This window comes from Brevibacillus parabrevis (assembly GCF_003710905.1).
Lineage (GTDB): Bacteria > Bacillota > Bacilli > Brevibacillales > Brevibacillaceae > Brevibacillus > Brevibacillus parabrevis.
Map to the genome: position 1 here is coordinate 230,687 of NZ_RHHV01000021.1, position 57,671 is coordinate 288,357.

Genomic DNA, 57,671 nt, shown 5'->3' on the forward strand with positions numbered 1-57,671 from the left:
CTCTTCCGAGTCTGCCAGGAGTAGAGCTGGTTGCCCTGCCGATCAACAGCCAGTCGTCCCAGTTTGATCTCATGCTGGAAGCCGTTGAACAAGCAGGCAGTTTGCAACTGAATCTGGAGTTTTGCACCAAGCTGTTTGCTCCGCGCACGATGGAAAAGCTGCTGAGCCACTACGTCAATCTGCTGGCACAGCTCGTCCAGGATGCCGACCAGCGCCTGATCGACATGGACATGCTTTCTGCCGACGAGCGCGAGCGGCTTGTCTACGGCTGGAACGAGACAACTACAGCCTATCCGGCAGAGCAGAGCATTGCGCACATGTTGAAGCGGCAGGTCGAGCAGCGCCCGGATGACATCGCTGTCGTGTTTGGCGAGCAAAGCCTGACGTACGCGCAGTTGCACGCCCACTCCAACCAGATTGCCCACGCCCTGCACCATAAAGGAATCGGCAAAGGGGATGTCGTGGTCGTCATGGCGGAGCGCTCCCTGGAACTGGTTACGGGCTTGTTTGGCGTGCTGAAAGCAGGTGCTGCCTACACGCCTGTGGACCCGGGCTATCCGGCGGAGCGGCTGCGCTACTTGCTGCGTCATTCCAAGGCGAAGCTGCTGCTCGTCCAGCGCTCCGTGCAAGATCGCATCACCGATTCAGAAGCCGAGGTCGTCGCGGTGGAAGACCTGCTGGCGGCTGAGTGTGCGTGGCCCAGTGAAGACTTGCCGCTTTCCTACGACCCGGAACAGCCGATGTACGTCCTCTACACGTCCGGCTCCACTGGCAATCCGAAAGGCGCCATGATTCGCTCGCATTCGTTTGTCAACTTGCTGCATTGGTACACGCGCGAATTTGCGCTGGGCGAAAACGACCGGATGCTGCTCATCGCTTCTGCCAGCTTTGATCTGGCGCAAAAAAACCTGTACGCGCCGCTCATCACCGGGGGGCGGCTGGTGCTTTTCGAACCTGGTCTCTACGACTACGAGCAAATGTCAGCGACAATCGAGCGCGAAGGGATTACCGCGATCAACTGCACGCCCAGCGCTTTTTACCCGTTGGTAGAAGCCAATGCGGACGACGATTATCAAAAGTTGAGAAGCTTGCGCTGGGTATTTTTGGGCGGCGAACCGATCCATATGAACCAGCTCGCGCCGTGGCTGCGCAGCGCCCATTGCCAGGCGGAAATCGTCAACACTTACGGCCCGACCGAATGCACAGATATTGCGTCCTACTACCGCCTACACAGCAAAGACTGGCAAGGAGAAACAAACCTGCCGATCGGCAAACCGATTGACAACGTCCGATTGTATGTCGTGGACAAGGACATGCGCCTGGTGCCGGAAGGGCTGGAGGGCGAGCTGTGCATCGGCGGTGTCGGGGTAGGTTTTGGCTACTACAACGCCCCGGAGTTGACGGCAGAACGGTTCGTGCAGGGCAAGGAGCTGCCTGAGCAGGTCGTGTACAAGACAGGCGACGTCGTGAAAAGGCTGCCAGATGGACAGATCGTCTTCATCGGCAGAGTCGACCATCAGGTGAAAGTTCGCGGCTTCCGCATTGAGATCGAGGAAATCGAGAAAAAGCTGCTCGACCATCCACAAGTTAAAGAAGCGGTCGTCACCGCGCTACAGGACGCCGGGGGAGACACGACCTTGCGCGCTTATGTCGTGCCAGCCCAGACCTTGACCACAGAGCAAATCTACGATTATTTGCAAACCGAACTGCCAGGCTACATGATTCCGCAGTTTGTGATCGTGCTGGAAGCCATGCCGCTGACGCCAAACGGCAAAGTCGACCGCAAAGCGCTGCCAGTGCCGTCCGCAGAACTGGAGCCAACAGAAACCGTCCAGCTGCAAGGGGAAATCGAGCAGCAACTGGTGAAGCTGTGGCAGGAGACGCTGGGCATCCGCAAGGTAGGTCACCAGGACAGCTTTTTCCGCTTGGGTGGGCATTCGCTAAAAGCGGTTGCGCTGCTCTCGCGGATGAAAAAGGCATTTGGCGTATCAATCCCGATTTCCACCCTGTTTCGAAAGCCGACAATCCAGCAGCTTGCGGAAGTCATTCGCCACTCGCCGAAAACGAGCGTGGACGCGATACCGACAGCAGGAGGGCAGCAGTACCATCGGCTTTCCTCGGAGCAGGAGCGACTTTATGTGTTGGAACAGTTCGAGCACGTCGGCACGGCTTACAACGTCCCGTGGGCGGCGCATGTGTCTGGACCGTTCGACGCAGCCCGTTGCCAGCAAGCTTTTGCCGCACTGAGCCTCCGGCACGAGTCGCTGCGCACCTGCTTCGAGCTGATCGGCGACACGGTGGTGCAAAAAGTGCTGCCAAAAGCAGACGGCTTTTTCACGTATGAAGAAGCGAGCGGAGAACAGCCCGACCAGCTTATCCGCCAATTCGTCCGTCCGTTTGACCTGAGTGTCGGTCCGCTATTTCGGGTGAAAGCAATCCGACTTGGCGCAGAGGAACACCTGCTTTTGCTCGACATGCATCATATCATTGCCGACGGGATTTCTCTCCAGATTGTCTTGCAAGAGTTTGCCGCGCTGTACGAAGGCAAGACGCTGGAACCGTTGCCGATGCAGTACAAAGACTATGCAAACTGGCAGTGCAAGCGCCGCGAGACATTGCAGAGCCAGGAAAAGTATTGGCTCGATCTGCTGCAAGGGGAGCTTCCGGTGTTGAACTTGCCGCTGGACCATCCGCGGCCGCCGCTGCAAAGCTTCGCGGGAGACAAGGTAACTGCGCGCCTAGATCCTTCTTTAACCCGCAAGTTGAGACAAGTGGCGGAGGAAACAGACACGACCTTGTATACGGTGCTGTTGTCGGTCTATTATGTACTGCTGCACAAATATACGGGCCAAACCGATATCATCGTCGGCTCTCCGATCGCAGGCAGACCGCAGGCAGAGTTTGAACATCTGGTCGGCATGTTCGTCAACACGCTCGCCTTGCGAAGCTTCCCGCATCCAGACAAGCCGTTCCGTGCCTTTCTGGCCGAAGTCAGGGAGAGTTGCCTGCAAGCGTACGAGCACCAGGAATGGCCGTTTGAAAAGCTGGTCGAAAAGCTGCAACCTACGCGCGATTTAAGCCGAAATCCGCTGTTTGACACAATGTTCGTCCTGCAAAACATGGAAAACTCTCTTCCAGCGATAGAAGCCATCAAGCTGGTCGCTCTGCCGATCCACAACCAGGCGTCCCAGTTTGACCTCATGCTGGAAGCGGTGGAACAAGAAAAAGGTCTTCAGTTGAATCTGGAGTTCTGCACCAGTCTGTTTGCCACAAGCACGATGGAGCGGCTGCTGGGCCACTACATTCATCTGCTGACAAAGCTTGCCCAAGATGCCGACCAGCGCCTTGCGGACATCGAGCTGCTCTCCAACGCAGAGAATGACGACCGGACCCAGCCGAACACGGCTTACCCGGTAGAACGAAGCTTGGCACTTACGCTGGAGCACGAGCAACAGCTCAAGCAGCGTGCGGAGAAACTGGCCGTCAAGTTCGACACAAGCTACGCGGGCATGAATACACTGCCTGCTTTGGAAGCAGTGGAAGAACGTCCTGATTACCCGGCCTCATCAGCGCAAAAGCGGTTGTTCATGATCGATAAACTGCTGGGAAGAGGAACCTCTTACAATGTTCCCGTCATACGCAGAGTGAACGGAAAATTGGACAGCAAGCGGCTTGAACAAGCCATGCGGGACTTTGTCCAGCGGCATGAGTCACTGCGGACGGCGTTTCAACTGGAAGTGGAGAGCGGGGCACTCCGGCAAAAAATAGATTCCGCTGTCTCGTTTGCGTTTCCGGTGTATGCGCTGACAGAAGCAGAAGCGGCAGAGATGATCCGCGATTTTGTCAGACCGTTTCGCCTTGACAAGGCACCGCTGTTTCGCGCGGCGCTGATCGAGCTGACGGACAGGGAAGAGAGCATTCTGATCATCGACATGCACCATATCATAACCGACGGCATGTCCGTAGCGATCATGCTTAAAGAATTGGCAGCCCTGTACGAGAAAAGGCAACTAGAGACGCTCCGTCTGCAATACAAAGACTACGCCGTTTGGGAAAACCAGCTGATGAAAACGCAAGAATGGCAAAAGCAGGAGCAATACTGGCTGGACGTATTCAAAGAACCTGTTCATCCGGTGCGCCTGCCATTCAGTCGCCCTGCGGCCTTGACAGCAGAAGTGAAATCCCGAACGCTTCATGTTTCCCTGGAAGAAAAACTGGCCACAGAGCTGCAAAATCTCGCTTACTCGACAGATACAACCTTGTTTATGGTCATGCTGGCTGCTTTTACCCTCCTGCTGTCCAAGCTGTCTGGGCAGGACGATATTGTAGTCGGCACTCCCATTTCGGGAAGACATCATGATGGACTGGAAAATATCGTAGGGATGTTTGTCAACACGTTGGCCATTCGCAACAGGCCACGAAGCAGCCAGTCTTTCCTCGCGTACGTGAGCGAGGTGAAAGAGCGTCTGCTGGAAGCATACGAAAATCAGGACTACGCCTTCGACCATCTTGTAGACAAACTGAACGTCCCACGCGAGATCAACAGCAACCCATTGTTCAATGTCATGTTCCAATTCGCGCAGCAAGATGAGGCAGAAAAAATCGACGGTCTCAAGCTGCTGCCTGTCGAGTATGACGGCGCTCCAAGCAAGTTCGATCTGCACGTTGTCGTCGTACAGGAAGATCAGCGCACCATGCATCTGGAAATGACGTACCGGGAGACTTATCTTCCAGACGACACAGTTCATGAGTTCCTCTCACATTTTTACGACCTGGTTCAGCAAATCGTCGAGAATGCGAATCGCGATCGAGAAGAAATCGCGACAACCAATCCATGACAACCGAAGCATACGGACAAAATCCCGCCTTTCACTTAGGCGGGATTTTTTTTTGCATCCACGCTAATCTGAAACAGATACGAGGGCGTGCTTTAGCCAACCACGTCTGATAAACAAGTCGCTTTTCCTGTCTATTTTTGGCATAATATACCATAACAACCAAAAGCAACGACAGCTCATCCAGATAGGCTAGGCTGAGCGGAAAAAGCAAACTCGGACAGGAAAGGAACTGGAGAATGAATAGTAGCGCTCTATTTCAGGAGTTTCCGGTGTTGAAATCGGACCATTTGATACTGCGAGAGATTGAAGATTGTCACCTGGAAGAAGTGTTTGAAATTTACAGCAACGATAGCGTCTTTGAGTATTGCGGCATCATTCCCAAGCACAAAAAGGATACCGTTCTGACCATGATCGGCCATTTTAAAAGAGATTACCTGAAAAAATCGAGAGTGAAATGGGGGATTTTCCCCGTTCAGCAGAGCGATACATTAGTCGGCATTATCGAAGCCTTCGAGTTGAATCAACGCGTAAACATGGCAACCATCGGTTACTTTTTGGCGGAAGCGCACTGGGGAAAAGGGATTGCCTCGGAAGCGGTCAAAATGGTTGTGCGCTTCCTGATGGAAGAAGTCAACGTGAACAGAATCCAGGCAGAAGTCATGCCGCCAAATGAAGCGTCCAAAAAGGTGTTGCGCAATAATGGCTTCCTCATGGAAGGAACGCTCAGACAGGCAGCGCTCTGGTCAGGCAAAGGAATTGTCGATTTAGAAATATACGGCTTGCTGCGGGAAGACTACCAAAGCCTGCAAACGAGGTAGACAGATCGTGCAACGAGCAGTTATCCGCTGAATTGAGCTGTTTTGTCGGCCGCAAGCGGTCACATCCCATTTCAAAAAAGTCGAGTCGAGACGTTATTCACAAAAAAAGGTTTCATCCCCGGCAGCGAAGAGGGGATGAAACCTTTTTTGTTGCCGCGCTGTCAATCAACGGCTGAGAAAATACGAAACGAGCGTATCCATCGGCACGATTTCCACGGTTTCACAAAACGAATCGTTTGGCGCACAAGCAGTCAAGGTGTATTCGTCATCCAGAAAGTACGTCTTGAAGTGCCACCTCGCTTGTTCAAATACGCGCGCGCCCTCGACAGTTCCCTGGCTGACAGTGGAGAAGCTGTTCAGCGGAAGCGAAAGCCCTTTGCCGATCGCTTTGATGTAGCTTTCTTTCGCCGTCCAGACCGCAAAAAAACGTGCTTGTCTTCGTTCGCTGTCCGGTTCTTCCTCGATATACTCGTATTCCTCTGGCGCAAAAAACTGCCTGGCAATTTGCAAGTCAATCTGATGCTTTTTCTCAATATCGATTCCTACGGTACAGTCACCGGTGATACAGACCACCCAGTCGCCCGAATGGGAAAGGTTGTAGTGCAAGCGGTTCAACGGCCCTTGCAGGGATGGTTTTCCATAGGCGTTCGTGCCAAACGAAATGCTTTTCGCAGAAACGGCGAACGTTTCGGCGGCAATTTTTCTAATCAGCAGATCGGCCAGCAGTCCGCGGACGCGATCTTCGCGGCGGAAGAAAGCACCGAGCCGCTGTTTTTTGTCTTCGGCAACAAAGGACAGCAGGTGAGGAATGTAATCATCTGAAAAATCGGCAATAGAGACTGCGTATATGGGCATCATGCTGAACCTCCAACTCTGTATGCAAACACACTTTCTGTAAAAGGACGCGCGTGCAGTCTAGCTCATGTGCGGGTGTGGGCATGGCCTGATGACACCATTGGCTCGATCAGCTCAATGCCAAGGTCGATCATCCGCTCATCGCCCATGAGCGACACGAGCACTTTTACCCGCCGTTTGTGCTTGTCCACTTTTTTTACAATTCCTTCCATCCCTTTGAGTGGGCCAGACTCCACATATACCTTGGAATCTTGCGTGTAGACCTGGGAAAAATCAATCTGCTCATCGTGATTCAGCAGCCTGAGAATGATCGTGATTTCTTCCTCGGGAATCTTTTTGAAACAGAGCGCCTCTTCCCTGCTTTCCACCGGATCGCGGCTTTTCCGGGGAGAAGTCGATCTGTCGTACATCAGGTCGATTTTATTCAGATAGTTCAACATCCGAATAATTTTGGAGTGACTTCTAATAAAGTAATATTTCGAGAAATTCATGTCCGTTTTTACAAAAATGTAGCCTGGAAACAAATCCTTTTCAACCCGCATAATCTCGCCGTTTTTCTTCTCGGGAACGATACGTTGTGGAACCATGGAATACAGTGTTTCTTTGTCAAAAGATTTATTCAACCAATTTTTCACAGAATGTTCATAACCCGTTTTCACATAGAACGCATACCAGTTCATAAAAATGCAAGACTCCTTTTCATAACGTTTCTAAGATCATTGGCAGGTGCAGCAGCTCAGAAATCCTCAGCCTTCATTAAACTCGTCGCTCTCTAGTTGGTTCCTGACTCGGCTCGTTGAAGCTCTTTTCCTGTAACAACCATTGGGAAACCTTATGTCTCGCTTCGCATACATGAACCGGATTTTCGGTCTGCAAATGGAAGCAACATCAGCCATGCGCAATAATGTGCGATATAAGTAGTTATTTACATAATATTATTTTATTTTACAAATAATGGTAACGAAAAGTTTACTCATCGTCAAGGTCATCCAGAAACAGTAGTCGTTCTGGTCACTATTCGGGCTTGCATTTTCCATAGGCTGAATGTAGAGCTTCTGTAGGTGAGCAGGGAACGAAAGAGAGCAAATACTGACGAATATGTATAGACAGCTGGTGGATCGCAAAGTACATGCCAAACTGCTGGTGGATTTTCCTTGAACCAAATTTCGCTGGCAGCCAGCATGGTTCAAACCTTTTCTCTAAAAAGCTGCGTACGTCAAAAAAGAGGGGGTAGGAATTGTGCCTTTTTATCACATGCCTTTTTACGAAAGTCTGCGGACTGATCAGGACAATAGCTGCTGATCCAGATAGGCAGCACACAGGAAAACAGCCTCTCGTTTTTCCGTAGAAGAAAATTCCTGTTTTCCCAGTATAAAGCATTATATGGCTTGTGAACATATAAAAATTTTAATGTTATGAAAATATTTATCGTCAAAATATAGCCGCTACGCTTTCCTTTTTTATAGACACGTTGAAAAGGAAAAATGTTGCAGCGCCGAAACGAGCCAATCACTGGCTTCGCCAAAGGGAAAAACACGTATGCCGCTTATTGATTACGCAAGCGGGAGCAGGTTTGCCAAGCAAAACTTAGATTTACGTAAAAAGGTTGTAAAAAAACTTGTTGAACTTTTTACAAAATATCCCTATTTTTTAATCGACTTCCAATTTTTCTCTGCTATAATGAGTTTCAGCGTCAGTAACCTAGTGCTTTCAGCCTGTCAGCCGATCGGGGAACTTCCTGTGATTGTTTTCATGCAAATCAGTTTTCCTTCGTTCGCAGGCGGTAAGCAGGGCCGTATCCGGCAGGCGGGAATACCAGCACCCATTTTCCGCTACAGCATGAGCAAAATATGACTTTAGTATGAAGGAAAATTCCCAGAAACAGGAAATTTTCTTGTTGTTAAAATTACCCAAATGATGGAAAATGGGAAATTGGGAATGGAACGTTGACCTTGCCTGTCTCTTGTTGGCAACCATTTCGTCACACTTCATGATAAGCAGAAGTAATTCCATTATCGGAGGGGACATATGTTAGCAAATCAGGCCAATCTCATCGACAACAAGCGGGAACTGGAGCAGCATGCGCTAGTTCCATATGCACAGGGCAAGTCGATCCATCAATTGTTCGAGGAACAAGCAGAGGCTTTTCCAGACCGCGTTGCCATCGTTTTTGAAAACAGGCGGCTTTCGTATCAGGAGTTGAACAGGAAAGCCAATCAACTGGCAAGAGCCTTGCTCGAAAAAGGGGTGCAAACAGACAGCATCGTCGGTGTGATGATGGAGAAGTCCATCGAAAATGTCATCGCGATTCTGGCCGTTCTCAAAGCAGGCGGAGCCTATGTGCCCATCGACATCGAATATCCCCGCGATCGCATCCAATATATTTTGCAGGATAGTCAAACGAAAATCGTGCTTACCCAAAAAAGCGTCAGCCAGCTCGTGCATGACGTCGGGTACAGCGGAGAGGTAGTTGTACTCGACGAAGAACAGCTGGACGCTCGCGAGACTGCCAATCTGCACCAGCCCAGCAAGCCTACGGATCTTGCCTATGTCATTTACACCTCAGGCACGACAGGCAAGCCAAAAGGCACCATGCTTGAACATAAAGGCATCGCCAATTTGCAATCCTTTTTCCAAAATTCGTTTGGCGTCACCGAGCAAGACAGGATCGGGCTTTTTGCCAGCATGTCGTTCGACGCATCCGTTTGGGAAATGTTCATGGCTTTGCTGTCGGGCGCCAGCCTGTACATCCTTTCCAAACAGACGATCCATGATTTCGCTGCATTTGAACACTATTTGAGTGAAAATGAATTGACCATCATCACACTGCCGCCGACTTATTTGACTCACCTCACCCCAGAACGCATCACCTCGCTACGCATCATGATTACGGCAGGATCAGCTTCCTCCGCACCCTTGGTAAACAAATGGAAAGACAAACTCAGGTACATAAATGCATACGGCCCGACGGAAACGAGCATTTGCGCGACGATCTGGGAAGCCCCGTCCAATCAGCTCTCCGTGCAATCGGTTCCGATCGGCAAACCGATTCAAAATACACATATTTATATCGTCAATGAAGACTTGCAGCTACTGCCGACTGGCAGCGAAGGCGAATTGTGCATCGGCGGAGTCGGCTTGGCAAGAGGCTATTGGAATCGGCCCGACTTGACCGCAGAAAAATTCGTAGACAATCCGTTCGTACCAGGCGAAAAAATGTACCGCACAGGTGACTTGGCCAAATGGCTGACGGATGGAACGATCGAGTTTCTCGGCAGAATCGACCATCAGGTGAAAATCAGAGGTCATCGCATCGAGCTTGGCGAAATCGAGTCTGTTTTGTTGGCACATGAACACATCACAGAGGCCGTGGTCATTTCCAGAGAGGATCAACACGCGGGACAGTATTTGTGCGCCTATTATATTTCGCAACAAGAAGCAACTCCTGCGCAGCTCAGAGACTACGCCGCCCAGAAGCTTCCGGCTTACATGCTGCCATCCTATTTCGTCAAGCTGGACAAAATGCCGCTTACGCCAAATGACAAGATCGACCGCAAAGCGTTGCCCGAGCCTGATCTTACGGCAAACCAAAGCCAGGCTGCCTACCATCCTCCGAGAACCGAGACAGAATCGATTCTCGTCTCCATCTGGCAAAACGTTTTGGGAATTGAAAAGATCGGGATTCGCGATAATTTTTACTCGCTCGGCGGAGATTCGATCCAAGCGATCCAGGTCGTGGCTCGTCTGCATTCCTATCAATTGAAGCTAGAGACGAAAGACTTGCTGAATTACCCGACGATCGAGCAGGTTGCTCTTTTTGTCAAGAGCACGACGAGAAAAAGCGATCAGGGCATCATCGCTGGAAACGTACCGCTTACACCCATTCAGAAGTGGTTTTTCGGGAAAAACTTTACGAATACAGGCCATTGGAACCAATCGTCTGTGCTCTATCGCCCGGAAGGCTTTGATCCTAAAGTCATCCAAAGTGTCATGGACAAAATCATCGAACACCACGACGCGCTCCGCATGGTCTATCAGCACGAAAACGGAAATGTCGTTCAGCACAACCGCGGCTTGGGTGGACAATTATACGATTTCTTCTCTTATAATCTGACCGCGCAACCAGACGTCCAGCAGGCGATCGAAGCAGAGACGCAACGTCTGCACAGCAGCATGAATTTGCAGGAAGGACCGCTGGTGAAGGTTGCCTTATTTCAGACGTTACATGGCGATCATTTGTTTCTCGCAATTCATCATTTGGTCGTGGATGGCATTTCCTGGCGCATTTTGTTTGAAGATTTGGCAACCGGATACGCGCAGGCACTTGCAGGGCAAGCGATCAGTCTACCCGAAAAAACGGATTCTTTTCAAAGCTGGTCACAATGGTTGCAAGAATATGCGAACGAGGCGGATTTGCTGAGCGAGATTCCGTACTGGGAGAGTCTCGAATCGCAAGCAAAAAATGTGTCCCTGCCGAAAGACTATGAAGTGACTGACTGCAAACAAAAGAGCGTGCGAAACATGCGGATACGGCTGCGCCCGGAAGAGACCGAGCAGTTGTTGAAGCACGCCAATCAGGCCTATCAAACGGAAATCAACGATCTGTTGTTGGCGGCGCTCGGCTTGGCTTTTGCGGAGTGGAGCAAGCTTGCGCAAATCGTCATTCATCTGGAGGGGCACGGGCGCGAGGACATCATCGAACAGGCAAACGTGGCCAGAACGGTCGGATGGTTTACGTCGCAATATCCGGTATTGCTCGACTTGAAGCAAACCGCTCCCTTGTCCGACTATATCAAGCTCACCAAAGAGAATATGCGGAAGATTCCTCGTAAAGGGATCGGTTACGACATCTTGAAGCATGTGACTCTTCCAGAAAATCGCGGTTCCTTATCCTTCCGCGTGCAGCCGGAAGTGACGTTCAACTACTTGGGACAGTTTGATGCGGACATGAGAACGGAACTGTTTACCCGCTCACCCTACAGCGGCGGCAACACGTTAGGCGCAGATGGCAAAAACAATCTGAGTCCTGAGTCGGAGGTGTACACCGCTTTGAATATAACCGGATTGATTGAAGGCGGAGAGCTCGTCCTCACATTCTCTTACAGCTCGGAGCAGTATCGGGAAGAGTCCATCCAGCAATTGAGCCAAAGTTATCAAAAGCATCTGCTTGCCATCATCGCGCATTGCACCGAGAAAAAAGAAGTAGAGCGAACGCCCAGCGATTTCAGCGTCAAAGGTCTCCAAATGGAAGAAATGGACGATATCTTCGAATTGCTTGCAAATACACTGCGCTAAACAGATGTTGGCCACCATTTTCAGGGGAAACTGCGTGCTTTCATTACCATTTTTATACATTTATAACAAATAAAGATATATCCGAGGTGCCGTAATGAGTGTATTTAGCAAAGAACAAGTTCAGGATATGTATGCGTTGACCCCGATGCAAGAGGGGATGCTGTTTCACGCCTTGCTCGATCAAGAGCACAACTCGCATCTGGTACAGATGTCGATTTCGTTGCAGGGCGATCTTGATGTTGGGCTATTTACGGATAGCCTGCATGTGCTGGTAGAGAGATACGATGTATTCCGCACGTTATTTCTCTATGAAAAGCTGAAGCAGCCTTTGCAAGTTGTCTTGAAGCAACGGCCTATTCCGATCGAATTTTACGACTTGTCTGCCTGCGACGAGTCCGAGAAACAACTTCGCTATACGCAATACAAAAGGGCGGATCAGGAGCGGACGTTTCATCTGGCGAAAGACCCGTTGATGCGGGTCGCCCTTTTCCAAATGTCCCAGCACGACTACCAGGTCATCTGGAGCTTTCATCACATCCTCATGGACGGCTGGTGCTTCAGCATTATTTTTGATGACTTGCTTGCCATCTACTTGTCCTTGCAAAACAAGACGGCACTCTCCCTGGAGCCCGTACAGCCATACAGTCGCTTTATCAACTGGCTGGAAAAACAAAATAAACAGGCCGCTCTCAACTATTGGAGCGACTATCTGGAAGCCTATGAACAAAAGACTACCTTGCCGAAGAAGGAAGCTGCCTTCGCCAAAGCATTTCAACCAACCCAATACCGCTTTTCGCTGAACCGTACCTTGACCAAGCAGCTCGGGACCATCGCCAGTCAAAATCAAGTGACGCTATCGACGGTGATTCAAACGATCTGGGGAGTTCTCCTGCAAAAATACAATGCGGCCCATGATGTGCTGTTCGGCTCTGTTGTATCCGGACGCCCGACAGACATCGTCGGAATCGACAAAATGGTTGGCTTGTTTATCAATACGATTCCATTCCGGGTGCAAGCGAAAGCTGGTCAAACGTTTTCCGAGCTGTTGCAGGCTGTGCACAAAAGAACTTTGCAATCACAGCCGTATGAGCACGTGCCTTTGTACGACATTCAAACTCAGTCCGTCTTGAAGCAGGAGCTGATTGACCACCTGCTGGTCATCGAAAATTACCCGCTGGTAGAGGCTTTGCAGAAAAAAGCCTTGAGCCAGCAGATCGGCTTCACGATTACTGCTGTGGAAATGTTCGAGCCGACCAATTACGACTTGACTGTCATGGTGATGCCAAAAGAAGAGCTTGCCTTCCGTTTTGACTACAATGCGGCTCTGTTTGACGAACAGGTCGTGCAAAAACTGGCGGGGCACCTCCAACAGATCGCGGATTGCGTGGCAAACAATTCGGGAGTCGAGCTTTGCCAGATTCCGTTGCTGACAGAAGCAGAAACTAGCCAGCTGTTGGCAAAGCGTACGGAAACAGCGGCTGACTATCCTGCCGCAACCATGCACGAGCTGTTTTCGCGGCAGGCAGAAAAAACGCCTGAGCAAGTGGCGGTAGTCTTCGCGGATCAGCACCTGACGTATCGGGAGCTGGATGAAAAATCCAATCAGCTCGCCCGCTTTTTGCGCAAAAAAGGCATTGGCACGGGCAGTCTTGTCGGCACGCTGCTGGATCGCTCGCTGGACATGATCGTCGGAATCCTCGGCGTCTTGAAGGCAGGCGGCGCATTTGTGCCGATCGACCCGGAGTTGCCTGCCGAACGAATCGCTTACATGCTGACGCATAGCAGAGTTCCATTGGTCGTGACGCAAAATCATTTGCGGGCAAAAGTGACCACGCCTACAGAAACAATTGACATCAACACAGCGGTGATCGGGGAAGAGAGCCGCGCCCCTATCGAATCGCTCAATCAGCCGCATGACTTGTTTTACATCATCTATACGTCCGGAACGACAGGGCAACCGAAAGGCGTCATGCTGGAGCATCGCAACATGGCGAACCTGATGCATTTTACGTTTGATCAGACGAACATCGCTTTTCATGAAAAAGTGTTGCAGTATACCACGTGCAGCTTTGATGTTTGCTACCAGGAAATTTTCTCCACGCTGCTATCCGGGGGCCAGCTCTACCTGATCACGAACGAGCTGAGACGGCATGTGGAAAAGCTGTTTGCTTTCATCCAGGAAAAGCAGATCAGCATTTTGTCTCTCCCGGTGTCCTTCCTGAAATTTATTTTTAACGAACAAGACTACGCGCAAAGCTTCCCGCGTTGTGTCAAACATATCATCACGGCCGGGGAACAACTCGTCGTCACACACGAGCTGCAAAAGTATCTGCGCCAGCATCGCGTATTTTTGCACAATCACTACGGCCCGTCGGAGACGCATGTGGTGACGACCTGCACGATGGACCCGGGACAGGCGATACCAGAGCTGCCGCCCATCGGAAAGCCGATCAGCAACACAGGCATTTACATTTTGGATGAAGGGCTGCAATTGAAGCCGGAAGGGATCGTCGGGGAGTTGTACATTTCCGGCGCAAACGTAGGGAGAGGGTATTTGCACCAGCCTGAGCTGACCGCGGAGAAGTTTCTCGACAATCCGTATCAGCCAGGCGAAAGAATGTACCGAACGGGTGATCTGGCGCGTTGGTTGCCGGATGGCCAGCTCGAATTTTTGGGCCGAATCGACCATCAGGTAAAAATCAGGGGCCATCGCATCGAGCTGGGAGAGATCGAATCGCGCCTGCTCAACCATCCCGCCATCAAGGAAGCGGTGGTTATCGACCGAGCAGACGAGACAGGCGGCAAGTTTTTGTGCGCCTATGTCGTCCTGCAAAAACCGCTCAGCGACGAAGAGATGCGGGCATACTTGGCGCAAGCGTTGCCGGAGTATATGATCCCTTCCTTTTTCGTGACGCTGGAGCGGATTCCAGTCACGCCGAACGGAAAAACAGACAGGCGAGCTTTGCCGAAGCCGGAAGGAAGTGCCAAGACGAAAGCGGATTACGTCGCCCCGACGACTGAGCTGGAACAAAAGCTGGTCGCGATTTGGGAGCAAATTCTTGGCGTGTCGCCGATCGGCATTCAAGATCATTTTTTCACGCTGGGCGGCCATTCGTTAAAAGCGATTCAGCTCATTTCCCGCATCCAAAAGGAATGCCAGGCGGATGTCCCGCTGCGCGTCCTGTTTGAGCAACCGACGATTCAAGCGCTGGCAGCGTATGTGGAAGGCGGGGAGGAAAGCGCGTATCTCGCCATTCCCCAGGCCGAGCCGCAAGCGTATTATCCCGTGTCGTCTGCGCAAAAACGCATGCTCATCTTAAACCAGCTCGATCCGCACAGTACGGTTTACAACCTGCCTGTCGCGATGATCCTCGAAGGAACGCTGGATAAAGCTCGGCTGGAGCACGCCATTTCCAGCCTGGTGGCTCGCCATGAGTCGTTGCGCACGTCGTTTCATACGATCAACGGGGAGCCAGTTTCGCGCATCCATGAGCAAGGCCACTTGCCGATTGTTTACTTGGAAACGGCGGAAGAGCAAGTGAACGAGGTCATTTTGGGGTTCATGCAGCCGTTTGATCTGGAAACAGCTCCGCTATGCCGGGTTGGCTTGGTGAAGCTCGCAGAGAACCGTCACGTCCTGATCATCGACATGCACCATATCATTTCGGACGGAGTCTCTTCTCAGCTCATCCTGAATGACTTTTCCCGTTTGTATCAAAACAAAGCTTTGCCAGAGCAGCGCATTCACTATAAAGACTTCGCCGTTTGGGAAAAAGCGTGGACACAAACGAACGATTACCAAAAACAGGAAAAATATTGGCTCGATCGATTTGCGGGCGAAATCCCGGTTTTGAACCTGCCGATGGATTACCCGCGGCCAGCTGTTCAAAGCTTTGAGGGCGAACGTTATTTGTTCCGCACAGAAAAACAGTTGTTGGAAAGTTTGCAGGACGTAGCCCAAAAGACAGGCACGACCTTGTACATGGTGCTTCTCGCAGCCTATCATGTGCTGCTTTCCAAATACTCCGGGCAGGATGACGTGATGATCGGCACCGTGACTGCCGGCAGGGTGCACCCGGATACGGAGAGCATGACGGGGATGTTCGTCAACACGCTGGCGATGCGCAATCAGTCTGCGCCGACCAAAACGTTCCGGCAATTTTTGCTGGAGGTAAAAGACAACACGCTGGCCGCTTTTGAACACGGGCAATATCCGTTTGAAGAGCTTGTCGAAAAGTTGGCGATCCAGCGAAACCGGAGCCGAAACCCGCTGTTCGACACCTTGTTCATTTTGCAAAACATGGATGCCGACCTGATCGAGCTGGATGGACTGACCGTGACTCCTTATGTGCCAGAGGGGGAAGTCGCCAAGTTCGATCTGTCGCTGGAAGCAAGCGAAAACCAGGCGGGACTTTCCTTCTGCTTCGAATTTTGCACCAAGCTGTTCGCACGCGAGACGATCGAGCGCATGTCGCTTCATTACTTGCAAATTTTGCAGGCAGTCAGCGCAAACACGGAACAGGAGCTGGCGCAAATCGAGATGCTGACTGCGCATGAGAAGCAGGAGCTGCTCGTTCACTTCAACGACACGGCCGCCCTGTATCCAGCGGAGAGCACGCTGTCGCAGCTGTTTGAAGATCAGGCACAGAAAACTCCTGAGCAAACCGCCGTCGTCTTCGGCGACAAACGACTGACGTACCGCGAACTGAACGAGCGGGCCAACCAGCTCGCGCACACTTTGCGGGCAAAAGGCGTGCAGGCTGAGCAAAGCGTAGGGATCATGGCGCAAAGATCGTTGGAAATGGCGATCGGAATTATCGCTATTCTCAAAGCGGGCGGGGCGTATGTGCCGATCGATCCGGATTATCCGAATGAGCGGATTGCTTACATGCTGGAAGATTGCGAAGCCCGTCTGGTGCTGACCCAGCAGCAGCTCGCCGAAAAGCTGGTCGCAAACGTGGAATGCCTGTATCTGGATGAGGAGGGCAGCTACTCGCCTCAGACGGAAAACATCGAGCCGATCCATACCGCTGCTGATCTCGCTTATATCATCTACACATCCGGTACGACAGGCAGGCCAAAAGGCGTCATGGTAGAGCATCGGGGAATCGTCAACAGTGTGACGTGGAACAGGGACGAGTTTGCCCTTTCTGTCCGGGACAGTGGAACGCTGTCGCTATCCTTTGCCTTCGATGCCTTTGCCCTTACTTTCTTTACGTTGATTGTATCAGGCTCCACGGTCGTCCTGATGCCGGATCACGAAGCCAAAGATCCGATCACGCTGCGCAACCTGATTGCCACTTGGGAATGCAGCTACGTCGTTTTCGTGCCCAGTATGTTCCAGGCGATATTGGAGTGCAGCACTCCGGCAGACATCCGCTCTATCCAGGCAGTCATGCTCGGGGGCGAAAAGCTGTCGCCGAAGCTTGTTCAGCTGTGCAAAGCGATGCATCCGCAGATGAGCGTGATGAATGCATACGGTCCGACGGAGAGCAGCGTCATGGCCACCTACCTGCGAGATACACAGCCAGATCAGCCGATCACCATCGGGCGGCCGATTGCCAACACCGCCATTTACATCGTAGACCAGCACCATCAACTGCTGCCTGTCGGGGTGGTAGGGGAAATCTGCATCGGCGGTCACGGCTTGGCGCGGGGCTATTGGAAAAAGCCGGAGCTTACTGCGGAGAAATTCGTGGCCAATCCAGCTGTTCCGGGAGAGCGCATGTACAAAACAGGCGATCTGGGCAGATGGCTCCACGACGGCACGATTGATTTTATAGGCCGCGTCGATGACCAGATCAAGGTGAGAGGATACCGGATTGAGGTCGGGGAGATTGAAGCGATTTTGCTCGCTTATGACCAGACGAATGAAGCTATCGTCGTCACTTATCAGGACGATCGCGGCGATTCCTATCTGGCTGCGTATGTCACGGGAAAAGCGGCGATAGAGGAATCCGAGCTTCGCGCGCATCTGTTGCGAGAGCTTCCGGCCTACATGGTGCCGACCTACCTGATTCAACTGGACGCTTTCCCGCTCACGCCAAACGGCAAGGTCGACCGCAAGGCACTGCCCAAGCCGGAAGGAAAGCCTGCAACAGGAGCAGCTTATGTCGCACCCGCTACAGAAGTGGAGGCGAAGCTGGTCGCCATTTGGGAGAATGCGCTGGGGATTTCCGGCGTCGGGGTGTTGGATCACTTTTTTGAGCTGGGCGGTCATTCCTTGAAAGCGATGACGGTTGTGGCGCAAGTGCATCGCGAGTTTCAAATCGACCTTTTGCTGAAGCAGTTTTTTGCAGCGCCAACCATCCGGGACTTGGCCCGCTTGATCGAACATAGCGAACAGGCAGCCGCCGCCGCCATTCAACCGGCAGAGCCGCAAGCGTATTATCCGGTATCTTCTGCTCAGCAGCGGATGTACTTGCTCCATCAGCTCGAAGGTGCCGGAATCAGCTACAATACGCCAGGCATCATCATGCTGGAAGGCAAGCTCGATCGCGAGCAATTGGCGAATGCGCTGCAAGCGTTGGTAGATCGTCACGATATTTTGCGGACGTCTTTTGAGATGGTCGGGGACGAGCTGGTGCAAAAAATTCATGACCGCGTGGCCGTGAACATGGAGTATGTGACGGCAGAGGAGCAGCAGATCGATGACCTTTTCCACGCGTTCGTCCGTCCGTTTGATCTTTCTGTGCCGCCATTGCTCCGCATGAGCCTGGTGAAACTCGCGGATGAGCGTCACCTGCTCCTGTACGACATGCACCATATTGCTGCCGATGCCGCATCGATCACGATCCTGTTCGATGAACTGGCTGAATTGTACCAGGGAAGAGAACTGCCGGAAATGCGCATCCAGTACAAAGATTTTGCTGTCTGGCAAAAAGCCTTGCATGAGTCGGATGCCTTCAAGCAGCAGGAAGCGTATTGGCTGAGCACGTTCGCTGGAAATATCACCGCTGTCGATGTGCCGACAGATTTTCCGCGCCCAGCCGTGAAAAGTTTTGCAGGGGGGCAAGTCACCCTGTCCATGGACCAAGAGCTGCTCAGTGCTTTGCACGAGTTGGCTGCGCATACGAATACGACGCTGTTTATGGTTTTGCTGGCCGCCTACAACGTGCTGCTCGCAAAATACGCTGGGCAAGACGACATCATCGTGGGAACGCCGATCTCCGGCAGGTCACGCGCCGAGCTTGCGCCTGTCGTCGGCATGTTCGTCCATACGCTGGCGATCCGCAACAAACCGACCGCCGAGAAGACATTCAAGCAGTTTTTGCAGGAGGTCAAGCAAAACGCGCTCGATGCTTTCGACCACCAGGACTACCCGTTTGAAAGCCTTGTGGAAAAGCTGGGCATTCCGCGCGATCCGGGGCGCAATCCGCTGTTTGACACCATGTTCATCCTGCAAAACGATGAGCTGCACGCAAAAACGCTGGATCAGCTCGTCTATCGCCCTTATGAATCGGACAGCGCGCTTGACGTGGCGAAATTCGACTTGTCGTTCCATCTGACCGAGCGGGAAACCGACCTGTTCTTGCGCCTGGAATACTGCACCAAGCTGTTCAAGCAACAAACCGTAGAACGAATGGCGCACCACTTCTTGCAAATTTTGCGGGCGGTCACGGCCAATCCGGAAAATGAATTGCAAGAGATCGAGATGCTGACAGCAGCAGAAAAGCAAATGCTGCTGGTGGCGTTCAACGATACGCACAGAGAATACCGGGCAGATCAAACGATCCAGCAACTTTTTGAAGAGCTGGCGGAAAAAATGCCTGAGCACACGGCGCTCGTATTCGAAGAAAAGCGCATGTCGTTCCGGGAGCTGAATGAAAGAGCGAACCAGCTCGCAGCCATTTTGCGGGAAAAAGGAGTCGGGCCAGCGCAGATCGTCGCTTTGCTGGTAGAGCGTTCCGCCGAGATGGTCATTGCCACGCTTGCCACGTTAAAAGCGGGCGGCGCCTTTTTGCCCGTCGATCCTGATTATCCGGAAGAGCGAATCCGCTACATGCTGGAGGACAGCCAGGCAAAACTGGTGGTGACCCATGCGCACTTGCTGCACAAAGTGAGCAGTCAGTCCGAAGTCGTTGATGTGGATGACCCTAGAAGCTACGCAACACAGACAGGCAACCTGCCGTGCGCAAACACGCCGTCCGATTTGGCTTATATCATTTACACGTCCGGTACGACGGGCAAGCCAAAAGGCGTCATGCTGGAGCACAAAGGGGTAGCGAATCTGCAAGCGGTATTTGCCCATCATCTAGGCGTCACGCCGCAAGATCGGGCAGGGCATTTTGCCAGCATCTCGTTTGACGCATCGGTGTGGGATATGTTTGGCCCGTTGCTGTCGGGAGCGACCTTGTACGTCTTGTCCCGGGACGTCATCAACGATTTTCAGCGATTCGCCGAATACGTTCGCGATAACGCGATCACCTTCCTTACTTTGCCGCCGACGTACGCGATTTATCTGGAGCCGGAGCAGGTGCCGTCGTTACGCATCCTGATTACAGCCGGATCGGCTTCCTCCGTTGCATTGGTGGATAAATGGAAAGAAAAAGTCACCTATGTCAATGGATACGGCCCAACAGAGAGCACCGTTTGCGCGACACTGTGGAAAGCCAAACCGGATGAGCCAGTCGAAACGATCACGATTGGCAAACCGATTCAGAACACCAAGCTGTACATCGTGGATGACCAGTTGCAGTTGAAAGCGCCGGGGCAGATGGGAGAACTGTGCATCAGCGGCTTGTCGCTGGCGAGAGGCTATTGGAATCGTCCAGAGCTGACCGCCGAGAAGTTCGTCGACAACCCGTTTGTGCCAGGAACAAAGATGTACAGGACAGGCGACCTGGCAAGATGGCTGCCAGATGGAACTATCGAGTATCTGGGCAGAATCGATCACCAAGTGAAAATTCGCGGACATCGTGTGGAACTCGGCGAAGTGGAAAGCGTGCTGCTGCGGTACGACACGGTCAAAGAGGCAGCTGCCATCACACACGAGGACGACCGCGGCCAAGCTTACTTGTGCGCCTACTACGTGGCGGAGGGAGAAGCCACGCCTGCGCAGCTTCGAGCCTATATGGAAAACGAGTTGCCGAACTACATGGTTCCCGCCTTCTTTATCCAGTTGGAAAAGATGCCGCTGACACCGAATGACAAGATTGACCGAAAAGCGCTGCCGAAGCCGAACCAGGAGGAGAACCGGACTGAGCAATATGCAGCGCCGCAAACCGAGCTGGAACAGTTGCTGGCTGGCATCTGGGCAGATGTACTGGGGATCAAGCAAGTCGGAACGCAAGACAACTTCTTTGAATTGGGCGGCGATTCGATTAAAGCAATCCAGGTATCCACCCGCCTGAATGCGTCAGGCTGGACGCTTGCGATGAAAGAACTGTTCCAGTACCCGACGATTGAAGAAGCTGCTCTGCGCGTCATCCCGAACAGCCGAGAGAGCGAGCAGGGTGTCGTAGAAGGCGAGATTGCCTTGACACCGATCCAGAAATGGTTCTTCGCGAACAACTTCACGGATCGTCACCATTGGAATCAGGCTGTCATGCTGTTTCGCGAGGACGGCTTTGACGAGGGACTCGTGCGGCAAGCGTTCCAGCAAATCGTCGAGCATCACGATGCGCTGCGCATGGTCTACAAGCAAGAGGCCGGGGCGATCAAGCAAATCAACCGCGGGCTGACCGACGAGCGCTTCCGTTTCTACTCTTATGACTTGAAAAATCACGCGAACAGCGAAGCTCGCATCCTGGAGCTGTCTGATCAGATCCAGAGCAGCATCGATTTGGAGCACGGCCCACTCGTTCACGTGGCTCTGTTCGCCACAAAAGACGGGGATCATTTGCTGGTCGCGATCCACCATCTTGTCGTGGATGGCGTCTCCTGGCGCATTTTGTTCGAAGATTTTTCCTCAGCCTACTCGCAGGCTCTCCATCAGCAGGAGATCGTCTTGCCGAAAAAGACGGACTCCTTCAAAGACTGGGCGGCTCAATTGCAAAAGTACGCGGACAGCGACGAGCTGTTGCGGGAAGTGGCATATTGGCACAACTTGGAGACTACAACGACGACTGCGGCACTGCCAACAGATTTTGTCACGGCAGATCGCAAGCAAAAACATACGCGGACACTGTCGTTCGCGCTGACAGTCCCGCAGACAGAAAACCTTTTGCGTCACGTTCATCATGCCTATCACACAGAGATGAACGACCTGCTGCTGACAGCGCTCGGCTTGGCCGTAAAAGACTGGGCACATACGAATGGCGTCGTCATCAATCTGGAAGGCCATGGGCGCGAAGACATCCAGAACGAAATGAACGTCACGCGCACGATTGGCTGGTTCACTTCGCAATATCCGGTGGTGCTCGACATGGAAAAAGCCGAGGACTTGCCGTACCAGATCAAGCAGACCAAAGAAAACTTGCGGCGGATTCCGAAAAAAGGGATCGGCTACGAGATTTTGCGCACGCTGACGACAAGCCAGTTGCAGCCGCCATTAGCCTTTACGCTGCGGCCGGAAATCAGCTTTAACTATCTCGGTCAATTCGAGTCGGACGGAAAAACAGGCGGGTTTACATTCTCGCCGCTCGGAACAGGGCAGTTGTTCAGCCCGGAATCGGAGCGAGTGTTCCTGCTGGACATTTCCGCCATGATCGAGGACGGCGAGCTGAGGATCAGCGTAGGGTACAGCCGTCTCCAATATGAGGAAAAAACGATTGCCAGCCTGGCAGACAGCTACCGGAAGCACTTGCTAGGCATCATCGAGCATTGCATGGCAAAAGAAGAAGGCGAGTACACCCCGAGCGACCTGGGGGATGAAGAGCTGTCCATGGAGGAGCTGGAAAACATCCTGGAATGGATTTGATCCGGCGACAACAAAATTGATTTTCCTCCAATAAAAGTGGGGCACGCGGCGCTTTTATTGGAGGAACCCTCTTTGAACCGATAAATCACAGAGTTGAGGTGCCAAATGAAAAAGCAGGAAAACATCGCAAAAATTTACCCGCTAACCCCATTGCAAGAGGGTATGTTGTTTCACACTGTCACAGACACGGGCAGCAGCGCCTATTGCCTCCAGATGTCTGCAACGATCGAGGGCGATTTTCACCTGCCGCTTTTTGAGCAGAGTCTGAACAAGCTCGTGGAAAACTACGAAGTATTGCGCACGGCTTTTGTATACCAAAACATGCAGCGACCTCGCCAAGTCGTGTTCAAGGAAAGAAAAGTGACCGTTCCTTGCGAAAACATCGCGCATTTGCCAAGCGCAGAGCAGGACGCGTACATACAAGCGTACACGAAGCAACATCATACATTCGACCTGACAAAAGACAACTTGATGAAAGCAGCCATTTTTCAAACGGCCGAGAACAAGTACCGATTGGTTTGGGCCTTCCATCATATTATCGTGGACGGTTGGACATTGGGCGTCTTGCTGCATAAGCTGCTGACCTATTACGCAGCGCTGCGAAAAGGCGAGCCGATTCCGCGGGAAGCGACGAAGCCGTACAGCGAATATATCAAGTGGCTGGATAAGCAAAACAAGGACGAGGCCCTCGCTTATTGGCAAAACTACCTGGCAGGATATGACCATCAGGCTGCTTTTCCGAAAAAGAAGCTTGGAACGGAAGCAAGCCGCTATGAACATGTCGAGGCGATGTTCACGATCGCTCCCGAGAAGACGCAGCAGCTGATCCAGATCGCGAATCAAAATCAGGCGACGATGAGCAGCGTGTTTCAAGCTCTTTGGGGCATTTTGGCCAGCACATACAAAAATGCGGACGATGTCGTTTTCGGCTCGGTCGTATCAGGCCGCCCGCCGCAAATCCAAGGAATTGAGAGCATGGTCGGCTTGTTCATCAACACGATTCCGACCCGCGTCCAGACGAACAAACAACAGACGTTCAGCGAACTGCTGCAAACCGTGCAAAAGCAAGCCCTGGCGTCTGCCACCTACGATTTCGCGCCGCTGTACGAAATTCAGAGCACAACGGTGCTGAAACAGGAATTGATCGATCATTTGGTCACGTTTGAAAATTACCCCGATCATTCGATGAAGCATCTGGAAGAATCATTAGGGTTTCAATTCACCGTAGAAAGCGGGGATGAGCAGACCTCCTATGATTTGAACGTGGTCGTCGCCCTCGCTCCCTCGAACGAGCTGTACGTGAAGCTAAGCTACAATGCCGCGGTGTATGATTCGTCATTCGTAAACAGAATCGAAGGGCATCTCCGCACCGTCATTGACCAGGTGATCGGCAATCCGCATGTACACCTGCACGAGATCGGCATCATCACCGAAGAGGAAAAGCAGCAACTGCTCGTCGCCTACAACGACACGGCTGCTGAATATCCGCGGGACAAAACGATTTTCGAGCTGATCGCGGAACAAGCGAGCCGGACACCAGCGAAAGCAGCAGTTGTTTGCGGCGAGGACACCCTGACCTATCAGGAGCTGATGGAGCGTTCTGCCCAGCTTGCCAATGCTTTGCGCGAAAAAGGAATCGCCAGCGGCAGCATCGTCTCGATTATGGCGGAACATTCACTGGAGCTGATCGTGGCGATCATGGCTGTCTTGCGGTCAGGTGCTGCCTACTTGCCGATTGATCCCGAGTACCCGCAAGATCGCATCCAGTATTTGCTCGATGACAGCCAGACCACGCTGCTGTTAACCCAGTCGCATCTGCAACCAAACATCCAGTTTGCAGGCAGCGTGCTTTATTTGGACGATCGTTCCTTGTACGAAGGCGGCAGCACATCCTTCGCACCCGAGAGCAAGCCTGATGATTTGGCGTACATGATCTACACTTCCGGTTCTACCGGCAATCCAAAAGGGGCGATGATTACTCATCAAGGCCTGGTCAATTACATCTGGTGGGCCAACAAGGTGTACGTCCAAGGCGAAGCGGTGGACTTTCCGCTGTACTCATCTATTTCGTTCGATTTGACCGTCACCTCGATCTTCACGCCGCTTCTGTCCGGCAACACGATTCATGTGTACAGAGGGGCAGACAAGGTACAGGTCATTTTGGACATCATCAAAGATAACAAAGTCGGGATCATCAAGCTGACGCCGACACACCTGAAGCTGATTGAACACATCGACGGCAAGGCCAGCAGCATCAGGCGGTTCATCGTCGGCGGCGAGAACTTGCCGACAAAGCTGGCGAAGCAAATTTACGACCATTTCGGAGAGAACGTGCAAATTTTCAACGAGTACGGACCGACCGAAACCGTTGTCGGTTGCATGATTTACTTGTATGACCCGCAAACAACGACCCAGGAGTCGGTGCCAATCGGTGTCCCGGCAGACAACGTCCAGCTTTATTTGCTCGATGCTTCCATGCAGCCGGTGCCCGTCGGCTCGCTTGGCGAAATGTACATAGCCGGAGACGGCGTAGCCAAAGGGTATTTCAACAGACCGGAGCTGACGAAGGAAAAGTTTATCGACAACCCGTTCCGTCCGGGAACCAAAATGTATCGAACAGGCGACCTGGCAAAATGGCTGCCTGATGGAAACATGGAGTATGCAGGCAGAATGGACTATCAAGTGAAGATTCGCGGCCATCGGATCGAGATGGGCGAAATCGAAACGCGCCTGACGCAGCATGAGGCGGTCAAGGAAGCGGTCGTGATCGTGGAAAAGGATGAGAGCGGCCAAAACGTGTTGTACGCGTACCTTGTTTCCGAGCGGGAACTGACGGTAGCTGAGCTGAGAGAATTTTTGGGGCGCACGCTGCCTTCCTATATGATTCCTTCCTTCTTTATTCGCTTGGCGGAAATTCCGCTGACCGCGAACGGAAAAGTAGAGCGAAAAAAATTGCCGAAGCCAGCTGGCGCAGTCGTCACAGGCACGGCGTATGCAGCTCCGCAAAATGAAATCGAGGCAAAGCTGGCCGAGATATGGCAGCAAGTGCTGGGCATAAGCCAGGTAGGGATTCACGACGATTTCTTTGACTTGGGCGGACACTCGTTGAAGGCGATGACTGTCGTTTTCCAAGTCTCGAAAGCGCTGGAAGTGGAATTGCCCGTAAAGGCCTTGTTCGAACATCCAACCGTAGCGGAGCTGGCCCGCTTCCTTTCGCGGTCGGAAAAAACCGAGTACACCGCGATTCAACCCGTGGCAGCGCAGGAGTTTTACCCGGTTTCATCTGCGCAAAAAAGAATGTATATCCTGCAACAGTTCGAAGGCAACGGAATCAGCTACAACATTTCGGGTGCGATTCTCCTGGAAGGAAAGCTGGACTACGCCCGGTTTGCCAGCGCTGTGCAACAGCTGGCAGAGCGCCACGAAGCTTTGCGCACCTCGTTCCACCGGATCGACGGCGAGCCTGTGCAAAAAGTGCACGAGGAAGTAGAAGTGCCGCTTTTCATGCTGGAGGCTCCCGAAGACCAGGCGGAGAAAATCATGCGCGAGTTTGTCCGTCCGTTTGATCTCGGGGTCGCTCCGCTGATGCGAACAGGTTTGCTCAAGCTGGGCAAAGACCGCCATTTGTTTTTGCTCGACATGCACCATATCATCTCGGACGGCGTTTCTTCGCAAATTTTGCTGCGTGAATTTGCCGAGTTGTACCAGGGAGCAGACTTGCAGCCGCTTTCGCTGCAATACAAAGATTTTGCTGCTTGGCAAAATGAGCTGTTTCAGACGGAGGCATACAAGAAGCAGGAGCAGCACTGGCTGAACACGTTTGCTGATGAAATTCCGCTCTTGAACCTGCCGACTGACTATCCGCGCCCTAGCGTGCAAAGCTTTGCAGGCGATCTCGTCCTTTTTGCCGCCGGAAAAGAACTGCTGGAGCGGTTGCAACAGGTAGCGTCAGAAACAGGCACCACCTTGTACATGATTTTGCTTGCCGCCTACAATGTGCTGCTGTCCAAGTATACCGGCCAGGAAGACATCATCGTCGGGACGCCTGTCGCTGGACGTTCCCATGCGGACGTGGAAAACATCATGGGCATATTCGTGAACACATTGGCGCTGCGCAACCAGCCTGCCAGCAGCAAAACGTTTGCGCAATTTTTGCAGGAAGTGAAGCAAAATGCGCTTGCAGCCTATGACCATCAAGATTATCCATTTGAAGAACTCGTGGAAAAACTGGCGATTCAGCGGGATATTAGCCGAAATCCGTTGTTTGACACGTTGTTTTCTTTGGAAAACGCGAACCAGCAGTCGCTTGCCATCGCCGAGCTGACAGCGTCGCCCTATGAGCTGTTCAACAAAATTTCCAAGTTCGATCTCGCTTTGAACGCAAGCGAATCGCCAGCGGACATTCAGTTCCAGCTCACATTCGCAACCAAGCTGTTCAAGAAAGAAACGGTCGAGCGAATGGCCCGGCATTACCTGGAAATTTTGCGCTGGATCAGTGAGCAGCCAACGGCAAGCCTCGCGGACATCGACATGATGACGGAAGCGGAAAAACGCACACTCCTTCTGAACGTGAACGATACGTTTGTCGAGCGTACCGCCGCGACCGCCTTGCATCAATTAGTGGAGGAGCAAGCAGCACGCACGCCTGATGAAGTGGCCGTCGTGTACGAAGAATATGCCTTGACCTATCGCGAGCTGAACGCCAGGGCGAACCAGCTGGCCCGTTTGCTGCGCAGTCACGGAACCGGACCAGATACGTTGATCGGCATTATGGTGGACCGTTCGCCAGGCATGGTCGTCGGGATGCTGGCTGTGCTCAAAGCAGGCGGCGCGTACACGCCAATCGACCCAAGCTATCCGCCAGAACGAATCCAGTACATGCTCAGCGACAGCCAGGCGCCGATTTTGCTGACGCAGCGTCATTTGCAGGAGCTGGCTGCTTATCAAGGGGAGATCATCGACGTAGACGAGGAAGCGATTTACACCGGAGCCGACACGAACCTGGACAACGTCACTGGCAAGGACGACTTGGCCTATGTGATCTACACATCGGGATCGACGGGCAATCCGAAAGGCGTCATGATCTCCCATCAGGCGATTTGCAATCACATGTTGTGGATGAGAGAGACGTTCCCGCTGACGACCGAGGATGCTGTCCTGCAAAAAACGCCGTTCAGCTTCGACGCTTCCGTATGGGAGTTTTATTTGCCGCTCATCACCGGAGGACAACTGGTGTTGGCAAAGCCGGACGGGCATCGCGACATCGCCTACATGACTCGTCTCATTCGAGATGAGAAAATCACGACCTTGCAGATGGTTCCGTCCTTGCTGGATCTGGTCATGACCGACCCGGGCTGGAGCGCATGCACGAGCTTGCAGCGAGTGTTCTGCGGCGGAGAAGCATTGACGCCTGCCCTCGTCTCGCGTTTTTACGAGACACAGCAAGCTCAGTTGATCAACTTGTACGGCCCTACAGAAACAACCATTGATGCGACCTACTGGCCTTGCCCGCGCCAGCAGGAATACAGCGCAATTCCGATCGGCAAACCGATCGACAACGTCCGGCTGTATGTCGTCAATGCCAGCAACCAGCTTCAGCCAGTAGGCGTAGCGGGAGAGCTGTGCATTGCCGGAGACGGTTTGGCCCGCGGCTATTGGCAGCGCGAGGAGCTGACGAAAGCAAGTTTTGTCGACAACCCGTTTGAGCCGGGCGGCACCATGTACCGTACCGGAGATATGGTCCGCTATTTGCCAGATGGCCATATCGAGTATTTGGGACGCATCGACCATCAAGTCAAAATCAGAGGTCACCGCATCGAGCTGGGGGAAATCGAAGCCACGCTTTTGCAGCATGAAGCGGTCAAAGCGGTCGTCGTCATGGCCCGCCAGGATGGCAAAGGGCAAAACAGCCTGTACGCCTATGTCGTAGCGGAGCAGGACATCCAGACAGCGGAGCTGAGAACGTACCTGTCTGCCACCTTGCCAGCCTACATGGTTCCGTCCGCTTTTGTTTTCTTGGAGCAGTTGCCGCTTTCAGCGAACGGCAAAGTGGATCGCAAGGCATTGCCTCAACCGGAGGATGCCGCCGCATCTGCTGCCGTGTATGTGGCGCCGCGCAACGAATGGGAAGCCAAGCTCGCAGCGATATGGGAAAGTGTGCTTGGAGTCAAGCCGATCGGGGTTCACGATCATTTCTTTGAACTGGGCGGACATTCCTTGAAAGCGATGCACGTCATTTCTTTGCTCCAGCGCAGCTTCCAGGTGGACGTACCGTTGAAAGTCCTGTTTGAATCGCCAACGATCGCGGGCCTGGCCCCACTTGTTGCGGCTGCCCGCAAAGGCACGTACACAGCAATCCACCCTGTCGAAAAGCAGGAGTATTACCCGGTTTCCGCGGCACAGAAGCGAATGTTCATTCTGCAGCAAATGGAAGGGGCAGGCATCAGCTACAACATGCCAGGCTTCATGTATCTCGACGGCAAGCTGGATACAGAGCGGCTGCAACAGGCGCTGAAAAGTTTGGTGCAACGCCACGAATCGTTGCGCACCTCGTTCCACTCCGTGCAAGGCGAGACGGTTCAGCGTGTGCATGACGATGTCGAACTGGCCATCTCGTTTGGCGAAGCGACCGAAGCAGAGACCCGGCAAATAGCCGAGCGGTTTATCCAGCCGTTCGATCTGGGAACAGCCCCGCTGTTGCGTGCCGGACTCATCAAGCTGGCGCCAGAGCGTCACCTGTTCATGCTCGATTTGCACCATATTGTCGTCGATGGCGTCTCCATCGGCCTGCTCATCGAGGAATTTGCCCAGCTCTATCACGGGGAAGATCTGCCAGCGCTGCGCATTCAGTACAAAGATTTTGCCAAGTGGCAGCAGGACTGGTTCCAGACCGAGGAATTTGCCGCGCAGGAAGCCTACTGGCTCAACACCTTTACGGGAGAAATCCCCGTGCTCAATCTGCCGACGGATTACCCCAGACCGTCTGTGAAAAGCTTTGCGGGAGATCGCTTCGCCTTTGGCTCCGGCACTGCTTTGCCAAAACAATTGCATCAGCTCGCCCAAGAGACAGGCACGACGCTCTACATGGTTCTGTTGGCCGCCTACAACGTGCTCCTGTCCAAATACTCCAGGCAAGAGGACATCATCGTCGGCGCTCCTACGGCTGGCAGGTCCCATGCCGAAACGGAGTCCATCGTCGGAATGTTTGTCAACACACTGGCCTTGCGCAACGAGCCAGCCGGGAGCAAAACTTTCCGCGACTTTTTGGCCGAAGTGAAAACCAACACGCTGGGAGCGTTTGAGCATCAAGATTATCCGCTCGATGAACTCGTCGACAAGCTGGACATGCAACGGGATTTGAGCCGCAACCCTTTGTTTGACACGGTTTTCATTTTGCAAAACATGGAGCAAAAGCCGTTCGAAATGGAGCAATTGACGATTACTCCTTATTCGGCAGAGGTGAAACAGGCCAAGTTTGACCTGTCGCTGGAGGCGTACGAAGAAAACGCGGAAATCATCTTTAGCCTGGATTACAGCACCAAGCTGTTTTCGCGCGAGACGATCGAAAAAATAGCGACCCATTTTATCCAAATCTTGCGGGCGGTCATTGCGGAACCGGAAATGCCGTTGTCCGAGATCACCATGCTCACAGAGGCGGAAAAGCAGCGCTTGCTGGTCGACTTCAACGGTGCGCACAAAGATTTTCCGCAAAACAAAACGCTTCAGGCGCTTTTTGAAGAACAAGCGGAAAAGTCGCCGCAGGCAACAGCCGTGGAAATCAGCGGGCAGCCCCTGTCCTATCAGGAGCTGAATGAGCGAGCCAACCAGCTTGCCGCTACGCTGCGGGAGCGGGGAGTACAGCCTGACCAACCTGTAGGGATTATGGCGAACCGCTCTGTGGAGATGGTCGTCGGCATCCTCGCCATCTTGAAAGCAGGCGGAGCTTACGTGCCGATCGACCCGGAATATCCGGAGGAGCGTGTCGCCTACATGCTGACGGATTGCCAAGCCCGCCTGGTGCTGACGCAAAAGCATCTGGGAGCGAAGCTTGGTTCCAGCGTGACCGCGGAATGCCTGTATCTCGACGACGAGAGCAACTATGGTGTGCACCGCTCGAATTTGCAGCCGATCAATACCGCTTCCGATCTGGCTTACATCATCTACACATCGGGTACGACTGGCAAGCCAAAAGGGGTCATGGTCGAGCACCGGGGCATCGTCAACAACGTGCTGTGGAAGAAAGCGGAGTACCAAATGAAGGTTGGCGACAGAAGCTTGCTGTCTCTGTCCTTTGCCTTTGACGCTTTCGTTCTGTCCTTCTTTACGCCTGTGCTTTCCGGGGCAACTGTCGTACTGGCGGAGGATGAAGAAGCCAAGGACCCAGTCTCTTTGAAAAAGCTCATCGCCGCTTCGCGCTGCACCTTGATGACAGGCGTGCCGAGCTTGTTCCAGGCCATTCTGGAATGCAGCACGCCAGCGGATATCCGTCCGCTGCAAACCGTCACACTCGGCGGAGAAAAAATTACGGCGCAGCTTGTTGAAAAATGCAAGCAGCTGAATCCCGATCTGGTCATCGTCAACGAGTACGGCCCGACAGAAAGCAGTGTCGTCGCCACCTGGCAGCGCCTTGCGGGTCCGGATGCTGCCATCACCATCGGGCGGCCGATTGCCAACACCAGCCTGTACATCGTGAACCAATATCACCAGCTACAGCCAATCGGCGTGGTCGGGGAGATTTGCATCGGCGGCCGCGGCTTGGCACGAGGCTATTGGAACAAGCCAGCGCTCACGGAAGAGAAGTTCGTTTCCCATCCGTTTGCGGCAGGCGAGCGCATGTACAAGACGGGCGATCTTGGCAAGTGGCTCCCGGACGGAACGATTGAATACATTGGGCGCATCGACGAACAGGTCAAAGTCCGAGGCTACCGAATTGAAATCGGCGAGATCGAGTCGGCTCTGCTGGCTGCGGAAAAGCTGACAGCGGCTGTTGTGGTCGTCTATGAGGATCAGCTTGGCCAGTCGGCTCTGGCAGCGTATTTTACCGCCGACGAACAGCTTGATGTCACGAAGCTGTGGTCGCATCTGTCGAAGCGACTCCCGTCGTACATGATTCCTGCGCATTTTGTGCAGCTCGATCAGCTTCCGCTTACGCCAAACGGCAAAGTCGACAAGAAAGCCTTGCCGAAGCCAGAAGGCAAGCCCGTAACCGAAGCGCAATATGTCGCGCCGACAAATGCGGTGGAAAGCAAGCTGGCAGAGATTTGGGAACGCGTGCTCGGGGTTAGCGGCATCGGCATTCTCGACAACTTTTTCCAGATCGGCGGACATTCCTTGAAAGCGATGGCTGTCGCTGCACAGGTGCACCGCGAGTATCAGGTTGAGCTTCCGCTGAAAGTGCTGTTCGCGCAGCCTACGATCAAGGCGTTGGCCCAGTATGTCGCCACGAGCGGAAAAGAGACGTATGTGCCGATCGAGCCTGCACCGTTGCAAGAGTATTATCCTGTTTCTTCCGCGCAAAAGCGGATGTATGTCCTGCGCCAGTTTGCGGACACAGGCACGGTTTATAACATGCCGAGCGCGTTGTATATCGAAGGCGATCTGGAGCGGAAGCGTTTTGAAGCCGCCATCCACGGATTGGTCGAGCGGCACGAATCGCTGCGCACATCCTTCCATACGGTAAATGGCGAGCCTGTCCAGCGCGTACACGAGCATGTCGAGCTGAATGTGCAGTACGCGGAAGTGACGGAAGCGCAAGTGGAGCCAACCGTCGAGTCGTTCGTGCAAGCATTTGATCTGACAAAAGCTCCGCTATTGCGGGTCGGACTTTTCAAGCTGGCAGCGAAACGGCATCTGTTCCTGCTGGATATGCATCACATCATCTCGGATGGCGTCTCGGCCGGAATCATTATGGAAGAGTTCTCGAAGCTGTATCGAGGCGAAGAACTGCCTGCGCTTTCCGTCCATTACAAAGATTTCGCCGTCTGGCAGTCTGAACTGTTCCAGAGCGACGTCTATACCGAGCATGAAAACTACTGGCTGAACGCGTTTTCTGGCGACATTCCGGTGCTTAACTTGCCAGCCGATTTTTCTCGTCCGCTGACACAGAGCTTTGAAGGAGATTGCGTTTCGTTCCAGGCAGACAAAGCATTGCTGGACGATCTTCACAAGCTCGCTCAGGAGAGCCAATCGACGTTGTTCATGGTATTGCTGGCGGCTTACAATGTGCTGCTTGCCAAGTACAGCGGACAGGAAGACATCGTCGTCGGCACACCGATTGCGGGCAGATCGCACGCCGATATCGAGAACGTTCTGGGGATGTTTGTCAACACGCTCGCTTTGCGCAACTATCCGGTCGAGACGAAACACTTCCAGGCATTTTTGGAAGAGGTCAAGCAAAATACGCTGCAAGCATACGCCCATCAAGATTATCCGTTCGAAGCACTGGTCGAAAAGCTGGACATCCAGCGGGATCTCAGCCGCAATCCGCTGTTTGACACCATGTTTATTTTGCAAAACCTGGACCAAAAAGCTTACGAGCTGGATGGGCTGAAACTGGAGGCATATCCGGCACAAGCAGGCAACGCCAAATTCGATCTCACGCTGGAAGCGCACGAGGACGAGACAGGCATTCATTTTGCGCTCGTCTACTCGACCAAATTGTTCCAGCGAGAATCAATCGAAAGAATGGCGGGTCACTTCCTGCAAGTGCTGCGCCAAGTCGTTGCCGACCAAGCAACTGCCTTGCGCGAGATCAGCCTGCTCAGCGAGGAAGAGCGCCGAATTGTGACCGTTGATTTCAACAACACGTTTGCCGCGTATCCGCGCGATCTGACGATTCAGGAGCTGTTCGAGCAGCAGGCAGCAAAAACTCCGGAGCATGCAGCGGTCGTGATGGACGGACAGATGCTGACGTATCGGGAGCTGAACGAAAAAGCGAACCAGCTCGCCCATGTCCTTCGTCAAAACGGAGTCGGGAAAGAGAGCATCGTCGGTCTGCTCGCAGATCGTTCGCTGGAAATGATTACAGGCATCATGGGGATTCTCAAAGCGGGCGGCGCCTACCTGGGCCTGGACCCGGAGCATCCGTCCGAACGCCTGGCTTACATGCTGGAAGATGGCGGCGTGAAAGTTGTCCTCGTGCAAAAGCACTTGCTGCCGCTCGTCGGCGAAGGGCTGACGCCAATCGTTTTGGAAGAGGAGAGCCTGCACCGGGAAGATTGCGGCAATCCGGCGATTGTCAACGGTGCGAGTGACCTGGCTTATGTGATGTACACCTCAGGCTCTACAGGCAAGCCAAAAGGAGTCATGGTCGAGCATCGCAACGTCACCCGCTTGGTTACGCATACGAATTACGTGCAAGTGCGCGAGAGCGACCGGATGATTCAAACCGGCGCGATTGGCTTCGACGCCATGACATTTGAGATTTTCGGCGCGTTGCTGCACGGGGCCAGCCTGTATTTGGTGAGCAAGGACGTCTTGCTGGATGCCGAAAAGCTGGGCAGCTTCCTGCGGACGAATCAGATTACGACCATGTGGCTGACCTCGCCGCTCTTCAACCAGCTTTCGCAAGACAATCCGGCGATGTTTGACAGCTTGCGCGCCTTGATCGTCGGTGGCGAAGCGTTGTCGCCGAAGCACATCAACCGAGTAAAAAGTGCCCTTCCTGACCTGGAAATCTGGAACGGATACGGCCCGACCGAAAACACGACCTTCTCGACGTGCTATTTGATTGAACAGCATTTTGAAGAGCAGATTCCGATTGGCAAGCCGATTGCAAACTCCACCGCATATATCGTCGACGGCAACAATCAGCCCCAGCCGATCGGCGTGCCGGGTGAACTGTGCGTCGGTGGTGACGGTGTCGCAAGAGGCTATGTGAACAACCCGGAATTAACCGCCGAAAAGTTTGTGCCCAATCCGTTTGCGCCTGGCGAAACGATGTATCGCACCGGAGATTTGGCGAGATGGCTGCCGGATGGGACGATTGAGTATTTGGGCCGAATCGACCAGCAGGTCAAAATCAGGGGATACCGGATCGAGCTTGGGGAAATCGAGACGGTCTTGTCCCAGCAGGCACAAGTAAAAGAAGCAGTCGTGGCCGTGATCGAGGAGGCGAACGGGCAAAAAGCTCTCTGCGCTTACTTTGTGCCAGAACAGGCCGTCGACGCCGCCGAGCTGCGAGAAGCGATGTCCAAACAGTTGCCTGGCTACATGGTCCCTGCCTACTATGTGCAAATGGAAAAGCTGCCGTTGACCGCGAACGGAAAGGTTGACCGCCGGGCATTGCCGCAGCCATCCGGCGAGCGGACGACAGGAAGCGCCTTTGTCGCTGCGCAAAATGATACCGAAGCGAAGCTGCAACAGATTTGGCAAGAAGTTTTGGGCATTCCGGCAATCGGCATTCACGACAACTTCTTTGAAATCGGCGGTCATTCCTTGAAGGCGATGAACGTCATCACGCAAGTCCATAAGACATTCCAGGTGGAGCTGCCGTTAAAAGCACTGTTTGCCACTCCGACGATCCATGAGTTGGCTGCGCATATTGCCGAGAGCGCATTCGAGCAGTTCGAGACGATCCAGCCAGTCGAGCCTGCCGCGTTTTATCCCGTGTCGTTTGCCCAAAAGCGAATGTACATCCTGCATCAGTTCGAAGGAAGCGGGATCAGCTACAACGTGCCGAGTGTGCTGGTGCTGGAAGGCAAGCTCGATTATGACCGCTTTGCTGCTGCCATCCAGAGCCTGGTTAGACGGCATGAATCTTTGCGCACCTCGTTCCATTCGGTAAACGGGGAACCGCTGCAACGAGTCCATGTGGATGTCGAGCTGCCTGTCCGCCTTTTGGAGGCGACAGAAGATCAGAGCGAATCGCTCATCCAGGAGCTAATCCAGCCGTTTGATCTGGAGATAGCCCCGTTGTTCAGAGTGAATCTGATCAAGCTTGGCGCAGAGCGGCACTTGTTCTTCATGGATATGCACCACATTATTTCCGATGGCGTATCGCTTGCGGTCATCGTCGAGGAAATTGCCAGCTTGTATGCAGGAAAACAGCTTTCCGACCTGCGCATCCAGTACAAAGACTTTGCTGTGTGGCAGACCAAGCTGTCTCAGTCGGATCGCTTCCAAAAACAGGAGGATTTTTGGACCCGGACGTTTGCCGGGGAGATTCCTTTGCTGAATCTGCCCCATGACTATCCAAGACCTTCTGTGCAGAGCTTTGACGGTGACACGGTCGCGCTTGGCACCGGACATCACCTGCTGGAACAACTGCGCAAGCTCGCTGCCGAGACTGGCACGACCTTGTTCATGGTGCTGCTGGCTGCCTACCATGTGTTGCTCTCCAAGTACGCCGGACAGGAAGAAATCGTCGTCGGCACACCGATCGCAGGCCGCTCGCACGCAGATGTCGAGCGCATTGTCGGGATGTTCGTCAACACGCTCGCTTTGAAAAATACGGCCGCTGGCAGCCTGAGCTTCCGCGCCTTTTTGGAAGACGTGAAGCAAAATGCGCTCCATGCCTTCGAGCATCAAGACTATCCGTTCGAGCATCTGGTCGAGAAGCTGCAAGTGCGGCGCGATCTGAGCAGAAACCCGCTGTTTGATACGATGTTCAGCCTGGGGCTTGCCGAATCAGCCGAAGGAGAAGTAGCGGATCTGAAAGTGTCGCCTTATCCGGTGAACGGCCACATCGCCAAATTCGACCTTTCCCTGGATGCGATGGAAAAACAGGATGGACTTCTTGTTCAATTCAGCTATTGCACGAAGCTGTTTGCAAAAGAAACGGTTGATCGACTGGCCGCCCATTACGTTCAGCTTTTGCAAACAATCACAGCCGATCCCGACATCGAGCTCGCCCGGATCAGCGTGTTGTCCAAAGCAGAGACGGAGCACATGCTGCACAGCTTCCTCGCAACCAAAACGGCCTATCCGACGGACAAAACGTTCCAGAAGCTGTTCGAGGAGCAAGTGGAAAAAACACCGAACGAGATTGCCGTTCTGTTCGGCAATGAACAGCTGACCTATCAGGAGTTGAATGCAAAAGCAAACCAGCTCGCCCGCGTCCTGCGGCGAAAAGGCGTCAAGCCGGAGAGCACCGTCGGCATCCTCGTAGACCGCTCGCTCTACATGGTCATCGGCATGCTGGCCGTGTTGAAAGCAGGCGGAACATTCGTCCCGATTGATCCGGACTACCCGCTGGAGCGTCAAGCGTTCATGCTCGAAGACAGCGAGGCGAAGCTGCTGCTCACCTTGCAAAAAATGAACAGTCAAGTTGCCTTCCCTTATGAAACCTTTTATCTGGATACAGAGACAGTGGATCAGGAGGAGACGGGCAATCTGGAGCACGTTGCGCAGCCGGAGAACGCCGCTTACATCATCTACACATCCGGTACGACGGGCAAGCCAAAAGGGGTCGTCATCGAGCACCGCAGCTATGCCAATGTCGCGTTTGCCTGGAAAGACGAATATCACCTGGACAGCTTCCCGGTCCGTTTGCTGCAAATGGCGAGCTTCGCCTTTGACGTCTCGACGGGCGATTTTGCCAGGGCGCTGCTGACAGGCGGGCAACTGGTCATCTGCCCGAATGAGGTCAAAATGGACCCAGCTTCGCTGTACGAGATCATCAGGCGTCACGAAATTACCATTTTCGAAGCGACACCCGCCTTGATCATGCCGTTGATGCACTACGTTTACGAAAACGAACTGGATATGAGTCAAATGAAGCTGCTGATTCTCGGAGCAGACAGCTGCCCGGCGGAAGACTTCAAAACGTTGCTCGCGCGCTTCGGCCAGAAAATGCGCATTATCAACAGCTACGGCGTGACAGAGGCGTGCATTGACACCAGCTACTACGAAGAAACAGACGTCACCGCCATCCGCTCGGGAACGGTGCCGATCGGCAAACCGCTTCCGAACATGACGATGTACGTGGTCGATGCGCATTTGAACTTGCAGCCTGTCGGCGTCGTGGGCGAATTGTGCATCGGCGGAGCAGGGGTTGCCCGCGGTTATTTGAACAGACCTGAGCTGACGCAAGAAAAGTTTGTGCCGAATCCGTTCGCTCCAGGTGAACGATTGTACCGTACAGGTGATCTGGCGAAGTGGCGCGCAGATGGCAATGTCGAGTTCCTGGGACGCAATGACCACCAGGTAAAAATCAGGGGTGTCCGCATCGAGCTAGGGGAAATCGAGACACAGCTGCGCAAGCTGGACGGAATTACGGAAGCAGTCGTGGTCGCAAGAGAAGATCACGGGCAGGAAAAGGAATTGTGCGCATACGTCGTGGCGGACCACAAGCTTGACACCGCAGAATTGCGGGCGAATTTGCTGAAGGAACTGCCGCAAGCGATGATTCCAGCGTATTTCGTCACCTTGGATGCGCTGCCGCTGACTGCCAATGGCAAAGTAGACAGACGTTCCTTGCCAGCGCCGGATGTCACCATGCTGAGAACGACCGAGTATGTAGCGCCGCGCTCCGTCTGGGAAGCCCGATTGGCCCAAGTATGGGAGCAGGTGCTGAATGTTCCGCAAGTGGGTGCGCTGGACGACTTTTTCGCGCTCGGCGGTCACTCCTTGCGTGCCATGCGTGTCATTTCCAGCATGCACAACGAATACCAGGTCGACATCCCGCTGCGCATCTTGTTCGAAAAACCGACGATTCAGGAACTGGCGGCGTTCATCGAAGAGACAGCCAAAGGGAATGTCTTCTCGATCGAGCCTGTGCAAAAGCAAGCGTACTATCCGGTTTCCTCGGCACAAAAGCGCATGTACATCCTCGATCAATTTGAGGGAGTCGGCATCAGCTACAACATGCCGTCGACCATGCTGATCGAAGGCAAGCTGGAGCGAACACGGGTGGAAGCGGCGTTCCAGCGCTTGATTGCGCGACATGAAAGCCTGCGCACTTCGTTTGCCGTCGTCAACGGAGAGCCTGTGCAAAACATTCACGAGGACGTTCCGTTTGCGCTTGCCTATTCGGAAGTCACAGAACAGGAGGCGCGCGAACTCGTTTCTTCTCTCGTGCAGCCGTTCGATCTGGAGGTCGCACCACTCATCCGCGTGTCGCTGCTGAAAATCGGCGAGGATCGTTACGTGCTCTTTACCGACATGCATCACAGCATTTCCGATGGCGTATCCTCCGGCATTCTTTTGGCAGAGTGGGTGCAGCTGTACCAGGGTGACGTTTTGCCGGAGCTGCGTATCCAGTACAAGGACTTTGCTGTGTGGCAACAAGAGTTTTCCCAGTCGGCTGCCTTCCACAAGCAGGAAGCGTACTGGTTGCAAACGTTTGCCGATGACATTCCTGTGCTGAACTTGCCGACCGATTTCACCCGCCCCAGCACCCAAAGCTTTGCCGGGGATCAGTACACGATCGGCGCGGGCAAAGCGCTCACGGAAGGCTTGCACCAGTTGGCGCAGGCGACGGGAACGACTTTGTACATGGTTCTGCTCGCCGCGTACAACGTGCTGCTCGCCAAGTATGCCGGGCAGGAGGACATCATCGTCGGCACGCCGATTACAGGCAGATCCCATGCCGATCTCGAACCGATCGTCGGCATGTTCGTGAACACGTTGGCGATGCGAAACAAACCGCAGCGCGAAAAGACTTTTAGCGAGTTTTTGCAAGAAGTCAAGCAAAATGCGCTGGATGCGTACGGCCATCAGGATTACCCGTTTGAAGAACTGGTGGAAAAGCTCGCGATCGCGCGCGATTTGAGCCGAAATCCGCTGTTTGACACCGTGTTTACGTTCCAAAACAGCACGGAAGAGGTCATGACGCTGCCTGAATGCACGCTTGCGCCGTTTATGACGGACGAAACAGGCCAGCACGCCAAGTTCGACTTGACTTTCAGCGCTACGGAAGAGCGGGAAGAAATGACGATTGGCGTGGAGTACAGCACAAGCTTGTTTACGCGGGAAACGATGGAACGGTTCAGCCGCCACTTCCTGGCGATTGCAGCGAGCATCGTGCAAAATCCGCACATTCGCCTGAGCGAGATCGACATGCTTTTGCCAGAAGAAAAACAGCAGATTTTGGCCGGGTTCAACGATACAGCCGTCAGCTATCCCCTGGACAAAACGCTGCACCAGCTATTCGAAGAGCAGGTCGACAAAACCCCGGATCAGGCAGCGCTTCTCTTTAGCGAGCAATCGCTGACGTACAGCGAACTGAACGAGCGAGCAAACAGACTGGCAAGGGTCCTGCGCGCAAAAGGAGTCGGACCGGACCGTCTGGTAGCGATCATGGCGGAGCGCTCACCGGAAATGGTGATCGGTATTCTCGGTATTTTGAAGGCAGGCGGCGCTTATGTTCCCGTCGATCCCGGCTATCCGCAGGAGCGCATTCAGTACCTGCTCGAAGATAGCAACGCAGCCCTGCTGCTCAGCCAGGCGCATCTGTTGCCGCTGTTGGCCCAGGTGTCAAGCGAGCTGCCGGAGTGCCTTGATCTGAACGCTGAACTGGATGCCGGACTGAGCGGCTCCAACCTGCCAGCTGTCAACCAACCGACTGACCTTGCCTACGTCATCTATACATCCGGTACGACCGGCAAGCCGAAGGGTGTCATGATCCCGCATCAAGGAATCGCGAACTGCTTGCAGTGGAGAAGAGACGAATACGGGTTCGGGCCGAATGACAAGGCGTTGCAAGTGTTCTCCTTTGCCTTCGACGGTTTTGTAGCCAGCTTGTTCGCTCCGCTGCTCGGAGGGGCAACGTGCGTGTTGCCGCAAGAAGCAGCTGCCAAAGACCCGGTCGCGCTGAAAAAACTGATGGCCGCAACGGAAGTCACCCATTACTACGGCGTACCGAGTCTGTTCCAGGCCATTCTCGATTGCTCGACGACAACCGACTTCAATCAGTTGCGTTGCGTCACGCTGGGCGGCGAGAAGCTGCCTGTACAGCTTGTGCAAAAAACAAAAGAAAAGCATCCGGCAATCGAGATCAACAACGAGTACGGCCCGACGGAAAACAGCGTCGTCACCACCATCTCGCGCTCGATTGAAGCGGGGCAAGCGATCACGATTGGCCGACCGCTTGCGAACGTCCAAGTCTACATTGTAGATGAGCAGCATCACTTGCAGCCGATTGGCGTGGCCGGTGAGCTGTGCATCGGCGGAGCCGGGCTTGCCAGAGGCTATCTGAACAAACCGGAGCTGACCGCAGAGAAGTTTGTCGCAAATCCGTTCCGACCAGGCGAACGCATGTACAAAACAGGCGACTTGGTGAAATGGCGGACGGATGGCACGATCGAGTACATCGGCCGCGCTGACGAACAGGTCAAGGTGAGAGGGTATCGCATCGAGATCGGCGAGATCGAGAGCGCCGTACTCGCTTACCAGGGCATCGATCAAGCGGTGGTCGTTGCGCGAGACGATGACGCTACGGCTGGTTCCTATCTTTGCGCCTACTTTGTCGCAGCAACAGCCATATCCGTATCCGGCTTGAGAAGCCATCTGGCCAAAGAGCTGCCTGCTTACATGATTCCGAGCTATTTCGTCGAGCTGGATCAGCTGCCGCTTTCCGCCAATGGAAAAGTGGATCGCAAAGCTTTGCCGAAGCCGCAACAGTCCGATGCGACCGTGCGCGAATACGTAGCGCCGAGAAATGCGACCGAACAGCAACTGGCAGCCATCTGGCAAGAAGTTTTGGGAGTAGAGCCAATCGGCATCACCGACCAGTTCTTTGAACTCGGAGGACATTCCTTAAAAGCTACGCTGCTGATTGCCAAAGTGTATGAGTACATGCAAATCGAGCTGCCGCTGAATCTCATCTTCCAGTATCCGACGATCGAAAAGGTGGCCGATTTCATCACGCATAAGCGCTTTGAGAGCAGATACGGCACAGCCATTTTGTTAAATCAGGAGACGGCGCGAAACGTATTTTGCTTCACGCCGATCGGCGCCCAAAGCGTGTACTACCAGAAGCTTGCGGCGGAAATTCAAGGCGTCTCTTTGTACAGCTTTGATTTCATCCAGGATGACAACCGGATGGAGCAGTATATCGCGGCGATCACCGCAATTGATCCAAGCGGTCCGTACACGCTCATGGGCTACTCCTCGGGAGGCAATCTGGCTTTTGAAGTGGCGAAAGAACTGGAGGAGCGGGGCTATGGCGTCACCGACATCATCTTGTTCGACTCGTACTGGAAAGACAAGGCGATTGAGCGGACTGTCGCGGAAACAGAAAACGACATTGCCCAGCTATTCGCCGAGATTGGCGAAAACACCGAGATGTTCAACATGACGCAAGAAGACTTCCAGCTGTACGCCGCCAATGAGTTTGTCAAGCAAAGCTTCGTTCGCAAAACGGTCAGCTATGTGATGTTCCATAACAATCTGGTCAATACCGGAATGACGACTGCCGCGATCCACCTCATCCAATCCGAGCTGGAAGCAGACGAGGAAGCTCCGGTGGCAGCCAAGTGGAACGAATCAGCCTGGGCAAATGCAACGCAACGACTGCTGACGTACAGCGGGCACGGAATCCACTCGCGCATGCTGGCAGGCGATTACGCGTCGCAAAATGCTTCGATTTTGCAAAACATCCTGCAAGAACTGTTCATCCTGAAATAAGACGGCAAATGTGTAAGGGATTCCCCTTGGGAGAAAGCTGTTCCGAGGGGAGTCCATCCCTAACATCCTTGGAGAGGAGCCGCACATGATTGTTACCAAGCAAGATCCACAGACAAGGAAAAGGAAAAACGCCGTATTCGGCTGGGTATTGTCGTTTGTCAAGCCGTACCGAAATTGGGTAGTCATCTGCATCCTTGCTTCACTGCTCGTCGCGGTGGCAGACATTTTGATGGGGGTCCTGATTCAGCGCATGGTCGAACATACAAACGACTTTGACAAGCTGCTCCATATCGCCCTGATCATTTTTTGTCTCACCATCGTCGGTTTTCTTGCGAAGTATTTTATTACATACTCAGCCGCGCGGTTTAGCGCCAGAGCCATGCGGGATTTGAAAAACAAAATGGCGGCGCATCTCGAAAAAGTCCCGATGTCCACGATGGATCAATATCATTCGGGCGATCTCGTTTCTCGCTTGACGAGCGATGCGCAAATCTTGCAAAGCTTTTTGCAGCAGCACTTTTTCCAACTGTTCTATTTGCCGGTTGTGTTTGCCGGGGCACTGACCTTGCTGCTGTCGATCAATTGGAAGCTGATCATTTTCAGCGTCGCGATTCTGCCCATTGCTATCGTGATTACAGGGAGAATGAGCAGACCTTTGCAAACGTATGCCGAGCGCATGCAGGAGCATTTGGGGCAAGCCAATACCGTTGCCCAGGACACTTTGTCCGGGATTCACATGGTGAAAGCTTTTCAACTGGAAGACGTGATGTACCGCAAATACGCAGCGGGCATGAAGCAGGTGCTGAAAAACGGCATACTGGCTGAGAAAAAGCGCGCCTGGATGACCGCTCCCGGAATTTTGCTGTTTTCTGCGCCGATCCTGTTTTTTGTCGCCTACGGTGGCTACTTGATTCAGACCGGGGAGCTGAGCTTGGGCAGCCTGGTCATTTTCAGCTATTTGCTTCACTTTATTATCGAGCCGCTGTCACTCGCCCCTGTGCTGTTTGCCCAAGTCCAGGAGACTTCCGGGGCAGCCAAGCGCCTGCAAGACATTTTTTTGCAGCCTGTGGAGGAAAATGGCCGGACAGCTATTCCGATTGATCCAGCAGCCGTTCCGGTCGAGTTTGAGAACGTCTCGTTTGCCTACGAAAAAACGAAGATACTCGAAAATGTAAGCTTTGTGTTGCCGCCAAACAAAACCGTTGCCTTGGTCGGAGCGAGCGGCAGCGGCAAGAGCACCATCCTGAAATTGCTGTGCGGGTTTTACCGCATCGAGCCAGGCAACGGGTGCATGAGAGTGTTCGGACACTCCCTGAACGACTGGAATACCGCGGAGATGCGCCATTATTTGTCGCTGGTTTCGCAGGATACGACGCTCTTCCCGGTATCGATTGCGGAAAATATCTCGTACGGCCGGGTGCATGCGACGCGAGACGAGATTATCGCAGCGGCGAAAGCGGCCAATGCGCATGATTTCATCCTGGAGCTGCCCCAGGGCTATGAAACAAAAGTCGGGGAACGAGGCTCCCGTCTCTCCGGCGGGCAAAAACAGCGCATTGCCATTGCCCGCGCGCTTTTGAAGGATGCACCGATTTTGCTGCTGGATGAACCGACGTCAGCCCTCGATACGGAGTCTGAGGCACTCGTTCAGGAGGCGCTGGAAAATGTAATGCGCAATCGGACGGTACTGGTCATTGCCCATCGTCTCTCCACGATCAAAGATGCGGATGAAGTGCTTGTCCTGGAGCAAGGGCAAATCGTCGAAAGAGGCACGCACTACGAATTGCTTGCCCAAGGCGGCGTGTACACCCGCTTGTATCAAAAACAGTTTGCTACAGATGAACAAAGAGCGCTGGCAGCAGAGGGGGTATAGGGTTGTGTTCATCCAGAAGTTAACGCAGGAGCTGCTGCAACTGCTGTCGCTGATGAAAGCGAAAAAGCGCGCGTATTTTTTGGGGCTACTCGGTGATGGAATCGGTCAAGCCGCTGTTTTGGTCGCTTTGCCATTTGTGTTTAAGGATTTGACAGACTTTGCGAGCTCGAAAGACCCGGCACTGCTCACCAGAGCGATCGTGACGATGGCTGCGATGTTTCTTTTGTTCAGTCTGCTGTCGCCTTTTTTCAGCTACATATATCGGCGCTGCGTCCGCGAGGTGGTTGCCAATATCCGGCTGCTTGTTTTTCAGCGATTGAGCCGCTTGCCTTTCGCCTACTATGAGCAGCATCATTCGGGCGATACGATGTCGCGGCTGGGCAACGACGTCCAGCTGATGGAGCGGGCGTATGCCGAACAGTTGAAAACGCTGTGCATCATTATGTTGTCGCTGATTGGTTCGATCGTCGGGATGTTTGCTTTGGATGGGAAAATTGCCACGGTTCTTTTGCTCGTGAGCACGCTGACCCTTTACGTGAATGCGCAGTTTGCCAAGTCGGTGCGGCGCATTGGCGACCAAATGCAGCAGCAGCTTGGAACGGGCACAGAACGGCTGAGCGATTTTTTGGCAGGCTTGCCCGTCATCAAGATGTTTCATTTACAGAAGGTTGTGACGGCACGCTACACGGAAGCCAATGAACAAGTGACCTTGTCCGCGATCAAGCAAGGACATAAACACGCGCTGTTGGAAGGAACCAACTTTTTCATCCAGTTTGTCAGCTTCGGGGGAATGCTTGTGTTTGGCATCATGATGGTCGCCAAACAAATGATCGGACTCGGTGTGCTGGTCGCGATGGTTCAGCAGCAAATGCTGGTGACACTGGCTTTTTTGCAGCTTGGGCAGGTCATCACGACATTGCAAGGCTCGCTGGCAGGCGCTTCGCGGATTGTCGGCTTTCTCCAGGAACCGCTCGAACCGAAACGGTACGAACCAGCTTCCACCCCTACCGCAACCCGGATATACGACAGCATGCTGACAATGGAGCAGGTCGACTTTGGCTACACCGCCGATACAAAGGTGCTCCAAGGTGTGTCGCTGCAAGTCGGGCGAGGTCAAATGGCTGCGCTGGTAGGGACGAGCGGAGGCGGAAAAAGCACGGTGATGAAGCTGTTGTTAGGCTATTACCCGCCTTCTGCCGGCTCGCTTTCCTTGCTGGGCAAACCGATCGGCCAATATTCGATCGCGGAGATGCGGAGCCTGATTTCCTACGTGCCGCAGGACGCCTTTTTGTTCGAGGGAACCATCGAAGAAAACATTCGCTACGGTTGCCTCGACGCCACGGAAGAAGAGGTGATAAGAGCGAGCAAAGCCGCCTACGCTCACGATTTCATCATGGAACTGCCGGACGGCTATCAGACCCGCACAGGCGAGCGAGGGGCCAAGCTGTCGGGAGGACAGCGCCAACGCATCGCGATTGCCAGAGCGATCCTGAAAAATGCGCCGATTCTTTTACTGGATGAAGCAACCTCTGCTTTGGATACGGAATCGGAGTTCTGGGTGCAGCGAGCGTTGGCGGCTCTCATGCAGGAAAAAACCGTCCTGGTCATCGCTCATCGCCTGTCGACCATCGAGCATGCGGACATGATTTACGTGCTGCACGAAGGAAAAGTGATGGAACAGGGACGGCATGCGGAATTGCTGGCGCAAAACGGCTTGTACGCCAGCATGTATGAAGTACAGCAAAGAAAGGACAGACCTGCTCCCGCCTTGTCGGCGCCGGAAAGCAGCGCAAGTCTCATCTGACCCTGTTTTCCATCTGCCAAACTATCAATCGATCAATCAGCAAAGATGGGAGGAAAGAAATGAAGCTGTTTTGCTTTCCGTACGCAGGCGGACTTCCCGGCATCTACTACAGCTGGAAGTCGAGACTTCCGCCGACCTTTTTGGAAATCGACGCATTCGAGGTGCGCCCACACATTCCCCAGCCGAACCGGGACGTGTTCCTGCCAACCAGCTTTTATGAGCTGCTGGAGGATGTATGCGACCGGATCACGCCCGCACTGGCTGAGACGCCGTTTGCCTTTTTTGGCCACAGCATGGGCGGACTGGTCGCATTTGAACTGACCCGCAAGCTGATGCAAAAGGGCGCACTGTTGCCACAGCACTTGTTTCTGTCCGCCTCTCGCGCACCGCATGCGTATGGCAAACTTGCCAAGACGTACCACCTGCCGCATGACGAGTTTGTCGAAGCGCTGCGCAAGCTCGGCGGCACTCCTGACGACGTCTTGGAAAATCAAGAGCTGCTGGAGCTGTTTTTACCGATCCTGCGTGCCGATTTTCAAGCGGTGCAGACATACGAAATGAATCCCGATCTTCCTCGCCAGGTGCCTGTCAACATGACCGTGCTGTACGGTACGGAGGATACGATTGCACTCGAAGATATTTGGGCGTGGCGCGACTACTGCCAGGGAGCGTGCCAGTTTTTCCCGGTGTCTGGTGGCCATTTTTTCATTCACCACCAAACAAGTTCGATTCTCGAAATCATTCAAAATGTCCTGAAGGAAGAAAAAACGGTGGCAATCCATTCCTCTTTCTAGCAAAGGGGAATGGCACAAATAAATTCTATGTTAAGGTTGGTGTTATGATGAAGAACCGCAAAGCTTTGTCCCGAATGCTGGCAGCCGCTACGTTAACGACGGCACTGGTCTGCCCAACTGTCGCAAGCGCAGCAGCTCCGGCTCCTGTGCTGCATGACGACAATCCGAACGGCCATTTTGGCGACTGGTACACGGGTGCTGTCCCTCCCAACGCGTCGAATAACAAACCCGTGATTCTTTTTGTGCAAGGCTTGCACTCGACTTACAACACCTGGTACACGACAGACGGGTTTTACGATGCCGCGTATAACGCCGGGTATCGTACCGCTTTTGTCCAATTGAAAGACGCAGACGGCACTGGCGGAAACATGTGGACAAACGGGGCCAAGCTCGCCGAAGTGATCAAAAAGGTGGCGGATCATTACGGCGTCTCGAAAATCAACATCATTGCGCATTCCAAAGGCGGCATCGATACGCAGACCGCGCTCGTCCACTACGGGGCACATCCGTATGTAAACGTGGTCCATCAGCTGTCTACGCCGAACAAAGGTTCAGAATTGGCAGACCTGGCCTACAGCAACTGGGCAGGGTGGCTCGCGGATATTCTCGGCAAAAAAGACGACGCCGTGTACTCCTTGCAAACGTCATACATGGCGAATTTCCGCTCCCAAACCGACAACCGCAGCGAAAATCGCTCCACGACCACTTATATGGCTGCCGGAACAGGCGACGACGGCTGGTTTAGCGCTACGTGGTTTGCCCATGCCGTTTTGCCCGGTGAAGACGACGGCGCCGTTTCTGTAGACTCTGCTCTCGGTTTGCCTTACGGGATCAAAAGCTTTACGAAGGACATTTCCCACGGTCAAATCGCGAAGGCTTCGCAAACATGGAATCTGGTCGAGCCCAAATTGAAAAAAGCATCGGCAACGCTGCGGGAACAGCCGAACAAAATCAGCAAAACGAAAGCAAAAGCTTCCGCAGAAGAAGAAAGCTCCTTCATTTTGCGCGGGGGCGAAGTAGAGGACACCGCTACAGAAACGTTTTTCCTGGAGAGCGGGATTGAAAAGCTGAATCTCGACACCATCACTTCTTCGCAAGCGACAAAGGTGACATTGATCAGCCCGTCCGGCGAAGAGTACGAAGCGGACTTGCGCGATCAGAGCGAATCGGAGGACGAGCCTCTCATTTTCGCCGAAGCTGTTCATCATTTCATTGAAATCGCTGAGCCTGAAGCGGGCGAGTGGACACTTGAGGTCGAAGGAGAGGACGATGCCTTCTTCATGGTCGCTTCGATTGAAGGCGGCGAGCAGGCGAAGGTAAAAGCGAGCAAAAAAGTATTCGAGCAGGGCGACAAAGCGAAAATTTCCGTGGAGCTGGGGGATAGCGAAATTGATCCTTCCTTGCTGCAAAAAGCAAATGTGACGCGTTCGCTCAACGGCGAAAAGGCCAGCGTGCTCGATCAGGTGAAGTTCGCGATCAAAGGCGATGAGCTGACAGGCAATTTTACCGTCCCAACGAAGCCTGGCGTGTACAATCTGTCTTTTGACGTAACGGGCATCAATGAAGACGGCGAGCCATTTACCCGCTCGATCAACTACAATTTTGCGGTAACGGATGACGATGGCGAGTTGGAAAAGTAAGCGGCAAAACATGGACGACCCTTTTTCCAGGGTCGTTTTTTCTGTGCACAGGAAAAGCAGCTTTGTCCGAGCCAGGCACATGACCGATCTTCCCGGCGAGAAAAACAACAAGACAAACGCGTCTTGCTCGACTATACACACCCAAGAAATGGTACAATGAGAAGATGAGCAAAAATGAAACGATCGGGAGGGTGTTGCGCATGAGCGAAGCAAATCAGGAGTATATCGTCATCTCGGGTGCGCGAGAAAACAATCTGAAAAACGTATCCTTGCGCATTCCCAAGCGGAAAATTACAATCTTCACCGGAGTATCCGGCTCCGGCAAGTCATCCATCGTCTTCGATACGATCGCCGCAGAATCGACACGACTGCTGAATGAGAACTTCAGCATGTTCGTGCGCAATTTCTTGCCGCGCTATCCCCAACCAGATGCGGACGCGATCGAGAACTTGAGCATGGCCGTGATTGTCGACCAGAAGCGGCTGGGCGGGGGTTCCCATTCCACGATGGGCACGATTACCGATATTTCGCCGATTCTCCGTCTGCTTTTCTCGCGAGCGGGGCAGCCGTACGTGGGACAAGCGCACCTGTTTTCGTTTAACGACCCGCAAGGCATGTGTCCGGAGTGCAACGGGATCGGCCGCAAATTGGGCGTAGACATGAGCAAGGCCATCGACATGTCCAAGTCGTTGAACGAAGGGGCTATCATGCTGCCGGACTATAAAGTAGACAGCTGGGATTGGACGTTGGTCTTGCAGTCAGGCTCGTTTGATCCGGACAAAAAGCTCTGCGATTACACGGAAGAAGAACTGGAGCTGCTGCTGTACGGCAAAGCGAGGAAAGTGAAGATGGACTTCGCCGGGAAGCTGACGAACATTACGGTCGAAGGCGTCATCGAGAAGTTCACCAACAAGTACATCAAGCAGGACGTGAAGACGAAGTCCGAACGCACGCAAAAAGCGGTGGCACCGTACATCTCCGAAGGTCCATGCCCGAGTTGCAAAGGCGCGAGACTCAGTCAAGCCACGCTCAATTGTCGGATCAACGGACGCAACATCGCGGAAATGTCCGCCATGGAAGTTGGACAGCTCATCCTCGCCATTCGCGAAATCGACGATCCCGCCGTTGCGCCGCTCGTCAAGTCGCTGACGGAGCGGTTGCAGCATCTGGTGGATATCGGACTGGACTATTTGACGCTGGACCGCGAGACGGACACGTTGTCCGGCGGCGAGTCGCAACGGGTTAAAATGGTGAAGCATCTGAGCGGCAGTCTGGTGGATGTCACGTACATTTTCGACGAGCCGAGCGTCGGCTTGCACCCGCGGGATGTACACCGCCTGAACGGATTGCTGCAAAAGCTGCGCGACAAGGGCAACACCGTCATTGTCGTCGAGCACGATCCCGATGTGATCAAAGTGGCGGATCATATCGTCGACGTCGGGCCTCACGCCGGAAGCCGCGGCGGTACGATTATATATGAAGGAAGCTATCAGGGACTGCTTGCCTCCGGTACACTGACAGGCACCCATATGAAACGCCCCCTCCAGTTGAAAAGCGATTGCAGACAGCCGTCTGGCAAACTGTCCATCAAGGACGCTACGCTGCACAATTTGCAAAATGTGAGTGTCGATATTCCGACCGGAGTGCTGACCGTCGTGACAGGCGTGGCCGGATCAGGCAAAAGCACCTTGATTAACGAAATTTTCCTCAGCCAGCATCCAGATGCCATCGTCATCGACCAATCGGCGATAGGCGTATCCACGCGCTCGAATCCTGCGACCTACACAGGGATTATGGACGATGTGCGCAAGGCGTTTGCTTCCGCGAACAAAGTCAATCAAAGCTTGTTCAGCTTCAACTCCAAAGGAGCTTGCGAGAACTGCCAAGGGCTGGGCGTTGTGTACACCGACCTCGCCTTCCTCGACAGTGTGAAGCTGCCATGCGAAGTGTGCGGCGGGAAACGGTTCAAGGAAGAGGTGCTCGCCTACAAGCTGAACGGCAAGTCCATCGCAGAAGTGCTGGAGATGACGGTAGAGCAGGCGCTGGAGTTTTTCGAGCTAAAAGAAGTCGTGCGCAAGCTGCAGGCGATGAGCGATGTAGGTCTGAACTACATCACACTGGGACAGCCGCTCAGCACGCTATCAGGCGGGGAATGCCAGCGCATCAAGCTGGCAAGCGAGCTGCACAAGAAGGGGAGCATTTACGTCATGGACGAGCCGACGACAGGTTTGCATATGTCGGACATCGGCCATCTTCTTGCGATCATGAATCGGCTCGTGGACACCGGAAATACGGTGATTGTCATTGAACATAACCTCGACGTGATCAGCCAGGCGGACTGGATTATCGATATGGGGCCGGACGGCGGCAGCAAGGGCGGCCAGGTAGTGTTTGAGGGCACACCGGAGCAAATCGTCGAAGCGGAGCAGTCGATCACAGGTAAATATTTGAGGTAGTGTGTAAAACAAAAAGGAGCAGGGAGAAGCAAGCCCTGTTCCTAAATGATTCCCACTTGTCCAACTTTGTAGTATGCTTGCCAAACAGGGAGGAGATGAATATATGACAAAACAACTGATCTTTGGCGACGCTATGCGCGAGCTGACTGCTACGCGCCGTATTTTGGAGCGCTTGCCCGAGGAACATCTGGACTGGAAGCCGCACGAGAAATCGATGACTTTGGGCGGACTTGCTACACACCTGGTCAACTTGCTGAACTGGCAACTGGCGATTTTGCAATACCCGCAGTTTGACCTTGCGACGGTACCGCTGCAGCGGGAGGCTTTGCAACGACGAGAGGAATTTCTGGAGGAGTTCGACGGGAACATCGGCAAGCTGGAAAAGCTGCTGGACGAATGCGACGAGAAATGGCTCAGCGAAGAGTGGACGTTGAGCCACGGCGATCATATCATCTTCTGTCAACCGCGGGCGATCGCGCTTCGCACTTTCGGCTTGAGTCATATGGTCCATCATCGTGCCCAGCTCGGGGTTTACTTGCGACTGCTCGACGTTCCGGTGCCTGGTTTTTACGGCCCTTCGGCTGATGAGCAAAACGGAGCTTGAACCAACCAACTGTAAGCGAGAGCTGAGCCTGGACAATCACTGGAGCGATTGAAGCAATTGCCGGATGGTGAACAAAAAGCGGGCGAAACAAAGCGCATGATCGACCTGCTCCGCCAGTTTATCGGCTATCGGGAATATCCAAAATACGGCATAGTCAGGCGCTATTTTGTGTATAAACAGGCTTTGCTGAAAGAAGCCGAACAGCTCGTACAAGCTGGCGTGATTCGTGAAACAGAAGATATGTACTACCTTACGTTTGCAGAACTGCACGAAGCCGTACGCACAAACAAGCTCGATTACCGGATCATCAGCACGCCGCATTCGCGTGAATGGGACGGAAGGGTATATTGAAATAGTGTAGTTGACTTAAAAAAAGGTATTCAGGTGCGCATAAGTACGCCTCTGAGTACCTTTTTATTTTCCGATGCGTTGAATGCAGGAGCACGTTAGGGCGTTCACAATTATAGCGTTCTCTCTAACAGTGCTCCCACTTTTTTAGCCATGGCTTTGGGAGGGTAAGGCATTCCATTTTTTATCCACCATTCTATTACACCTACATAAGCGTTCCCGGCGTATTGCAAGACAACATCTTCACTAAAATCCGGATTTCTCCTGCTTTCTGTGTCAATCTCACCTTTAAATCCTTCGATAATCAAATCAAAAAGCCGTATGCGGAAAGAGGGCGCCCCTTTACTTGCTAACATCGTCGCAAAAAACACATAGTTTTTCTCAAAATACTCGAAGAAAGGTAAAAGGCCATTGCTCCAATCCAGCTTGCAAGCCCATTCGCCCATATCGCCCAGCTCATTCATGTGCGCCTCTATGAGTTTGTCTAATAAATCAAATTTATCCCGATAGTGGAGGTAAATGGTCCCTCGGTTTATGTTTGCCCGGTCGGCAATATCCTGAATCGTAATTTCATCGAAGTTTTTTTCAGCCATCAGTTCAATGACTGCCTTTTTCATCGCTTCCTGTGTTTTAAGAACTCTCCGATCTACTTTTGCCACCGTATTTTAACCAACTTTCTTAGATAATCAACATTTTCGATCGCTGTGTTGGAATATCAACAAATTCCGTGATTTTAACCATTGAATGTGCTTCCCTGACATCTATAATAATAGACATGAGTTGATTAAACAACTTGTTTTGTTTATGTAATCCAACACTGACCAGAAATGCAGAGGAGCGAAAAATATATGTGCAAAACTCATGTTCTAAGTGTCCCAAGTGCAAAAGCACCGTTTGAGAAGATTGTTATCGAAAGAAGACATCTTCGCCCGAATGATGTGCTAATCGATATTAAGTTTAGCGGCGTATGTCACTCCGATATTCACAGCGCTTACGGCGAATGGGCGAATGGAATCTTCCCCATGGTTCCGGGTCACGAAATCGCCGGAGTTGTAACAGCAATCGGATCGGAAGTTACGAAATTTTCTGTCGGTGATCGCGTTGGCGTTGGCTGCTTTGTTGACTCTTGCGGAGAATGCGAATATTGTCTCAGCGGAGAGGAGCAATATTGTACGAAAGGCGTTATCAACACGTATAACCAACTAGACTACGATGGTAATCCAACATACGGAGGATACAGCCAAAAAATCGTTGTAAAGGAAGGGTTCGTTGTCCATATTCCTACTGCTTTGAATTTGGATGTGGCGGCGCCGCTTTTATGTGCAGGTATCACCACGTATTCTCCCTTGAAGCACTGGAACGCTGGCCCGGGCAAGAAGGTTGCGATTGTCGGAATGGGGGGACTTGGCCACCTGGCCATTCAATTTGCGCATGCCCTTGGTGCAGATGTAACGGTTTTGAGTCGGTCGATGAATAAAAAGGACGAGGCCCTGGAATTGGGTGCAGACCAGTATTTTGCCACCAACGATCCCGCCACGTTCGCTGAATTGGCTGGTCATTTTGACCTCATATTAAATACCGTTTCTGCAAACCTTCCTGTCGATGCATACTTGTCGTTGCTTCGCGTAGATGGAACCCTTGTCAATGTTGGTGCGCCTGCCGAGCTTGATAAGTATCATGTGTTTTCCTTAATCATGGGCCGTCGCAGCATTGCCGGTTCGCTTGTCGGTGGCATTCGCGAGACACAAGAGATGCTCGACTTCGCCGCAGAACATGGCATTGAACCAAAAATCGAGATCATTCGCGCTGAACAAATAGAAGAAGCTTATGAGCGTGTTTTGCGCAGTGATGTGCGCTACCGATTCGTAATGGATATATCTACTTTGTAGTCTTTCATGATCCGAAATACATGTTCCCTAGGAAAAATGGGTTAGCCACTTTGCAGGTTAACCCACCTTTTGTTAAGAGCTTCCAAGCAATGAAGATAGGCGGTGTTTTTTTGGCTAAACGAAATCATTTATTCATTTTCATCTTAGCCATAGGGGCTTTCGGCATCATCAATACCGAAATGGGAGTTATAGGAATATTACCTTACATGGCTGATCACTTTCATATCAGTATATCTAAGGCCGGGTGGCTGGTGAGTCTCTTCGCACTTGCTGTATCCATCTCTGGTCCAACTATGCCGTTGTTATTTTCGGGGGTAAATCGCAAGACGGCCATGTTGCTCGTCCTTGGTATTTTCGTGCTGGGTAACATTGTCGCTATATTTACAACGAACTTTGCTATTGCAATCATTGCGCGAGTGATTCCCGCTATTTTTCACCCCATCTATTTTTCAGCAGCTTTTACAATGGCCGCCAGCTCCGTGCGCAAGGAAGAAGCGCCAAAAGTTGTTTCAAAAGTTTTTATTGGAGTATCTGCAGGCATGGTACTTGGTGTACCCATCGCAAGTTTTCTGGCCAGTGCCGTTTCGTTTCAAGTATCCATGTCCTTTTTCGCAATCGTAAACGCTATCGTCTTTATCGCGATATTCGTATTTTTCCCTTCCATGCCTGTTCAAGAAAGACTTTCTTACGGCGCTCAATTATCGGTATTGAAAAAATCAATTACCTGGCTTTCCATTGTAGCTGTCATTTTACTAAATTCCGCAGTATTTGGGGTGTACAGCTATCTTGCCGAGTATCTGAAAGCCGTTACGAATACCTCCGGGAATGTAATCAGCGTCATGTTAGTCATATTCGGAGGAGCGAACATCATTGGAAACATTATAGCAGGGAAGTTACTTTCTCAAGCTGCGATCAAATCTGTCGTATCGTTTCCTTTTGCGTTGGGAGCCGTTTACATTGTTTTACTTCTACTTGGACAGTTTACCGTACCTATGGCTTTCATTACGCTGATTTGGGGAATATTGGCTGGAATAGGGGCGAATATAAATCAATATTGGATTATGTCTGCAGCTCCAGAAGCACCTGACTTCGCTAATGGTTTATTTTTATCATCCGTGAATTTAGGAACAACAATTGGTACAGCGGCAGGTGGATTATTTATTTCCGAATTAGGTACCCAATACGTCGTATTAGTGGGATTTTTATCGTTACTATTGAGTCTGGTATTTATATTCATGAGAAATCATATGAACAGTCCTGCAAAACAGCAGTCTAGGTGAGAAAAAGGAGTCAAATCGTATGAGATATGCTCCCAACACTATCCATTTGGGACAACGTGAGATTGACTTCCGCTACGAAAGAAGCAGCTTGCCTAAAGGCGTCTGCTTCTTTTTACATGAGATGGATTTGCAATGAGTTTACTATACATTACAGATTAAAATGTTGACAAATTTAAAGGTCAGTGATAAATTTATTCGAAAATACAGAATATTAAGGAGGGCTCAACATGCAACAACCCCAAAGCCAGCCCTGGATCAACGCAGGTACACTGGCGTCGATTCAAGAAAAGGGCCACAAGTTAATCCACGGCGGGATCGCCGTGTTTTATCATGAGCAGCAGGTTTACGCGGTAGACAATCGCTGTCCGCACTTGGGATTTCCCCTGCATATGGGCAGCCTGTGCGACGGGATCCTTACCTGCCATTGGCATCATGCGCGCTTTGACGTCTGTAGCGGCGGAACATTGGACCCGTGGGCGGACGATGTTCCATCCTATGCAGTCAAAATTGAGAATGGAGTAGTGTGGGTAAATCCGCACCCTAAACAGGCGAACAGCATTGAGAAACATATACTTCGGTTGCAAGAAGGTCTGGAGCAAAATCTGGGGCTGGTGATTGCCAAAGCTGTCGTCGGATTGGTGGAAGCCGGCGTTCCAGCAGCGAAAATCATGCAGGTCGGCATCCATTTCGGTACCGTCTATGGAAGAGGATGGGATTCGGGGCTTACCATCCTGACCGCGATGGCCAATGTGCTGCCAAAGCTAGATAAGGCAGGGACGATCCTCGCACTCTATCAAGGACTGCTTCATGTGGCTCGCAACAGCTCCGGTGCCGCGGCGCGGCATCTGCTCAAGCCGCTGCCGGAGTCTGACGTTCCGTTCGAGCGGCTGACGGAATGGTACCGCAACTGTATCGAGGTTCGCGACACACAAGGAGCTGAAAGAGTGTTGCTCACAGCGATCCGCCAAGGGGCTTCCCTGGAGCAGATATCGGAAATGATGTTGATCGCGGTGACTGATCACTTTTATTTGGATGGCGGGCATACATTCGATTTCCATAATAAAGCCTTTGAAGCGATTGACCTTATTGGCGAAGAGCATACCGAGCAGACACTGACCTCACTGGTTCGGCTTCTCGCCAATCCGACGCGGAGCGAAGAACTTCATCAATGGCAATCGCCAGTGAATCTAGTCGCTCCACTGAAGGAAGTGTTCGCCCAGTTGGATAGTCTTCCTCTGGCCGCGCCTTATACAAATATTTCCGCAGAAGACGAGCAAAAAATGGTGAAGCAGTTGTTAAGCGACGAACCTCTTGAAACGGTGAATCTTGTGACAGAGCTTTTGAAATCCGGCGCACATCCGGCCCAGTTGGCCCAACTGGTTGCTTTGGCCGCGGCGGAGCGGATTGTTGGCTTCCATACCCAGAATGACTTCGGGGATTGGCTCTCCGTTTTGCATACGTTTACCTATGCCCACGCCGTGCACGAACGTTTGCGCCGCTCAAGCCATCCATTGCTCATCCGCGCCATCTACCACGGGCTAATCAGAATTTATTTGGATCGTTTTTTGAATATCCCTGCGGCACGCCGCCCAGATGGCTCGGCCGTACCAGCCGTCGACACTACTTGTCCAGAGCGGCTGCTGGAAATTTTGGATCAACGCCAGCAGGTGAAAGAAGCGGCGCGCTGGACAGCCGGCTACCTGCACGCTGGCGGCAATCCCGACGCCTTGCTTAACACTTTGGGTCATGCGCTTTTACGCGAAGACGCCGAATTTCATTCGTTTCAAATGTACGAAGCGGCAGTAGCCGAATATGACCGCTGGGCGATGCGTAGCGACGCTTTTGCCACTCGCGCTGGTGAAACGATGCTTCTGGCAGCAACCCGCTATTTGGCTGCCCATGCACCAACCCCGCGCGAACAGCCGCATATGGCCCAAATAGCCGTACGGCTGCATCGGGGAGAGCGGCTATTTGAAGAAGCGTAATCCTAACATGAAGCTTTGATTGAAGAGATGACTTACTTGTCATCTTTTTGTTCCTGAATACCTCTTTTATCTTCCAATTACATTAATGACGAAGCGACTAATGCCGGATGTTTGACTTCCACAACGGTCATTATTGTTCCTGTTCCCCAATTCCGGCCAAGCACGGCCCATTCTTACGTATTCGATGTCACAAGTCAGAGCCTTACGTTGTTATATGTGCAAAACGTTAAGGAGCTGAGGAAAGATGAACGACTTAACTTGCGTAATCATTGGAGGAGGCCATGTAGGTCTTCATTCGCTTAAAGCGATAAAGGAAGAAACACATGGAATGGTGAACGGACGTCGTCTTCGGTTTGTTCTGATCGACAAGCAATCCGGTCATATGCGCAAAATGCTGTTGTTCCGGCCGGCTGTTGGCCAGGAAGACATTATGGTTCCATGGACACATTATTCGTTCTCAGAAGGTGTCGAATTCGTTCAAGGCAAGGTTACGTCCGTGGACAGCGGGGCAAAACAGATTCAATATGAAGATACGCATGGTAATCATGCTCTCATGCCATATGATATTCTGGTCGTGGCGGTCGGGAGCATCGTTCGGAGACCGGAACCTGATCGGGGCGGCATCGCCTTGACCGATCCGCTAGCTGCGGCGGCCATCCGGGAACGCTGGCATGCTAACTTGCGGAAGGCAGTTAGTGAGATGAATCCTGAGGAACGAAAGAGATTGATGTCGATCGCGGTTGCGGGCGCGGGCATCAGCGGCGT

At 52.8% G+C, this 57,671-nt stretch carries 19 protein-coding genes and 1 pseudogene (2 of these 20 running past the window's edge); 17 read left to right on the plus strand and 3 right to left on the minus strand.

Annotated features, from left to right (window positions below; genetic code table 11):
* Both EDM60_RS25645 and EDM60_RS25650 read left to right on the plus strand, forming a co-directional pair.
* Positions 1-4,838, plus strand: partial view of a non-ribosomal peptide synthetase gene (locus EDM60_RS25645; protein ID WP_122966487.1) — the 3' portion only. Its footprint begins 3,634 nt before the window's first position; the window shows 4,838 of its 8,472 coding nt (coding positions 3,635-8,472); its start codon lies beyond the left edge, outside the window; the stop codon is at positions 4,836-4,838.
* 236 nt (positions 4,839-5,074) lie between these two features.
* On the plus strand, positions 5,075-5,656 hold the full coding sequence (locus tag EDM60_RS25650; RefSeq protein ID WP_122966488.1) for a GNAT family N-acetyltransferase: 582 nt from the start codon (positions 5,075-5,077) through the stop codon (positions 5,654-5,656).
* Positions 5,657-5,821: 165 nt separating this feature from the next.
* Here EDM60_RS25650 and EDM60_RS25655 read toward each other — a convergent pair whose 3' ends face one another.
* Positions 5,822-6,514 (minus strand): 4'-phosphopantetheinyl transferase family protein, encoded by a 693-nt coding sequence (locus tag EDM60_RS25655; protein ID WP_122966489.1) that lies wholly within the window; start codon positions 6,512-6,514, stop codon positions 5,822-5,824.
* A gap of 62 nt (positions 6,515-6,576) precedes the next feature.
* Complete coding sequence (loaP, locus tag EDM60_RS25660) at positions 6,577-7,191, minus strand: antiterminator LoaP (protein ID WP_122966490.1); 615 nt, start codon at positions 7,189-7,191, stop codon at positions 6,577-6,579.
* An 859-nt stretch (positions 7,192-8,050) separates the two neighbouring features.
* On the opposite strand from loaP, the gene EDM60_RS25665 reads away from it, so the two are divergent.
* The 11 genes and pseudogenes from EDM60_RS25665 to EDM60_RS25715 form a co-directional block, all read left to right on the plus strand.
* Entirely contained in the window at positions 8,051-8,365 is a 315-nt protein-coding gene (locus tag EDM60_RS25665; RefSeq protein WP_122966491.1) for a hypothetical protein, read from the plus strand.
* A 174-nt stretch (positions 8,366-8,539) separates the two neighbouring features.
* Positions 8,540-11,806, plus strand: a complete 3,267-nt coding sequence (locus EDM60_RS25670) for a non-ribosomal peptide synthetase (RefSeq protein ID WP_122966492.1) — start codon at positions 8,540-8,542, stop codon at positions 11,804-11,806.
* 94 nt (positions 11,807-11,900) lie between these two features.
* Positions 11,901-22,667 (plus strand): non-ribosomal peptide synthetase, encoded by a 10,767-nt coding sequence (locus tag EDM60_RS25675; RefSeq protein WP_122966493.1) that lies wholly within the window; start codon positions 11,901-11,903, stop codon positions 22,665-22,667.
* 105 nt (positions 22,668-22,772) lie between these two features.
* The gene (locus EDM60_RS25680) at positions 22,773-42,233 is read left to right on the plus strand and encodes a non-ribosomal peptide synthase/polyketide synthase (protein WP_122966494.1); all 19,461 of its coding nucleotides are present in this window, start codon (positions 22,773-22,775) and stop codon (positions 42,231-42,233) included.
* A gap of 85 nt (positions 42,234-42,318) precedes the next feature.
* Positions 42,319-44,106 carry an ABC transporter ATP-binding protein gene (locus EDM60_RS25685; RefSeq protein ID WP_122966495.1) on the plus strand — a complete coding sequence of 596 codons (1,788 nt, stop codon included), beginning with the start codon at positions 42,319-42,321 and terminating at the stop codon, positions 44,104-44,106.
* A 4-nt stretch (positions 44,107-44,110) separates the two neighbouring features.
* Positions 44,111-45,910, plus strand: coding sequence for an ABC transporter ATP-binding protein (locus EDM60_RS25690; RefSeq protein ID WP_122966496.1), 1,800 nt, complete (start codon positions 44,111-44,113; stop codon positions 45,908-45,910).
* Between the two features lie 59 nt (positions 45,911-45,969).
* A complete protein-coding gene (locus tag EDM60_RS25695; RefSeq protein WP_122966497.1) occupies positions 45,970-46,704 on the plus strand; it encodes a thioesterase II family protein in 735 nt (244 codons plus the stop codon).
* A gap of 47 nt (positions 46,705-46,751) precedes the next feature.
* The gene (locus EDM60_RS25700; RefSeq protein WP_122966498.1) at positions 46,752-48,344 is read left to right on the plus strand and encodes an alpha/beta hydrolase; all 1,593 of its coding nucleotides are present in this window, start codon (positions 46,752-46,754) and stop codon (positions 48,342-48,344) included.
* Between the two features lie 200 nt (positions 48,345-48,544).
* A complete protein-coding gene (locus EDM60_RS25705; RefSeq protein ID WP_122966499.1) occupies positions 48,545-50,800 on the plus strand; it encodes an ATP-binding cassette domain-containing protein in 2,256 nt (751 codons plus the stop codon).
* Between the two features lie 103 nt (positions 50,801-50,903).
* Positions 50,904-51,404, plus strand: coding sequence for a DinB family protein (locus EDM60_RS25710; RefSeq protein ID WP_122966500.1), 501 nt, complete (start codon positions 50,904-50,906; stop codon positions 51,402-51,404).
* 39 nt (positions 51,405-51,443) lie between these two features.
* Positions 51,444-51,716 (plus strand): annotated as a pseudogene (locus tag EDM60_RS25715) (phosphoenolpyruvate synthase); the annotation flags it as partial.
* 149 nt (positions 51,717-51,865) lie between these two features.
* Here EDM60_RS25715 and EDM60_RS25720 read toward each other — a convergent pair.
* Positions 51,866-52,411 (minus strand): TetR/AcrR family transcriptional regulator, encoded by a 546-nt coding sequence (locus EDM60_RS25720; RefSeq protein ID WP_122966501.1) that lies wholly within the window; start codon positions 52,409-52,411, stop codon positions 51,866-51,868.
* Positions 52,412-52,600: 189 nt separating this feature from the next.
* Here EDM60_RS25720 and EDM60_RS25725 point away from each other — a divergent pair, with 189 nt between their 5' ends.
* The 4 genes from EDM60_RS25725 to EDM60_RS25740 all read left to right on the plus strand — a co-directional run.
* Positions 52,601-53,641, plus strand: coding sequence for an NAD(P)-dependent alcohol dehydrogenase (locus EDM60_RS25725; protein ID WP_122966502.1), 1,041 nt, complete (start codon positions 52,601-52,603; stop codon positions 53,639-53,641).
* Between the two features lie 110 nt (positions 53,642-53,751).
* The gene (locus EDM60_RS25730) at positions 53,752-54,921 is read left to right on the plus strand and encodes an MFS transporter (RefSeq protein ID WP_122966525.1); all 1,170 of its coding nucleotides are present in this window, start codon (positions 53,752-53,754) and stop codon (positions 54,919-54,921) included.
* Between the two features lie 227 nt (positions 54,922-55,148).
* Entirely contained in the window at positions 55,149-56,906 is a 1,758-nt protein-coding gene (locus EDM60_RS25735; protein WP_122966503.1) for a Rieske (2Fe-2S) protein, read from the plus strand.
* Positions 56,907-57,150: 244 nt separating this feature from the next.
* On the plus strand, positions 57,151-57,671 hold the start of the coding sequence (locus EDM60_RS25740; protein WP_122966504.1) for an NAD(P)/FAD-dependent oxidoreductase. The gene runs 676 nt beyond the window's last position; 521 of the gene's 1,197 nt are visible here — the first part of the coding sequence; the start codon lies at positions 57,151-57,153; its stop codon lies beyond the right edge, outside the window.

What these genes read in the sequence shown, in the direction of transcription:
- EDM60_RS25675 (WP_122966493.1), top strand. Translation starts at nt 11,901, where the DNA reads ATGAGTGTATTTAGCAAAGAACAAGTTCAGGATATGTATGCGTTGACC.
- EDM60_RS25710 (WP_122966500.1), top strand. Translation starts at nt 50,904, where the DNA reads ATGACAAAACAACTGATCTTTGGCGACGCTATGCGCGAGCTGACTGCT.
- EDM60_RS25700 (WP_122966498.1), top strand. Translation starts at nt 46,752, where the DNA reads ATGAAGAACCGCAAAGCTTTGTCCCGAATGCTGGCAGCCGCTACGTTA.
- loaP (WP_122966490.1), bottom strand. Translation starts at nt 7,191, where the DNA reads ATGAACTGGTATGCGTTCTATGTGAAAACGGGTTATGAACATTCTGTG.
- EDM60_RS25670 (WP_122966492.1), top strand. Translation starts at nt 8,540, where the DNA reads ATGTTAGCAAATCAGGCCAATCTCATCGACAACAAGCGGGAACTGGAG.
- EDM60_RS25725 (WP_122966502.1), top strand. Translation starts at nt 52,601, where the DNA reads ATGTGCAAAACTCATGTTCTAAGTGTCCCAAGTGCAAAAGCACCGTTT.
- EDM60_RS25685 (WP_122966495.1), top strand. Translation starts at nt 42,319, where the DNA reads ATGATTGTTACCAAGCAAGATCCACAGACAAGGAAAAGGAAAAACGCC.
- EDM60_RS25655 (WP_122966489.1), bottom strand. Translation starts at nt 6,514, where the DNA reads ATGATGCCCATATACGCAGTCTCTATTGCCGATTTTTCAGATGATTAC.
- EDM60_RS25695 (WP_122966497.1), top strand. Translation starts at nt 45,970, where the DNA reads ATGAAGCTGTTTTGCTTTCCGTACGCAGGCGGACTTCCCGGCATCTAC.
- EDM60_RS25735 (WP_122966503.1), top strand. Translation starts at nt 55,149, where the DNA reads ATGCAACAACCCCAAAGCCAGCCCTGGATCAACGCAGGTACACTGGCG.
- EDM60_RS25705 (WP_122966499.1), top strand. Translation starts at nt 48,545, where the DNA reads ATGAGCGAAGCAAATCAGGAGTATATCGTCATCTCGGGTGCGCGAGAA.
- EDM60_RS25680 (WP_122966494.1), top strand. Translation starts at nt 22,773, where the DNA reads ATGAAAAAGCAGGAAAACATCGCAAAAATTTACCCGCTAACCCCATTG.
- EDM60_RS25665 (WP_122966491.1), top strand. Translation starts at nt 8,051, where the DNA reads ATGCCGCTTATTGATTACGCAAGCGGGAGCAGGTTTGCCAAGCAAAAC.
- EDM60_RS25650 (WP_122966488.1), top strand. Translation starts at nt 5,075, where the DNA reads ATGAATAGTAGCGCTCTATTTCAGGAGTTTCCGGTGTTGAAATCGGAC.